The sequence below is a fragment of the Holtiella tumoricola genome, from assembly GCF_027857615.1.
GTDB classification, from domain to species: Bacteria; Bacillota; Clostridia; order Lachnospirales; family Cellulosilyticaceae; genus Holtiella; species Holtiella tumoricola.
Genome location: NZ_JAQIFT010000013.1, coordinates 1 through 57,671, shown reverse-complemented (window position 1 = coordinate 57,671; position 57,671 = coordinate 1). Strand labels below are relative to the sequence as shown.

The following is a 57,671-nucleotide window of genomic DNA, read 5'->3' as shown; positions in this document are numbered from 1 at the left end:
ATAGAACAAATGATATAGAAGATAAATGGGTGGTTGCACCAGAAGGTATAACTTTTACAATGGAGGAAATAAGGGAACAGGTTGATTTTCAAGAACAATACTTTGAAAGTGAAATCATTCTATAAGGGGGGCTATTATGGAATATAATCGTATTATTATTGTAGGGAGTCCAGGAAGTGGAAAGAGTTACTTCTCTAAAAGGATAGCAGCGGTAACGGGCTATCCATTATTTCATCTGGATAATGAATATTGGCAACCTAATTGGGTGGGGACACCAAGGAATGAATGGATAGAAAAACAACAAAGCATTATTGGAGGCACAAAGTGGATTATTGATGGAAATTATGATAGTACTTTAAAACTTCGTTATGAAGCAGCAGATCTGATTATTGATCTTAATATAAATCGTTATCTTTGCATGTGGAGTGCAATGAAAAGGCACGGTAAGAAACGCTCTGATTTCCCTACCCATTGTGTAGAAAAGATTGATAAAGAGTTTGTAGACTTTTTGAAGTTTATATGGAAGTTCCCAATTGCAAATAGAAAGAAAATAATAGCGTTAAGAGATCAATACCCTAACAAAGCTTATATAGAGATGAAGAGTAGACGTCAAGCTAGTCAATGGATTAAAATGCTAGAAGCCTAATAAATAAATGATAAGGATAGAGAAATTGGAGGGGAGCTGATAGAGTGAAAATCATATTAGGTGCTGGTCAAACAGTATTTGAAGGCTGGATAAGTACACAAGAGGAAGATTTAAATTTATTAGACAGAAAAGAATTTGAAAAACAATTTAAAGAAAATAGTATTGAAGCAATGCTAGCAGTTACCGGTATCTATATTGGATAATGATTACGGATATAACTTAATCAAAGAATTAGGGGGCCTATAAAGAGATGAAAAGTAACTTAATAAAAATAAGTACCTTATTAATGACCTTAATCATACTATGTTTTAACATCTTGGCAGGAGATATTCCAGAAGTGCTTATGGAAGGGAACCAAAAAGCTTTATTTATAGGAGAGATTAAAGAGATTCAAGAAGCATATTATACGCTTATTCCAATAACCGTTATGATGGGTACAATAGAAGAAGATGCGTTACAGGTTCATAAGTTTGAAACGTACTACGGAACAGATGAAGTCCCCCAAGAGGGTGATTATATTGTGGCCGTATTATTAGACGAACAACAAGTCGATGACCAATGGCTATTTAAAGCTACTTCTAGCGCATATGAAACTCTAAAGTTAGTTAGTGAAAAATACAATATGGTTGAAAGATATGAAACTTATATTAATCAAGGTGATTACTTTGATGCCCAGAGAAAGCTTGATGAGGAAAGAGAAGTACAGTTAGAAGTGGTGGAAGAAATTCAAGAAAGTCATACAATGCAGGCAGAAGTGGAAATCATACATAAATATGAAGATAATAAATGGATGTTTATAGGCTTAGGTAGTATGGGTATTATAGGTATTATAGTAGTCATCCTCGCATTCATTAAAAGAAAAGGTAAATAGGGAGATACGTATCATGGAAATTATTGAATATGAAGAATATGATAAAAAAGATCAGCTTATTGATTGTCTAAAGGTGTGTGAGTGGGGAGCAGGTAAATTTCTAGCCAAGTTAATCATAGAAAAGAGCTTTGAAAAAATATTAGGAAAGGATGGAAAGGTATTCTTTCTGATGGATGATGAGAAAGTGGTAGCTTTTTTGACATTAACTCAAAAAGATTGTATTGATGATACTAACTTATTCCCATGGATTGGATTTGTTTATACAGATGTAGTTTATAGAGGTAAGCGCTATAGCGAAAGGCTTATCCAACATGCCTTAAAGGTTGCAAAAGAAGAAGGCTATTCTAAAGTCTATCTAGCAACGGATCACGTGGGTTTATACGAAAAATATGGATTTGAGTATGTAGAAAACCGAATGGATGTATGGGATGAAGACAGTAGGATATATATTATAAATATTTAATACATAAATTATTAAAGGAGGATGGCCTACACCATCTTTTTTTCGTAATAAGGAAGCACTATCTTCTGGTTATTTAGGAGGTACAATTTTTCATAAATAATCAGAGGATTGAAGGGGAATAATGCTAATCTATATATTTAACTTACATAGACAAAATGATATATTGAATTAGTTATAAATAAACAAAATGCAAATATGTTTATTTATAACTAGACTAAAACGTAAACGTGATATATAATTAAAATCAGAAAACATTGTAAGTATCTTTAAAATAGATATGAGCTAGGGTAAGGAGATGAAAAAGTGGAAGAAAACAATCAATTGTGGGATGAAGAGATTGATACGATTGTAAAAGGTTATAAAGAAACAAATGAGCACTTTGTTTGTGTTTTATGTGAGCATGTCTTTGAAAAAGGTAGAATCTATAAAATAGATGGGGAACTTTATGATGCATATGGAGCAGTGAAAAAACATATGCAAGCAAAACATGGTGAGACGGTAGACTATCTATTAGGTCGTAAACCTGAACTTATAGGGATTTCTGATATTCAGCAAAGAATTTTAATACTTATGTCTGAAGGGAAAGATGATAAAGCTATTGCAAAGGAAGTAGGGATTGCCCATTCTACAGTACGTAACCATCGCTACAAGCTTAGAGAAAAGGAAAAGCAAGCTAAACTTTTTGTTGCATTGATGCAGTCACTAGAAGAAAAGACCAAGAGATGTATTCAGCAATCAAACAGCGGGATCATTGAGAATTTACATGATACAGCTACGATGATGGATGATCGTTATGCTATTACAGATAGTGAAAGAGAGAAGACGATTAAAGCTTATATGGATGTAAATGGTGCAATCAAGCAGTTCCCAGCCAAAGAAAAGAAAAAGATTATTGTATTAAGAGAAGTAATGAAAAATTTCATAAAAGATAGAGAATATCCAGAGAAAGAAGTGAATAGGATACTTCAACGTATGTATCATGACTATGCAACAATTAGAAGGGCACTTATAGAATATGGATTCCTAGACCGTTCAGATGATTGTCAAACTTATCGTGTAAAAGAATAAAAAATAGGATGCTTTTTGTGAAGGGCATCCTATTTTTGTATACTAGGTAGAACATAGCCATTTTCTAACCACTTATCTAAAGCTTTTTGATTAAAAATATAAGCTGTATCACTTATTTGTAAATAAGGCAATTGAGAAGTAGAATCTTGGATAATTTCTTTGAGTTGGGTTTCAGATACATCTAAATATTTAGCAGCCTCGCCTAAATACATATTCTTAGGATTATTCAATAAAGAAGTTATTCCATGACTGGACTCATTATTTGAAGTAGATGTTGCTTTTTGCAAAGTCTTATTTAATTGATTGAGCTCATTAGCAATCCTATAATCTGTATTGCTATTTGAAACAGGTGCATAAAAGCTCAGATTAGAAAGCCCATCTCTAACCCATAATCCACTCAATAAAATTGCACCAGCTAAAGTGAAAAGAGCAATGGTTAGCCATTTGTCTTTTAGCATATGAATCCTCCTTGAAAATTTAATTATATATTATTTTATATTATAGCATGAAAATAGAGGATGGAATAGTTTAGAGAGAGGTATTGTACTAGGATTAAATGTGAATTGAGTAATCGAATAGGTTATAATTAAATAAATGAAAATAGATAGCTGATAGAGCTATATTAATGTAGGTGGAGGAAATGTTTAGATGAAAGTAAAAATAAGGCTTTTTAAACCTAGTGATGCTGAAGATCTATATAAGATAAATACCGAAGAAATGGGATATGATTTTTAGGCACTTATCTTAGAAGTAGTGGCAATTTCTTGGATAAGTTACTATAGGAAGTCTACATAGCTCTTAAAGCCACATTCAATAGGTATCTCCTTTAATGATGTAGTCTGTGATGAAGCACCTTAATAAGTTATTGTTGTAATATTTAGATTACTAATATACACTTTTAAGTAATCAACTTTATAAGAAATATTTGCTGGAATAAGGATTATTTAGCTGATGATAGAGGCTACTATGCAAAAAAGAAAATGGACCTATGAGGAAAGAAAACAATGGCTTAAAGAGCATAATAAATTATTCTACTGCAATAAAGAAGATACTGCTATTTTCATTAGAAAACAATATGCTCTTGCTTGGACTTTAAATTGGGGAAATCCTTGGTCATATATAATAATGGGCACAATTATTGTTTTAATAGTTATAGTTTGTTTCTAAATTTACATTAGGAATATCAGATTTAAAATAATTAAAGGCAACGGCCTCATTCATATGATGAAGTCGTTGCCTTTTTACTTTTTCTCAAGGTTTATTATGGAAAGGACGTGCTTACCTCTTTATTCTTCACCTACAAATTTATGGGTTTCATTCACAATACGTTCCATAGCATTGAGGATATTATTGTAGCCTGTGCAACGGCAGAGATGACCTGAAATAAGTTTACGAAGCTCATCTCTAGAGTAACGTTTGCCACTTCCTACGATTTCAACAGCACTCATAATCAGTCCTGGTGTACAGAAGCCGCATTGTACAGCTGCTTCATCTACAAAAGCTTGTTGAATAGGGTGGAGGAGGGATTCTTCTTGCTGAAGGCCTTCTACTGTCAAAATAGATTTGCCATCTGCCCATAAAGAAAGATAAATACATGAATCAATAGCTTCGCCATCTACAAGTACTGTACAAGCACCACATTCTCCAACTTCACAACCTTTTTTCACGCTTGTAAGACCTAAACGATTTCTGAGTGTATCTGCAAGAGATTCTCTAACATCTACAGGAACCTCTTGTTCTTTACCATTTACTATGCAGTGAATAACTTTAATCATTGATTTTTCCTCCTCCTAAGTGAATAGCTTCCATAAGTCCTCGGTGACTGAGCTCTTTTACAAGCTGTAAACGGAAATCTTTTGAAGCACGCCATGAGGTACGTGGATTAACTTCTGTAAGTGCAGTTTCGCTAAATAACTCTAGTGTATGTTGATTAAGAGGTTGACCGCAAATAGCTGCTTCAGCATGTGGACAGCGCATTGGAGTAGGGCCTGCTACACCAAAGGCAAGCCTTGCTTCTTCAATGGTTTGTTTGTTTTCATCTAGTTTTACATTGACAGCACAACCTAGTGTTGCAATATCCATGGCATTACGCATAGCGTATTTAATATAGTGTCCATGGAAGCCATCATAATTCTCTTTTTTAATATAAATCCCTGTAAGGAGTTCATTAGAGCTTAAGTCAACTCTGCCTGGGCCTTTATAAAAATCATGAATAGATACGCGGCGACTTAAGTCAGGATAACTCATAATCTCAAGTTCAGCATTGTAGGTGAAAAGAGTAGAAGCGCTATCAGCACTTGTTACACCGTTACAAATATTGCCTCCAATGGTTCCCATATTTCTGATTTGTGGACCACCTACTTGATCCACAGCAAGACCGAGCATAGGGAGATGTTTCTGTATAATAGGATCATAAGTAATATGGCTGAAGGTAGTGGCTGGACGAATGCATATCATCCCTGCGTCATCTATGGTTACACCTTTTAATACTTTGATATCATGAAGACTAATTAAGGATTTACCAGCTAATTTGCCTTCTCTCATTTTAATTAGAACATCGGTCCCGCCAGCTATAAAAACTGCCTCTGGATTGGTATGCTTGCTTTTTACAGCCTCCATAAGTGTGGTGGGTACTTGCATGTTGTCTAAATCGTACATAACATTCCCTCCTAAATAAGCCCGTGAGCTCGGAATTTTTCAAAAAGAATATGTGGATTAAGTGGGATATCATTAACAGCTACACCTGTTGCGTGCAAAAGTGCATTGCGTAGGGCTGGTGCAACGGGGATAGCAGGTGGCTCACCTAAAGATTTATTGCCATAAGGTCCACTTGGATCAACGGTTTCTACAAAGTCAGTCATAAGGTCAGGTGTATCCATACTTGTTGGTAATTTGTAATCCAGTAAGTTTGGATTAAGCGGTTTACCCTTGGCATCAAAGAGAAGTTGTTCACTTAAGCCATAACCAAGTCCCATACTCATACCACCATGAACTTGTGCAGCTGCGAGCTGAGGATTGATAAGTACGCCACTGTCATGAACATTGATAATGTCTAAAACTTTAATTTTAGCAAGCGGCATATCCACTTCAATTTCTACAAAGCATGCCCCAAAGGAAAGGGTGTTATTTTTGCATTGAATTGTTTTTTCAGCAGTAATATGCTGGCAATAATCTAGGCTATAAAAAGCTTCTAATGCCAATGCATCCATACCTATGAGTACTTCATTTGTTGTACGATGAACTATGGCATTATGCTTAATATCTAAGTTACTTGAAGGCAACTTTAAGAAGTAACTGGCATAGGCAATAACTTTTTCTTTAAAGAGGGTAGCGGTCTCCTTAACAGCCATACCACTTACATAAGTTTGTCGTGAAGCATAGGCACCTGTATCAAATGGTGTAATGTCTGTATCTTGCTGAGAGACAATATTAATACGGTCAAGGGTTAAACCAATGGTATCGGCAGCCATTTGGCTAAAGACGGTATCGGCTCCTTGGCCTATTTCAGTAGCACCTAGTTGAATTTGAATTGAACCATCTTGATTTAAGATCATCCTACAACTAGCTGTTTCAAGAGAAATAGGATATACACCTGTCTTATAGCTAAAAATAGCCATACCTACACCACGTCTGATAGGTCCTGTTTGGTTTTGGTAAGCCTTTAGCTTATTATCCCAGTCTATATAATGGCGGCCCTTTTCAATACATTCTTCAAGACCAGAAGAGTGGCATGTGATTCCTAAGAAAGGATCTTTGTAACCCAGTTTCATCATATTTTGCTTTCTGATTTCTATAGGATCTAAATTCAGCTTATAGGCGATATCATCCATTTGTGCTTCAGAAGCAAAGGCTAATTGAGGAATACCGTAACCACGCATTGCACCTCCGGCAGGTAGGTTAGTAAATACGGTATAAGCATCTGCTTTAACGGCTTTTTCAGCTTGATAGATGTGTCTAAAGCCTGTTACAGCGTTGGCAACAATGGCATGCCCATGAGAAGCATAAGCACCTTGGTTAGAAATAGCTTCCATAGAACGACAGACGATACGACCATCTTTTCGAACACCAGATTTAACTTTAAAAGAGATGCTATGTCTTGTTCTTGTACAATGGAAGGTTTCTTCACGAGAAATTTCTAATTTAACACATTTACCCCCTACCTGTGTACACAAGAAAGCGTTGAGTGGTTCGTAAAGTACATCTTGTTTATTTCCAAAACCACCGCCAATATAAGGTTTGATTACACGTATTTTTCCAAAAGGAATACCTAAAGCCTGAGAAATGACACGTCGCATAATATGTGGAATCTGAGTAGAGGAAACAACTGTAATACGGTGATTTTCTTCATAGGCAAAGGATACAGGTGGTTCAATATGACAATGCTGTACAATTTGAGTTGCATATTCATCCTCAAACCAAATCAAATCAGTATCTTTTGCGGCTTCTTTATAGTTGCCCACTTCGTAATTGGTATGTGCCAATATGTTATTAGGATAGGCTGTATGAAGTGGTTGAGTATCAGAGGCTAAGACCTCTTTGGGGTCTAGAATAGGTGGAAGTTCCTCATAAGTTACTTCAATTAGGCTTAAAGCCTTTGTTGCTGCAACTTCATCTTCAGCGATAACAGCAGCAATGTCATCACCATAGTAGCGTACACGCTGATTGAGCAGTAGACGATCGGCTACATCTTGATGCTTAGGATCAGTAGACCATGGATGACCAGCTGTTGGGAAAGGATAGTTTGGGACATCAAAACAGGTAACAATTTTGACAACACCTTTTACTTTTAAAGCTTCATCTATTTCCAGTTTTTTGACCCATCCGTTTGCTATTGTACTATGAAGTACTTTGGCAATAAGAGCATTTCTAGGGCATAAATCATCTGTGTACTTTGCACGTCCTGTCACTTTCTCATAGGCATCCACACGTTTAACACTTTCACCAATACTCATTTTATCCCTCCCTTGTGATTTATAAAAATTATAAGATTTTAGTGCTGTCATATGTAGTTTCAGTGTTTTGTTTTACGTGATGCAGGTGTATAAGGTGTATCAAGTAGTGGGAGCTGTGTACGGAAATTACCGTCTAATACATAATAAGCAAGGGCAACAGCGGGAGCAGTTGGAATAGAGCAAATTTCACCGATACCCTTTGCACCATAAGCTAAAGAAGAGGTACTTTTTTCAATTAATTGAACTTCAATATCTGGTACATTAGGGGATTTAAAGAGACCAAGTGTACCGAATTTTGCAGTTGGAATAGCATGATCTAAAGGATAATCTTCCGTAAGTGCATAACCTAAGCTCATGGTCACACCACCTTCTACTTGACCTTCAGTAGCTTTAGGATTGATGGCACGGCCAACGTCGTGAGCAGCTACAACTTTTTGGAGCATGCCATGTTGATCTAGAACAACCACGTGTGTTGCATAACCATAGGCAATATGACTAATAGGGTTAGGCTTATCAGATCCCATTTTATCAGTAACACCTACATATTCTCCTTCAAAGACTTCACCATCTAATGCTTTAAGAGAATGTTTTTCTAAAGCAGTAGCAAGTTTTAGCGCTGCGAGTCTAGTAGCCTCACCTGTAAATAAAGTTTGACGAGAAGCAGTTGTATTACCTGAGTTAGGTGTACGCATTGTATCAGGTGGATCATGAATGATTTGTGCTGGGTTTAAATGAGTAGTCTCACAAACTATTTGAGTTAAGATCGTACCAAGACCTTGGCCAATACAAGCAGCACTGGTTAGAATATGGACCTGTTCATCTTTGACTTCAAGTTTGCAACGGCCTGTATCTGGGATACCAACACCTAAACCTGCATTTTTCATAGCACATGCAATCCCTACATAAGGATGGGCATCATAGGTAGGTTTAACAGCTTCTAGTGTTTCGACTAAGGCTGTAGAATCGTCTGCAATTTGTCCATTGGGGAGTACTTGACCAGGTCTTATGGCGTTACGATAGCGAATCTCATAAGGGCTAATGCCTACCATTTCAGCTAATTTATTTAAGTTACATTCGGTAGCAAAGCAGCTTTGGGTTACACCAAATCCTCTAAATGCACCGGCTGGTGGATTGTTGGTATAAACAGCATGACCAACAATATCAATATCTTGATAGTTATAAGGACCAGCAGCATGGGTACAGGCACGTTGTAATACAGGTCCCCCTAATGAAGCATACGCGCCAGTATCTGAAATAATAACTGCTTTCATCCCAGTTAAATAACCATTTTCATCACAAGCTGTTGTAAAGTCCATTTCCATTGCATGGCGTTTAGGGTGTACCTTAATACTTTCAGCACGGGTAAGGCTGACTTTGACAGGAGCCTTTGTATGGTAGGCAAGAAGCGCCGCATGATGTTGTACACTCATATCTTCTTTTCCACCAAAGCCACCACCAACGGTTTTACCAATGACACGTACCTTTTCAGGCGGGAGACCAAGCATACTTGCACATTCTGTACGGGTCTGATAAGCGCCCTGATCAGCAGAGTAAATGAGTATACCCTCTTTATCAGGAAGGGCTATGGCTGTTTCAGGTTCTAAGAAAGCATGTTCAGTAAATGGTGTGCTGTAATGGGTGGTTACAACATATTTAGAACTTTGAATGCGGCTTGTGGCATCCCCACGAACCAGCTTTTCAGTTTGTAGAATATTACCGCCTTCATGGATTAAAGGGGCGTTGGGTTGCATAGCTTCAGTAGGGCTTGTGATAGGATCAAGGGGTGTATAGTCTACGTGGATCAGCTTTTTAGCTTGTTCCAAACTTTCCTTTGTCTTTGCAGCAACAAGTGCAAGGGCATCGCCTACATAACGTGTGGTATCACCTTCTTTAATGAGTACATCCCAATCTTTTCTAAGGTGGCCGATAATAGGGTTACCAGGAATATCTTTGGCTGTTAAAATACACACAACACCATCTACTTTAAGCGCCTCTTGGAAATCAATATGATTTACAACCGCACGTGGATAAGCACTGCGAAGGGCGGAGCCATAGAGCATACCAGGGAATGTCATATCATTGACGTACTCTGCACGTCCTAGAATTTTATCTGAGGCATCAATACGGTCAAAGGCTTCACCAACTAGTCCAGAAGGAGAAGAAGAGGGAACCACCGTTTGGTTGCTAAAAAGCTCAGCCGCAAGAAGAATTGCTTTTTCAATCTTTTTATAACCTGTGCAACGACAGATATTATTTTTGATTGTAGCTTTGACTTCAAAAGGCGTAGGAGACAAATTTTTATCAAGAAGAGCTTTAGCTGAGATGACCATGCCAGGAATACAGAAGCCGCATTGAACGGCTCCTGCTTCTAAAAAGGCATAGCGATATACATCTTGTTCACGAGGTGTCAGACCTTCTACAGTTATAATTTCTTTGCCATCAAGTGTACTAAGTTTTGGGATACAGGCTTTTGTAGCTTTACCATCAATAAGAACCATACAGGTTCCACAAGCACCTTCTGAGCAACCATCTTTGACAGAAGTAAGTCCTAAGTCATCTCTTAAGAAGGGCAATAACTTCTTTGTTTGGGTTGTTGTAATGGTCTTGCCATTTACACTAAAAGTAGGCATTTTTTCCTCCTATTTTCCTAGACCTATTAAATAGGTGTAATCCTTCAAAAGCATTGTAAGAAGGGCACGAAGCTTTGGTTCTTTATTCCATGTTTGAAGGTCAATAATTGAATCTTCGCCGTTAAGACGTAAACGTAAACGCTGGGATGCTAGATCTACAACGAAGCAACCTGGATTAGTACTGGATTCGAAATCTTTCAAAGTATTAAAAAGTGTAAATTTTGTAAGATAGGGTGAGCTTTCATAAGGGCAGAAAGCACTACAGTTACCACAAGCATTACACAGTGCATCAAGATGTACAATTTGGGTTTGACCATCAACTTCTAGTGCAAGGTTTGCTCGATTAGGGCAGACATCTACACAACAGCTACATGTTGTATCACATCCTAGGCAACGATTGGCTTCTTGATGCCCCGTCTGAGCTTTTTTTAGAATGCCATAGCAAGAAGAAGTAGGATAAGCGATTGTTGCCATATCTATATTTAGTTCAAGAGAAGGATACGTAAGTTGCTCACGTTGTAAAATGGTATCTGCTACTAGACGTCCATCAGCAATAGCTTTGACGATTGTAGCTGGACCTTGTTTGACATCTCCTGCTATAAAGACGTTAGGTGTCACTTCTAAAGAACTTTCATCGTATTGAACCATTCCACCATCGGTAAGTGGTATTTGGTTTTTAGCAAAGAAGTCTTGATCAATTTGATCACCTATAGCAGAAATAATAGTATCAGCGGCTAATGAGATGACTTCTTCAAGAGGAATAGGGCGCATACGGCCACTGGCATCCGCTTCACCTAATTGCATACGTTGGCAAATCAGTTGATTCTCCTTGTAGTTTTTAGGACTTAGGAGTTCTTCAAAAAGAATACCTTCGCTTATAGCAGCGTCTAATTCTTCTACATCAGCAGGCATATAGGCTTTTGTTCTACGATAAACAATAGTTACTGTTTCTACGCCCGGAACACGTTTAGCTGCTCTTGCGGCATCCATAGCTGTATTACCACCACCAATAACGATGACATGGCGCCCGAGATTGAGTGCACCTTGACTTTCTTTATACTGTCTCAAGAACTCTAGAGAAGGAAGTGGTGTCATACCATTCAATTTTAAAGTGCCAGGGACAGTTGCACCTGTTGCAACAACAATATAGTGATAGCCAGCATCTTTTAGGGACTGGGTAGAATGAACAGTTTTACCTGTTTCAAAAGAAATACCCCATTGATTGATGAAGCATAGGTCACTGTTAATAGCTTTAAGGCTGATTCTAAACTCAGGAATAATATAGCGTACTACACCGCCAAGACTCTTTTCTTTTTCAAAAACAGTAACGTCCATACCTGAACGTGCTAAGAAGTAGGCTGCACTTAGTCCGGCAGGACCACCACCAATAATGGCTACACGATGGTCGCAAAGGTGAGTAGGAGGTGTACCCATAGAAGTCAGAAGAGACATTAATCCATTTTTTGCAGCTTCTAGCTTCATTTCTCGTATGGCAAGAGATTCTTCATAGAAGTTACGTCTACAAGAGCGGGTACAAAGGTGATTACAAAGTGTACCAGTCATAAATGGAAGTGGATTCTTATCTGTAATGACTTGTAAGGCTTCTTCGTATTTTTCAGAAGCAACAAGACGTGTATAAAGCGGAATATCTTGTTCAATAGGGCAGCCTTTTGTACAAGGTGCAATCGTACAGTCTAAAAGTGGGCTTGCATAAGGGAATTTCTTTGGAAGTGTTGGTTTGAGTGGCTTAGTATAGTGAGAGTCTGTGACCATAGTAGAGGTTAATTGACGGAGTGTTTCACAATGAGTAGGTAGAGCGGGTGTGCCAGTTAGGGTGTTTGTTTCTAAAGCTTGGATAAAGGTTTTTGCTATTTGACGGAACCTATTGTAGCCTCCTGGTTTAAGTAATGTAGTTGCACATGTAATAGGATAGAGACCTGCTTTGAAGAGTTCCATTAAGTTAAAGGCATCTGCACCACCAGAAAAAGACATAGGAAGCATGCCTGAAAAGGCCTCACTTAATTTAGTAGCTAAGCTTATACTAAGTGGAAAGAGTGCACGTCCTGATAAGTACATTTCTTCACCTGGTAATTCATTACGTGTAATTTTAACAGGAAAGGTATTGGTAAGTTTGACTCCAAAGGTTAGCCCTAGGTCTTGGGCTAGTTGCTGCATACGACGAATAAGTGGTACAGCTTCATTAAATTGAAGGTCATGGTCAAAATGATGACTGTCAAAATCCATGTATGCATAACCCATTTCGTTAAGCTTCTCACGTACATAGGTATAACCTAAAAGTGTAGGATTACATTTAATAAAGGTATGCACTTGTTTACTTGTAAGTAAATAGGTTGCAATACGCTCAATTTCATCAGGAGGGCAACCGTGAAGTGTAGAAAGTGTAATGGAACGAGAAACATGAGGTGAGATCTGTTCAATATAATCTAAATCAATAGAAGGAAGACAGGCTAGATTATTTTTAGCCCAGTCCATGCAAGTTTTCCAGATTGTAGTATGACTGGCATCTTTTAAACCTTCAATAAAGGCATCAATTTTAGGTGAACGAATGCCTGTTAAGTCATAGCCCACGCTCATATTAAAGATAAAGCCATTTGGGTCACCTAGGTGATAGACTTTTGAAAGGAGCTTGAGTGCAAACCAAGCTTTAATGTATTCGGCTTGTGCCTCTGGTACGGTTAATTCTGTAGACCATTCTACGTTATAAGCTTCATCGCTGGCTAAAATACAAGGTTTAGCGACAGGTAAATCTTCTCCATCTAATGTTTGAACCGTTTTAAGTTCAAAAAATCTAGCACCACCTACATAGGCTGCAATAATATTTTGAGCCAATTGTGTATGAGGTCCTGCAGCAGGTCCAAAAGGCATTTCAAGACTTTCTTCATAAAGTTTAAAAGGGGGTACTGAAACTTTCTCACTGATAGCAATAGGGGTTACGCCCATAATGTGTTTAGGGTCTTTTAATGCCCATTGCATAAGTGCATCAAAGCTTAGGGGTGTCATACGATCATTCATTTTATTCCCTCACATTCTTTTTTGTAATCAATAGATTAAGCACGTGCCCACAAGGCAGCAGCTTTTTCACGAGACTTAGCCATTAGAGCTTCTTCATCAGCAACTAGAATTTCACGATCCTTCATAAGAATTTGTCCTCTTGCAACCGTTGTTGTGACTTGGCGACCTGTAAGGCCAAATAAAATATGGCTCATATAGTTTGTAGCGGTAAGTGGTGTTTGTGGTACATAATCTACAACAATGACATCTGCACTTGCGCCTACTTTTAAGACACCAACTTGTTCATTAAAGAGACGATTTATGATCATCGGATTACCTTTAAAGAGCATATGAGGCATTTCAGTCCAAGCGACAGAAGGATTACAAGTATGATGTTTATGTAAGATATTTGCAACTTTTAAAGATTCAAATAGGTCATTGGTATAACCATCTGTTCCAAGTCCAAGTAAAATGTCCTTATGATAAAGTTCGAGTACAGGTGGACAACCTACAGCATTGCCCATATTACTTTCGGGATTGTGTACGACCATGGTATCAGTAGCTTTTAAGAGGTCCATTTCGCTAGGTGTAATATGAATACAGTGACCACAAATTGTATGTGATCCTAAAATGTTATGGTCATGTAATCTAAAGAGTACACGTTTGCTGTATTTCTTTAAGCTATCATAAACGTCATCCATACCTTCAGCTACATGAATATGATAACCAAATCCATCAGGTATCTGGCTCGCACAGTAATCAAGCGTAGCATCCGAAAGGGTAAAGGAAGCATGAAGCCCCATCATACCTTTTTGTGTTTTTTTATTTTTAGTTGCTTTCATAAAAGCTACATTTTCTTCTACTGCTTCACGCATTTTAGCTGTCCCATCACGATCAGAAACTTCATAACAAAGAGAGGTACGTAAGCCTAATTCTTCTGCTACTTCAGAAATAGCAAAGAGACTTCCTGGTATTTCTCCATAACTTGCGTGATGATCACATACAGTGGTTACCCCATTTTTTATCCCATCTAAATAAGTCCAGTAAGCACTATATCTGGTATCTTCAACCGTTAGTAATCGATCTAGTTTCCACCAGAGTGATTCAAGAATATCTAAAAAATTATGAGGTGTGGGACCACCTAGATTGGCACCACGAGCAAAAGCGCTATAAATATGGTTGTGTGTATTAATAAGACCTGGCATAATCATCCCTTTTTTGGCGTCAATAAAGGAGGCACCAAGGTATTTTGCTTTCAACACTGTGGTCGGACCAATGTCAATAATCGTGTCATTTTGTATGGCAATACATCCATTTTCTAGAAGAGGGCTTGAAGTATCATGAGTAATTAGTGTTCCATTTCCAATAAGTAACATAATATCCTCCTTGAATTTTTCTTGTTACTTTAAAATATGACTGTGGAACAAGACTCATTCCAAAAACTTTTTAAGAACTGCTAAAAATTTTTTAGAAAATTTTCGTATTTCGTTTCTACTCTTGGAAAGTATGCATATATATTTATTAACCAATGTGTGAGACATCATTATGACAACTAAACAGCCAGTCCACTAGGCACATTGAATCCATAAGGTAAGGAGAAAACTTATGCTCAGTGAGATACCTGTAGAATTTCTAGATCGCTTAACCCAAGCATTGGCCAAACAATTTGGAACAGATTGTGAGGTGCTCATCCATGATTTGACCGTAAAGGATAAAGATCATACCGTTAAGTGCATTGAAAATGGTCATGTCACCCATAGAAAAGTAGGAGACGGACCTTCAGAAGTTGTACTGAATGCGCTTCATAATCCGCAAGTAGAAGATGAAGCAGGTTATTGTACTGTAACAGAAGATGGTCGCCTACTTAGGTCAAGTACTATTTACATAAGAAATAAAAGTGGACAAATTGAAGGCATTTTATCCATTAATTATGACCTTTCTAAACTTCAAGTTGCTCAAAATATTTTAGAGGGTTGGATGGGTGGTACATCTCATAAACCTTTAGTACCTCAAAAGATTACAACACGTGTAGAAGATTTATTAGAAGAACTCATTGAACGTTCTATTCAAATCGTGGGTAAGCCGATTACAATGATGAACAAAGAAGATAAAATGCGTGCCATTCAATACTTAGAAGAATCTGGGGCATTTTTAATTACAAAATCAGGTGATAAAGTAGCAGAATGCTTTGGCATTTCTAAATATACGTTATATCACTATATGGATAAGACAAAAACATAATTGCATAGAGAAAGAGAGGATCATATGGAACAGATTAAATGGGTACACAATCAAATGGCAAAGACAGAAGATGAAACACTACCAGTTATGGCAGTAAAAGAGATTGAGAAGGTTCAAAATTTTCATCAAAGTTTTCCTATGTATGAGGTAACGCCTCTTCAAAGTTTACAGCACTTAGCAGGGTACTATGGATTAGGTGGCATTTATGTTAAAGATGAATCTTACCGTTTTGGTTTAAATGCTTTCAAAGTACTAGGTGGTTCAGCAGCGATGGGGAAACATATTGCTAAAGTTTTAGGTAAGGACTTAAGTGAACTCACCTATGATTCTTTTACTTCTGATGACACCAAAAAGCAAGTTGGAGAAATCACCTTCTTTACAGCAACAGATGGTAACCATGGAAGAGGTGTAGCTTGGTCAGCGAACAAACTAGGGCAAAAATCAGTAGTCTTTATGCCAAAAGGCTCACAAGCCATTCGCTTACACAATATTCAAAAAGAAGGTGCAATAGCAACTATAGAAGAAGTAAACTATGATGAATGCGTACGTCTTGCTACAGCAGCAGCCAACAAAACACCTGGTGGTGTCGTCGTACAAGATACAGCTTGGGATGGCTATACTGAAATTCCGGCTTGGATTATGCAAGGATATGGAACTATGGTTAAAGAAGCACTTGATCAACTTGGGAAAAAACCAACCCATGTTTTTGTGCAAGCGGGTGTAGGTTCACTAGCGGGTGCGGTAATAGGCTATGTTGCTAACCGTTATCCTGAAGGTGGTATTACTAATGTTGTGGTCGAAGCTTCAGAAGCAGCCTGCCTTTATAAGTCAGCCAAGGCAGGAGATGGGCAGATACGTATTGTAACAGGAGATATGCCAACCATTATGGCAGGTCTTGCATGTGGTGAACCAAATACCATTTCCTGGGAAATTCTGAAAAATCACACAGATTATTTCGTTTCTTGCCCAGACTGGGTAGCTGCAAAAGGGATGTGTGTACTTGGCGCACCATTAAAAGGAGATCCACAAGTGATTTCTGGTGAATCGGGTGCAGTCCCATTAGGATTTTTAGCAAGTTTAATGGAGGATGAAAATCTTAAGTCACTTAAAGATGAACTCGGTTTAAATGAAGAATCTGTTGTCTTACTCTTCTCAACAGAAGGGGATACAGATCCTGATCATTATAGACATATTGTATGGAATCATCATTTTGAGGAGGAGTAAAAACATGGAAACAAACCGTATTAAAGTATTAGCAGAGCAGTACAAAGAGGCTATGACAGCATTTTTAAGAGACTTAATTGCTATTCCTGGTGAAAGTTGTACAGAAGAATTGGTTATTCATCGTATTGCAAAAGAAATGAAGCAAGTAGGCTTTGATAAAGTGGTCGTTGATCCAATGGGAAATGTATTAGGCTATATGGGTACAGGAGAAAAAATTATTGGTTTTGATGCACATATTGATACGGTAGGCATTGGTGAACGTAGTAACTGGACATTTGATCCTTACTTAGGTTATGAAACAGAAGAAGAGATTGGCGGACGTGGTGCATCTGATCAACTTGGAGGTATTGTTTCATCTGTCTATGGGGCAAAGATTATGAAAGATTTAGACCTTATTCCAGAAGGCTATCAAGTCTTAGTAACTGGGACTGTTCAAGAAGAAGACTGTGATGGTTTATGCTGGCAATACATTATACAAGAAGACAAAGTACGTCCAGAATTTGTAGTTATTACAGAACCTACTGATGGCAATATCTATCGTGGTCAAAGAGGGCGTATGGAAATTCGTGTAGAAGTTAAAGGAATCTCTTGCCACGGTTCTGCACCAGAACGCGGTGATAATGCGATTTATAAAATGGCCGAAATTATCAGTGAAGTGAAAGCACTTAATAATCGTCTTCATACAGATGCTTTCTTAGGGAAAGGGACTCTGACCGTATCACAATCTTTCTATAACTCACCTTCTCGTTGTGCAGTTGCAGATATGAGTGCAATTTCCATTGATAGACGTCTTACAGCTGGTGAAACGTATGAAATGGCTTTAGAAGAAATTCGTAATTTGCCATCTGTTCAAAAATACAATGCACAAGTAACGATGTATACTTATGACTCACCAAGCTGGACTAAGTTAGTGTATCCAACAGATTGCTATTTCCCTGCTTGGGTTGTACCTGAAGAACACCCTGCTACACAAGCTGTTGTAGCTTCATATACAGATTTATACGGCACACCATTTGTAGATAAATGGACCTTCTCAACAAACGGTGTATCTATTATGGGACGTTTTGGTATTCCTTGTGTTGGTTTTGGCCCGGGAAAAGAATGTGAAGCCCATGCGCCAAACGAAAAAACTTGGAAAGCAGATCTTGTTAAATGTGCAGCAGTTTATGCTGAAATTCCATCACTATATGCTAAGGGGGACAAATAATTATGTTTCAATTTGAAGAGGCCATTAAAAAGTTAGAACATCTCCACATTAAAGATATGTATCAAAATGACTTTTTCCTTACTTGGGAAAAAAGCTTTGAAGAACTAGAAGCTGTTTTTACAGTAGCAGACACTTTGCGTTATTTAAGAAGTCAAAATATCTCTACTAAAATCTTTGATAGTGGACTTGGTATTTCACTCTTTAGAGATAATTCTACACGTACACGTTTTAGTTTTGCTTCAGCTTGTAACTTACTTGGATTAGAAGTTCAAGATTTAGATGAAGGCAAGTCACAAATTGCTCATGGTGAAACAGTACGTGAAACGGCTAATATGATTTCCTTTATGGCAGATGTTATTGGTATCCGCGATGATATGTACATTGGAAAAGGTAATACTTACATGCATGAAGTAACGGAGTCTGTAGAAGAGGGCTATAGAAAAGGGATCTTAGAACAACGTCCAACACTTGTGAATCTTCAATGTGACATTGACCATCCGACACAAGCTATGGCAGATATGTTACACATTATTCATGAGTTTGGCGGCATCGAAAACTTAAAAGGTAAGAAAGTTGCCATGACATGGGCTTATTCACCTTCTTATGGTAAACCACTTTCTGTGCCACAAGGTATTGTAGGACTTATGACACGTATGGGTATGGATGTTGTACTTGCCCATCCAGAAGGTTATGAAATTATGAATGATGTAGAAGAATTAGCTGCTAAACAAGCAGAAGCTTCAGGTGGTAGCTTTACAAAAACATACTCTATGGCAGAAGCCTTTAAAGATGCTGATATCGTTTATCCAAAGAGCTGGGCACCTTATCACGCCATGGAAAAACGTACAGATCTTTATGCTAAAGGTGATGCCGAGGGAATTAAAGCACTTGAAAAAGAACTCCTTGCTGAGAATGCAAAACATATGGATTGGGAGTGTACGGAAGAACTAATGGCAACCACTAAAGAGGGTAAAGCACTTTACCTTCACTGTTTACCAGCAGATATTAGTGATGTAAGTTGTGAACATGGGGAAGTAGCTGCTTCTGTGTTTGATCGTTATCGTGACCCACTTTATAAAGAAGCTTCTTATAAACCTTATATTATTGCTGCTATGATCTTCCTCGCTAAAGCACAAGATCCAGCTGCTTTACTTAAAAAGTTATATCAAGAAGGGAAAGAACGTCGCAGGCATTAAAAAGACGTGGAGGTGTTTAAAATGGCAAAACGTGTTGTCATTGCTTTAGGGGGAAATGCTTTAGGAAATAATTTAGCAGAACAAATGCTTGCAGTTAAACATACAGCCCGGGCAATCGGGGATTTAATTGAAGCCGGATATGAGGTGGTCATTTCACATGGAAATGGCCCTCAAGTCGGCATGATTAATGTAGCTATGGGTGAAATGCATAAAGCCAATCCAGAAACCAGTGTGATTCCAATGTCTGTTTGTGTAGCCATGAGTCAAGGATATATTGGATATGACCTTCAAAATGCTTTAAGAGAAGAGCTTTTAAATCGAAGTATTACAAAGTCTGTTGTTACATTAATTACGCAAGTAGAAGTTGATCCTAATGATAAAGCTTTTGACAATCCTACTAAACCCATTGGGCGCTTTATGACCAAAGAGGAAGCTGATGAACTTGTTTTAAAAGGGTACTCTGTGATGGAGGATGCCGGACGTGGCTATCGACGTGTCATTGCTTCTCCTAGACCTAAGCGTATTATCGAAATGGAAACAATAAAGACTTTACTTGATGCAGGTCAAGTCGTCATTGCTGCTGGCGGAGGAGGTATTCCAGTCATTGCAAAAGGTAACCATCTTTCAGGTTCAGGCGCTGTTATTGATAAAGATTTTGCAAGTTGTGAACTCGCTAAAGCCCTCCATGCAGATTGTCTTATTATTTTAACTGCGGTAGAGAAAGTAGCGATCAATTTTAATAAACCTAATGAAAAATGGTTAGATACCCTTACTGTTGCTGAAGCTCAGAAATATATCGAAGAAGGACATTTTGCTAAAGGTTCTATGCTTCCCAAAGTAGAAGCAGCTCTAGATTTTGCAGCTTCTAGTGTAGGTAGAACAGCTATTATTACTTTACTTGAAAAGGCTAAGGAAGGTATAGAAGGTTCAACAGGAACCCGTATAGTGGGGGTAGACCATGAAAGCAAGTAAGGAAGAAGATAGGAACCTTATTTATCAGCTGGAGGGGCGTCCTAGTCTTTCAGTTGCTGTTCCACTAGGATTACAACACGTTCTAGCTATGTTTGCAGGAAATTTAGCACCTATTTTTATTGTAGCAGGTATCGCTGGTGTGAGTATGCAAGAACGGGTATTAATGATTCAATGCGCTATGCTTGTATCAGGGCTTGCTACGTTTATTCAACTTTATCCTATAAAGCTTGGAAAGAATCTACAAATAGGTGCCAACCTTCCGATTGTCATGGGAACAGCTTTTGCTTTTGTTCCGACCTTATCAACTATAGCAGCTAGCTATGGGATTCAAGCAGTTTTTGGCGGCATCTTAGTTGGTGCATTTGTTGAAATTATTATGGGGCTTCTTATAAAGCCAGCGAAAAATATTTTTTCTCCTGTGATCATTGGTGCTGTACTTGTAACAATCGGTATTAAGCTCCTTGGGATAGGTGCCAATTACTTTGCCGGAGGTGTAGGTGCAAGTGACTTTGGTTCGTTAGAAAACTTATTCCTTGGAAGCTTGGTTTTTCTCATTGTTATTGTTTTACAGCGCTACGGAAAGGGATTTTTCAAAGTGACAGCGTTACTCATTGGTTTAGTAGTAGGGTTTATAGTAGCCCTTATGATGGGCAAGGTAGACTTAACACCGGTAATGGAAGCAAGTTGGTTTACCATTCCAATGCCTTTATATTTTAAACCAGAATTTAGATTAGATGCCATTATGGCTTTTGCTGCTGTTTATATTGTTTCTGGTTTAGAAACATTAGGCAATACAAGCGGTATTACCATGGCAGCTTTTAATAGAGAAGCAACGCCAAGTGAAAATCAAGGTGCTATTTTGGCAGATGCTATTGGTTCTCAGGTAGCAGGACTATTTAACTGCCTTCCAAACACAGCATTTGGTCAGAATGCAGGGATTGTAGCTATGACTAAAGTAGTCAATAAATTCTGTATTGCTATGGGGGCAGCTGTACTTATACTCGCAAGTATTGTACCTAAAGTAGGTGCAGTCTTTGCAGCGATGCCTTCTAGTGTTTTAGGTGGAGCAGTGATTACAGTTTTTGCGATGATTTTAATTAATGGTTTTAAAATGCTTGCCAAAGCAGGATTTACTGAAAAAAATGTATTAATTTTATCTGTTACTTTTGCAATAGGATATGGACTTACAGCACTTCCAGAAGTAACAGCGCATTTTCATCCATTTTTACAATTTATTTTTAGTGATGCTGTAGCAAGTGTATGTATTGTAGGCATTATTGCCAACATCTTTTTAAATCTTTTAAGCCACAAGAAGGGGTGAAAATGTGTCTTTACTGATTAAAGGTGCAATTTTAGCAACGAACCCTGAAGTAGGACCTACTGATTTATTAATAGATGAGGGGGTGATCAGCGGTATAGGACAAATACGTACGGCTGATCAGATTGTTGAAGCTTATGGAAACATTATCTTTCCAGGCTTTATAGATGCTCATACTCACTTAGATATGGATACAGGCAAGGCACATACTTCGGATGATTTTTATACAGGAACAAAAGCAGCATTAGTAGGTGGCACAACAACCATTATAGATTTTGCTACCCAAGAAAAGGGTGAAAGTCTTATGGATGCTATCAAAGTATGGCATCAAAAGGCAAATGGAAAGAGCTGTACAGATTATGGCTTCCATTTAGCGATTACGGATTGGAACGAACAAACAGGTAAAGAAATGCTTTTTATAAAAGATATAGGCGTCACTTCGTTTAAAGTATATATGGCTTATGATGCCTTAAGAGTAAGTGATGATATACTATTTGAGATTTTACAAGCTGTTGATCATATAGGTGGCATTGTAGGCTGTCATTGTGAAAATGGAGATTTAGTCAAGGTACTTACTCAGGCTCAAAAAGACAGTGGGCATTTTGGGCCCCGTGCCCATGCCGCTTCACGCCCTGATATTGTAGAAAGTGAAGCAATAGGAAGGTTCTTAGATATTGCTTATTTAGCAGGTACACCTGTTCATATTGTCCATTTGAGTACTCAAAAGGGGCTAGAAGCAATCGAGCGTGCTAAAGAAAGAGGACAAATCGTTTATGTGGAAACTTGTCCGCAATATCTCATTTTAGATGAACATGCTTATCAGTTAAAGGAGTTTGAAAGTGCTAAGTATGTGTTATCACCGCCTCTTAGAACAAAACAAGATCAACAAGCACTTTGGCAAGGCATACACACAGGGCTTATTCAAACCATTAGTACGGATCATTGTGCCTTTAACTTTGCCACACAAAAAAGGCAAGGATTAGCAGATTTTAGTGAAATTCCCAATGGTATCCCAGGTATTGAGCATCGTCCACAACTGATCTATACATATGGTGTAGATAAAGGACATATAAGCTTGAAGCAAATGGCAGAGCTACTCAGCACAAAAACGGCAAAGCTATTTGGACTTTATCCAGCTAAAGGGACTATTGAAGTCGGAAGTGATGCAGATTTAGTCATTTGGAATCCTAACTATGAAACGAAACTTTCAAGTACGACTCAGGTACAATCGGTAGATTATACACCCTATGAAGGTCTTTGTGTTAAAGGGCGTGCGGAATACGTTTTCTTAAGAGGAGAACAAGTGGTGAAAGAAGGAAAAGTGATTAATGAAAGAAAAGGGCAGTACTTATTTAGAGGCCCATCAGGAAATATTGAATAATTTATTTAGCTACCCCTATGCAAAGCCCTCACTCTTTTCTAAACTTTAAAGAGAAGACAATAATCATGAGGGAGCAGCTTATGTATAATGAAAGATTAGTTGAGGCTCAAATAGAGAAAGTAGAAAAGAGTTTGAAGGAAACTTTCTATCAAAAAGGTGATAAACTTAAGGTAGGTGTGGACTTAGGAACTGCATATATAGGGATAGTCGTTTTAAATGAACAAGATGAACCAGTGGCCTCAGAGCTTCAAGAAGCACATGTATTAAAAGATGGTATTATTGTAGATTATGTAGGTGCACTTAAAATAGTCAAAAATCTCAAAGAGAAGTTAGAAACAAGACTAGGTGTAAGATTACTTAGAGCTTCTATTGCAATGCCACCTGGAACGGAGTCAAGTATTAAAACACATTGTTATGTTGTAGAAGGTGCAGAAATGGAAGTAAGCCAAGTTCTAGATGAACCTACGGCTGCAAATAATGTATTGCATATTACAGATGGTGCGGTTGTAGATATAGGAGGTGGCACCACGGGACTTTCGATCTTCAAAGATGATAAAGTCGTTTATGTTGCAGATGAACCTACAGGTGGTACGCATCTTACTCTTGTACTAGCAGGGAGTCATCATTTGCCAGTAGAAGAAGCAGAAGTTTTCAAAAAGGATCCAGCCCATCAAAGAGAAGTATTAGGGCATGTTAAGGCCGTTATTGAGAAGATGGCTACCATTGTTAAAAATCATATTGAAGGTTATCAAATCGATGCTATTTATCTTTGCGGCGGTACGTGCTGTTTACAGGGAATGGAACAAATCTTTGAAAAGACAGTTGGTGTTAAGACCATTAAACCAGCGAATCCACTGCTTATTACACCAACAGGTATAGCCATGAGCTGTGAGGCTTTTATACCAGAAAAAGAATATTAATTGAAAATAAAAAGGGTCCCTCAAAGTAAAAACTAAGAGTGGCCCTTTTGCTCATATTATATGAATAATATAACTTTGTGTGACAAGCTAATAAAATATAAGACTAAAAATTGTATAAAACATTAAAAATGGGATATACTCTTAAAAAATTTTAGGAGGTTATCTATGAATCAAGTTCATTTACTTGGCAATCTTACAAAGGATTTAGAGTTAAAAGAAGGCAAAGAAACACAAACACCTTATGTTCAATTTACTTTAGCAGTTGATGACAAAAAGGCTAAAAAGGATCAAAAGACCTACTTTATTGATGTAGTTGCTTTTAGACAAAAAGCAAAACTTTTAGTGAAATATGGGGTAAAAGGAACCTCTTTAATTGTACATGGAAAACTAATGAGTTATAGCTATACAAACAAAGAAGACGACAGAGTTTATGCAACAAAAGTCCTTCTAGAAGACTTTGAATTTATAGGGAATACTAAGCGTGATGAATCTCTAATAGCTGAGATAGCAGCAACAACTGAAAATGTAAATTCAACGAATGAAGTATATTAAATAATCTCTTAGCCATACTAATTATGATTGTTAATAAGTTAGGAGGCACACAAATGAAAAAATATGTTTGTACAATTTGTGGCTATATCCATGAAGGAGACCAGCCACCAGAAAAATGTCCAATTTGTAATGCACCAGCTAGTAAGTTCGAAGCCATGGGTGAACAGCTTGCTTGGTCTGATGAACACCGTATCGGTGTAGCTGAAGGAATCGATCCAGAGATTATAGAAGGATTACGTGCAAACTTCATGGGTGAATGTACTGAAGTGGGAATGTATCTTGCTATGAGCCGTCAAGCTGATCGTGAAGGTTATCCAGAAGTTGCAGAAGCTTATAAACGTATTGCCTATGAAGAAGCAGAGCATGCATCTAAATTTGCAGAACTTTTAGGTGAAGTCGTTAAAGCAGATACAAAAGCAAATTTACAAGTACGTGTTGAAGCAGAATATGGTGCATGTGATGGTAAGAAAAAACTTGCTACACTTGCTAAACAACAAAATCTTGATGCAATTCATGACACTGTTCATGAAATGGCTAAAGATGAAGCACGTCATGGGTGTGCTTTCAAAGGATTATTAGACCGTTATTTCAGCTAGGAGGATTACAATGACAAAAGTAAAATGTAGTGTATCAAACTGTTCCTACAATAAAGATCATGTATGCTATGCAGAACGTGTAGCAATTGGCGGACAAGCAGCGGTTGTAGATGAAGCAACTTGTTGTGGTACTTTTTTAAATGAAGATGCTTATAGTAATTTAGCAGAACATACTGCTTACAAATCAGCTTGTAAAGCTGTAAGTTGTACTGTTGCAACTTGTGTACATCATAAAAATGATCAATGCATGTTAGATTGTATTGCTGTAGAAGGTTCAGGAAATGCAGCCGCATACGTGGAAACATGTTGTTCAAGTTTTAAAGCTCAATAAAGTCAGTAAAAAGGTATTCTTTAAGCTAAGCTTGCTAACTTAAGGAATACCTTTTATACTATAATAATAGGCTTATTTAAAATAAAGTATAAAATACCGTTTTAAGGAATATACTAAAAGGGGAGTTTATAAGATGAAAAAAGAAAAATTTTTACAAGAAGCCTTAAGTATTCCTAACCTTTTAAGTTACTTGCGGCTTATAATGATTCCACTTTTTATTTGGACTTATTTTACTGCGACAACGACCACAGATTGCTTAATAGCTGCTGGCATCTTAGTTTTATCTGGAATAACAGATTTTTTAGATGGCTTTATTGCTAGAAGGTACAACCAAGTCACAGAACTCGGTAAATTTATTGATCCATTAGCAGATAAACTTACACAAGCGTCCATTGTGCTGTGTCTTGTTTTTCGTTACAATATGGCGTTCTTGTTAACAATCATTTTTGTTGTAAAAGAAGTGACACAAGGTTTAAGTTGTTTATTCTTATATCGTAAAGGTAAAAAGTTAAATGGCGCACTATGGTATGGAAAAGTTTCTACTGCAGTATTTTATTTTGCAATGATTTTTTTAATCGCAGTACCAATGCTTAGTACAACTGTTGTTAACCTATTGATCTTAATAACAATGGGTGTTTTGATTTTTGCTTTTATTATGTACATGATTATCTTTATACGCATGAATAAACAGTAATACATACTTGACAAGTTGGTAAATATATGTAATGATAAGCCGACAATATCAATAATAATCCACTTATAAGGTGCTTGAAAAAGCTTAATAGGGAAAGTTAAAAGCTGCAGCCCCCGCTACTGTTACTAGGGACGAAGGTGAAAATGCCACTGTAAGGTTACTTATGGTAAGGCCACCGGAGGATGAACTACGAGCCAGGAGACCTGCCTTATAAGTTAAACGTATTCTTTCGGAGGGAAAGACGTATGCTTTACAAGTTAATTCTGTACGCCTATTCAAGTTAGTAGAAGGAATATTCTGCTAACTTTTTTTATTGTAAAAAATTAAAGGAGAATTATATGCATAAACCGAGAGTGATGTTTCAAGGAACAGCTTCATCTGTTGGAAAAAGTGTACTAGTCGCAGGACTATGTCGTGTACTTCATGAAGATGGATATAAGGTAACACCTTACAAATCACAAAATATGAGTTTGAACTCTTATATTACTGAAGAAGGTAAAGAAATGGGGAGAGCACAAGTGATGCAGGCAGAAGCCGCTGGTATTAAGCCCCATGCACTTATGAATCCTATACTGATTAAACCAACTGGTGATATGAAAGCGCAATATATTATCGAAGGTGAAGTTTTTAAAGATATGACAGCTATGGAATATCAACAGTTTAAGCCAGAACTTAAAAAGCGTCTTAAAACATTATATGAAAAATTAGAAGATGATTTTGATGTGGTTGTTTTAGAGGGGGCAGGTAGTCCGGCAGAAATCAATTTAAGAGAAGGAGATATCGTTAATATGGGGATGGCAGAACTTATTGACTCCCCAGTAATTTTAATTGGCGATATTGATAAGGGAGGCGTATTTGCGTCTTTAGTTGGAACCCTTATGCTTTTATCTGAAGAAGAACGTAAACGTGTTAAAGGTGTTGTCATTAATAAGTTTAGAGGTGATCTTGAAATCTTAAAGCCAGGACTTAAGATGTTAGAAGATATCATTCATATTCCAGTTTTAGGTGTGATCCCTTACTTTAAATTAGCTTTAGAAGACGAAGATAGTGTAAGTACTGTTTTTGAGCAACATCCAAGTACACTAGAAGAAAAACTTATTATTAAGATTATAAGGCTTCCACATCTTTCTAATTTTACAGATTTTAATCGACTATTTGCTTTAGAAGGAGTAGCTGTAAGTTATGCATCCAAGCCTCATGAGCTAGAAGATGCAGACTTAATCATTTTGCCAGGATCAAAAAACACAATCGATGACTTGAACTTCTTGAAAGAGGAAGGTTTTGTGCCTATTTTACATAGGCATAAAGCAGCAGGTAAAACATTGTTTGGTATTTGTGGCGGTTATCAGATGCTAGGTCGTAAGTTGTATAATCCAAGCTTAATGGAAACAACCATAAGAGAAGTAGAAGGTCTAAATCTTCTATCTATTGATACACAATTTGAAACTGAAAAGACCATGACACAAGTAAAGGGATATATAGTAAGTGACAAGGGCCATTTAAAAGGGTGTTTAAACCAACCGATAGAAGGGTATGAAATTCACATGGGTCAAACCATTTGGTATGATGAAAGTCTTGTACCTTTTGTGGCATTAAACGAAACATTAGGAAGTGCAGACCATCGTATAGAGGGTTATCATGATCCAGATGCATTGGTTTATGGTACTTATATACATGGTATTTTTGACAAACTCAGCTTTACACTCCCATTTTTAAATGCACTAGCCTGTGCCAAAGGGCTTGGAGCAGACAGCATTAAGCTTGCTGGAAGTACACATACCGATTATGCTGCTTTTAAAGAAAGTCAATATAGTCAATTAGCTAATTTATTAAGAGATCATTTAGACCTCGAAACAATTTATTCCATTTTATTTAAATAATTTATTACATCTTAGGAGGACATATCCCATGAAAAAAAGAAAATTTTTACAAGCATTCCTTATTGCAAGTTGCATTAGTTTAAGTTTAGTAGGTTGTACAAGTAATGAACAACCAACACCTGTACAAAATGAAACAGCACAAGACAGTGCAGAAGATACATCAGTAGAAGAAAGTACCCCAGAAGTAGCCACTTACCCAGTAAGTATTGTAGATTCTACAGGTACAACAATTACATTAAATGAAGAACCACAAAAAATCGTTTCATTAGCACCAAGCACAACAGAAATCTTAGGTGCTCTTGATGTAACAGATAAAGTAGTAGGTCGTACGAAATACTGTAACTATCCAGAAGCTATTACAGAGGCACAAGATGTAGGAGGCACATCAAATCCAAACGTTGAAACAATTGTTGCCCTACAACCTGATCTTGTTGTAGCATCTACTCATGTTTCAGATGAAGTCATTAGCAAATTAAGAGAAGTAAATATTCCAGTAGCATTCTTAAATGAACAAGAAAACTTTGAAGGCACTTATTCAGCAATCGAAAATATTGGTTTACTTGTAGGTCGTACAAAAGAAGCTGAACAAGTTGTTGCAGGAATGAAAGCACAAATTGAAGAAACGATGAATAAAGTTAATGCTTTAAATAAAGAAGTTAAACCTCGCGTTTACTATGCAGTATGGTATGGAGATAGCGACTCAACAGCAGGTGGTGATACATTTATTGGTGAAATGATTACATTAGCAGGTGGTGATAACGTTGCTAAAGATGTAGAAGGATGGAGTATCTCAAAAGAAAAAATCGTAGAAGGTGATCCAGATATGATTATTGTACCAGCTGGAAATGGTCTTAAAGAAGCTTTTGAAACAACAGAGTTCTACAAAGATTTACGTGCAGTACAAGAAGGACATATTTATGAAATTAATCAAGATATGATATCAAGACAAGGTCCTCGTCTTGCAGAAGCTTTCAGCAAACTTGCTCAAATCATTAATCCAGAATTACAATAGTGTGTGACGGTTATGAAAAAACCACAAAGTGCCAAGACCTTTTATAAAATTTATGGCATCCTTGCGGTAGTAACCCTTGTGCTTGCCATTCTTTCTATTGCAATTGGAGCTTCTAGAATCCATCCTTTTGATGTATGTAAAGTATTATTTTATAGTTTACTCGGAGGAGACTATAAAGAGTTAGTGGATGCTGGGCAGTTAATGGTGATTATCCAATTGCGTATTCCACGTATTTTAATGGCCCTTTTAACAGGAATCAATTTAGCTGTAACTGGCGCGATTTATCAAGCCTTATTTAAAAATGATATGGCGGACCCTTTTATGCTAGGAATTTCATCAGGGGCTTCATTAGGCGCTGGAATTGGCTTTATGTTAGGCGGGTTTTCACCTCTCTATGCATTTTTAGGTGCATTAGTTGCCAATATACTTGTCAATACCCTAGCAGGGACAAAAGGGAAGACGTCTACCATTAGGCTTCTATTATCAGGTCTTGCCATTAATTATTTCTTTTCAGCTATCTTATCTTTAATAAGAACCTATTCGGATAATAAAAACTTAACCTTATTTGCTTGGGGAATGGGCTCACTTAGTGGAGCCTCTTACCCACGTGTTTTATTACTAAGTCTTCTTACCTTTCCTATTTTGTGTTGTTTCTTCTTTTATCGTAAAGAACTTAACTTGTTATTGATGGGAGAAGATGCAGCCAAAGCTATGGGGGTAGATGTGTTAAAACTTAGAAAAGTTTTCTTGATTCTAAGTAGCTTACTTATTGCGACAACCGTAAGTTTTACAGGAACCATTGGTTTTGTAGGGCTTATTATTCCACATATGGTAAGACTTTTATTTGGAGCAAATTATCGTAAGACATTACCCATTACGGGGCTATTAGGCATGATTTTTGTTCTATGTTGTGATAATCTATCTAGGGCACTACTTGGGTCTTCGGAAATTCCAATAGGGATTATTACCTCCTTATTTGGTGCCCCATACTTTATGTATTTAATTTATAAAGAACGTAAAAGGAGCATGCTATGATTAAGGTTCAAAATTTGTCTTATCAGATTGGAGATAAACCTATTTTAAAGGACATATCTTTAACTTTTAAACCGCATACGATCTACGGCATTATTGGACCTAATGGTGCAGGGAAAAGTACATTACTTAAGCATATGATGCGTATTATTGAACCTTCTTCCTCTACAGTGTTTTTAAAAGATCAAGATGTCACGAAAGTAAAAGTCAAAGAATATGCCAAACAGTGTAGCTTTGTTTTTCAAGAAAATCCAAGAGATCTAGACTTTACAGTTGAAGAAATGATCGCTATGGGACGTTATCCTTATTTAGATTATATGGGACATACAACAAAAGCTGATGAAATAGTGATTGAACGTATTATTCATGAATTATCATTAGAAAAGCTACGTGAGCGTTCTATGCTTAACTTAAGTGGAGGAGAAGCTCAGAAAGTTTTTATTGGCCGTGCTTTAGCCCAAGAGACACCTATACTTTTATTGGATGAGCCTATTTCTATGCTAGATGTGCATAATAGTGTAGAGTTGTTAAATCGACTAAAGACTATTAAAGATCAACATCAATTGACCATTATTATGGTGATTCATGATTTGAATTTAGCTTTTCAATATTGTGATGAAATTGTTTTACTCAAAGAGGGAGAGGTGCTCCTTGCTGCATCTAGACAAGAGGTATTAGAAAGTGAGATACTACAACAAGTGTATCATCATCGTCTAAAGATTATTCACGATCATGGGAATACTTATGTTGTTCCTAGAGCAAATGAGAAGGAGGCTTAAGATGATTCTTATATTAGGAGGCGCCAGAAGTGGCAAAAGCTCATATGCTGAAGAAAAGGCAAGAGTACTTAATGAAACATTAGGTGGAGATGTACTTTATGTGGCAACATCTATTGCTTTTGATGAGGACATGAAGGACCGTATCAAGAAACATCAAGCTTCACGTCCCAGTCACTGGCATACATTAGAGCAATACAAAGATTTTGAGACATTAAGTGAACAGCCTGATTTTATTGGGGCAAATGTAGTAATGATGGATTGTGTAACTTTAATGGTTAGTAACTTATTATTAGAATATCAGGTAGACTTTGATCATGTCGATCGCGGCACAATTGATCAAATGGAACAAGATATTACAAAACAGGTATTAGCATTTGTTTCTGCCTGTAAAAAGGCCAACAAGGCATTTATTCTCGTATCTAATGAAGTAGGGTTAGGCATCGTACCAGCCTACCGTTTAGGTAGTATTTTTAGAGATATTGCTGGACGCATTAATCAACTTTTAGCAAGAGAAGCTGAGGAAGTTTATTTCTTAGTTTCTGGTATCCCTATGAAAATAAAATAATTTTAACTTTCCCCAAAAGATTGGTCTAAAAATATAACGCTTATTATAAATATATTATTAGAGTTTAAATGGTCAGGGGGAAGAGCATGAAACAATGCATTGAAAAAAAACAATGTATAGGTTGTAAGCATTATATGGAAAATCGTTATCATTATTACACACATGATAATCGTATGGTTGAGTATCATGTGCATGAATGCCAGAGGCAACAAGGCATAGGTCACACCACAGATGAAATAAAGTGTAAGAGTTTTGAAAAGAAAAAGAGATTTTAGGCTAGAACCTAAAGTCTCTTTTTCTTTACTTTTGAAAACGATTTAATTATAATGTTAATTGAAAAAATTTGACTAGATGGTGAGAGACATGATAAAAATTGCAATTTGCGAAGATGATTCGCAGGAGCGAGCAAAATTACGGCGATATATTACAGCATTTGCCGCAGAAAGAGGCGCAGAGCTTAGCGTCGATGACTATGCAAGTGGTGAAGCATTTTTAGAACAATGGGATGGTGCCCATTACCATGTATTGTTCTTAGATGTTTATATGGGTGGAATGACAGGTATTGAATTAGCTAAACATGTTCGTACAATTGATGAAAAGGTCATGATAATTTTTGTTACATCTGATACAAGTCATGCATTAGAAGGATATAAGATCCACGCCTATGACTATATTATAAAGCCTATACAGCATATAGACTTTATACATACGTTGCAAGATATTATGAATCATATTCAAGTAGATGATGAACCCGCCTTTATTTTTCCTACAACTGGCGGAGATTTAAGACTCAAGCTTAAAGATATCTATTATATAGAAAGTAATATACGTAAGACGAATATCTATTTAGATGGTGAACAGTATACATGCCAATATAATATTAATACACTGGAAGAAAAACTTTTAAAGTCTGGTTTTATACGTACCCATCGTAGTTTTCTTGTAAATATGGCAAGGTTAAAGCTGATTAAAGGAAATGAAGTTTTTTTAGAAAATGGACAAACTGTCTTTCTAAGTAAGTATAAACAAAAAGAAGTAAAAGTAAGATTTATGCACTATTTAGGAGGAACACCATGAATATAATCATCCTTTTAAAGCTTGGGACAGTAGTAGTAGGCTTAGTTGAATTGGTTGTTTCTTGTAGAATTGCAAACCTTTTACTAGAAGAGAAAAATAAAGAAGACGTTAATAAATGGCAATTAATAATAGCTATAGGCTTAATTATTTTAGTGATGGGTATGTGTAATATTGTAATAGGGCCATCTCCTATAACGGCTTTGAGTGTCTTAACTTGTTTTTTTCTTTTTCATTTATTACTTTATAATGGAAGTATTGGAAAGAGACTTTTGGTTGTAGCATTATGTGGTATTATAATTTCTCTGAGTGATGTAGCTGCTATTATGTTGTTTGGTAAATATAGATTACTGTATCCCCCAGCATCTCTTGTTTACGAAACTTATTGGACATTAATGGGTATAGGGAGCAAGGTCATTTGCTTTATGGTGATTAATACCATTTACCGTATTGTAAAACGTAAGGAAAAGGGCTTTACACCTGTAGAACTTGTTTTACATGTAGCACCTATTATTACCCTTTATACGATTGATTTAGTCATTCAATGTAATATACAAAGTATAAGTTTTAATGTGGCTAATGCAGTGAGTTCAGTACTTATAAGTATTGGGCTATTATTAGTGAATATTTTAACGTGGTCTGTATTTGATACTTTAATAAAGAATGAACGTGAGAAACAATTTTATTTAATGTGTCAAGAAAATGTTAAACAACAGTATGAGTTTTATCGTAACCAAGAAGCTAAGGAAGAGGCCACTAGACGTATTTGGCACGATATTCATAACCATCTCCAATGTGTTCACGATTTAATTCGTGAAGGGTATAGCACTGAAGCTAATCAGTATTTACATTCTTTAGAGAAAGATATTGCTACGTTGCGTGGACAGATTAGAACTGGGCATCTTATTATAGATGCGATTTTAACAGATAAGTATGGTATGGCGTTAGCTTATGATATAAGCATGGTCATGAAAGTGGATGGACAGCTTCTAAATGCCATACAAGATATAGATTTATGTGTCATCTATAGTAATTTAATTGATAATGCCATTGAAGCCTGCCGAAAAAATGATATTAAAAGTCGTGAAATTCTCATTATTACTAAACAGATCAAACAGTATATAGCTATTGAAGTGATGAATAGCTGCAATGGTAATATTATTGAGAAAAATGGAAGATTTATAACAACAAAGACGTCTTCAACAGGACATGGAATAGGTTTATCCAATGTACGTCATGTTATAGAGAAGTATGAGGGAGAAATGAAAGTGGACTATAATGCAACAACTTTTAATGTTCAAATCTTTCTTCCTCTTACTAAAACAGTCTAATTATGTATGATTTTGGTCCAATCATGTCAGAAGTATTGAATGGTGATAATCCCTATGGTATATTTTAGCTACAGATATCTGAGCACACTTGTAACAAATAAATGTAACAAAAGTAAAAACGTAATGGGTTTATGCTATTTAGTCAAAATATGATCGGATACGAATAGAAGGCGTAGGGACCCTTCTATTCAAAAGTAAAAAAGTGGCGGGGGCCACTTTTTTTTTATCTTTTTATTTTTTTCCTTAAGTAAATATGTTATACTTTTTAAGAAAAATAGGTATTTAAGGAGTGGAATAATGGAAAGCTTTAAAACAAAAGGTGTATGTGCGAGCGAAATTCAATTTGAAGTAGAAAATAATATGATTAAATCAGTACAATTTATTAATGGGTGCCCAGGTAATACACATGGTGTAGCTGCTCTAATTAAAGGGATGGAAGTTAGTGAAGCAATTGAACGCCTTAAAGGTATTGACTGCCGTGGACGTGGAACATCTTGTCCAGATCAACTTGCAAAAGCATTAGAACAATTTGTACAAGAAAAGTAGAGTGATTCTACTTTTTTTATTGTCATAATATATATGATAATGAGCTAATTTTTCTTGAAAGGATTACAGACTATGAATATCATCGTTCAAAAATTCGGGGGAACCTCAGTTGCTACACCAGAGGCAAGGGGCCAGGTTATACAAAAGATACTTAAAGCAAAAAAAGAAGGAAAATCACCTGTTGTTGTGGTTTCGGCAATGGGAAGAGTGCCATCACCATATGCTACAGATACCCTTTTACAATTTGTAAAAGATGAGGCGGGTGAAATCAAAGATAGAGAATATGATTTACTTCTTTCTTGTGGAGAAATCATCTCAGCCGTTACGATTGCAACGATGCTTCAAGCAGCAGGTTATGATGCAGTTGCACTAACAGGTGGCCAAAGTGGTATTATTACAGATGGTGTACACAAAAGTGCAGATCTTTTATATGGAAAATCTGATGCACTTGTAGGATATGTAGAAAAAGATATCATTCCAGTTGTTGCAGGTTTCCAAGGTATGACTGTAGAAGGTGAGATCACGACACTAGGACGTGGTGGAAGTGATACAACAGCAGCAATGCTTGGTGGATTAGTAGGTGCTGAGTCTATAGAGATTTACACGGATGTAGATGGTATTATGACAGCAGATCCAAGAGTTAGTGAATGTGCAAGTATTATTCCTGCTATTACGTATAACGAAATTTTCCAAATGGCAGATAGTGGTGCTAAGGTAATTCATCCACGTGCGGTGGAATATGCAATGCGTGCCAATATTCCACTTATTATTAAGAATACTTTTAGCGATGAGCCAGGTACAGCGATTGTACAAAGTGTGAAGAAAAGTTATCCATCTCAAACTGTTAAATTAATCACAGGTGTTGCACATCGTTTGAATCGTATTCAATTTAAAATCACAGAAAAGCTTGATGCAGACTGTGATTTATTAGAATGTATGGCTAAAGAGCATATTAGTATTGACCTTATTAATATTTTCCCAGAGTATAATGTCTTTACAATTGACGGCGAAGATAAAAATAAATTAGAAGCAATCCTTAAAAAAGATGGCTATGAATATACAATGGTAGAAGATTGCTGTAAAGTTACAGTGATTGGAGAACGTATGACAGGTGTTCCTGGTGTTATGTCTCGTATTATGAAAGCACTTAACAAAGAAGGCATCCAAGTACTTCAAACAGCGGATTCATTAACAACAATAGGTTGCTTAATTCGATCAGAACAAGTAAGCCGTGCCGTTACAGCACTTCTTTTAGAATTTAATATCTAGATGTATAAGCCTCTCTTTTTTTTGCATACTAAGTTTAAAAAGCAAAATAAAGAGAGGCTTATTTTAATGAAAAAATCACAATTTCTTAACGAAGATGCACCAAAACAACCTCAAGAAAACAAACCAAAAAATGAATCTACACAACAAAATGAAAATACTTCAGCCAATGATACCAACAATGAAATAAAGGAATTTGGACAACTCCCTACAAGTAAAGAAGAAGGTAGCGGTATACACTGTATTACAATCATTGGACAAGTAGAAGGTCATGTAAGTATGCCACCACAAAATAAGACAACAAAATATGAGCATCTTATTCCGCAATTAGTAGGTTTATCCGATGATCCAAAAATAAAAGGTGTTCTAGTTGTACTTAATACTGTAGGTGGTGATGTAGAAGCAGGGCTTGCGATTGCAGAACTGATTACTTCTTTTGAAAAGCCAGTCGTTTCACTTGTGCTAGGAGGGGCACATTCTATAGGGGTCCCTATTGCAGTATCTAGTGACTATGCCTTTATTACTCCAAGTGCAACCATGACCATTCATCCTGTACGTATGAATGGAACAGTATTAGGTGTGGCACAGACATTTGAGTATTTTGATCAAATGCAAGAGCGTATTGTAGAATTTGTATCAAATAATTCTGGTATTTCTTCAGAACGTTTTAGAGAATTGATGCTAGATACAGGTAAGCTTGCAAAAGATATGGGAACTATTCTTGTTGGCAAACAAGCAGTAGAAGAAAAAATTATTAATGAAGTAGGAGGGCTCAAAGAAGCACTTCACAAATTGCACCAATTGATAGAAGAAAAAGAAGGTGATAAGTAGTGATTCATTACGCTGTTCAACCTATTTATATACCACCAGAAGCATCGCCAGATTTTCATATTTTAGATTATATGGGCTATGAAGTGGTTGCATGTAAAACAGAAGAAGGGTTTATACTAGATAGAATATTTTCTACAAATCCTGGAGATTTTTTAGTAGATTCGCTCCAACCTGGAACTTTATTGCAAAATAGCCTTATCAATAAAATTATTCAATGATATAATGATAGATGTATATGGGATTTTTCCTTTATACATCTATTATTTTTTATAAGCTTTATGCTTGTAGACTGTTCAAAGGGGTTTATACATATGAAAAAGAAAACGACTAAGAAGTCGTCAGCATCTAAGAAAAAGACACAAAAGTCTAAGGCTCTTGGTACTGACTTAACAAGTGAGGTTATAGGGGTCACTTTAATTGGCTTTAGTATTTTGATTATTGCAAGTGTATTTACCAATCAAGTTGGTCTTATAGGGACAGGTATTAAAAGACTGTTTATAGGATTACTTGGAATAGGAGGTTATATTTTACCTTTTGGTATGATTATTATGGGATATTACTATATTAAACATCGTTTAGACAAAATGTTTGATTTCCTATTTTATACTATTCCATTATTGATCATGCTTGTTTGCTTTTTCCACCTTATAAGTTATGGAGATCATTCTACTTTAGCATTATGGAGTTTGGATTACTTTAAAACAGCTTCTTATTTAAATGGTGGTTACATAGGTGCACTGATTGGACAAGTTTTCTTAACCTTATTAGGTTTACTAGGGAGTTATATTGTTCTTTTTGTATGTTTTGGTGTTTGGATTTTGATTGCAACCAGATTTCCTATTCTAAGCTGGCTAGGTGAAACTTTCGAAGAGGTTAGATCAAAAATTCAAGAAACCTTAGCAAATCGTGAATGTAGACCTAGAAAAGAGAAGAAGGCTAAGCAACCTACACGAGAAGTTCTTGTATCAGAAGGAGATCTTACCTATGAAGAAGCAAGATTTGAAGAACCTAAATTTGAACATCCACCTATTTACTTAGGTGTAGAGCCTGTAAAAGAACCTCCATTAAATGAGGCATATGAAGAAGCAACAACTTATGAGGAACCTATGATTTACAACGAACCTGAAGTAGAAAAATCTATGTCTAAGCCTAATCATCATGAGCAAGAGATGAAACATCTGATGACAGATCCTGAAGCGCCTGTAAGTAGTGTGTTTGATGCAGATGAGGAAATGGATGGTTCTTTACACCATGAAATACCTTATACATTTCCTTCTATTCAATTACTTAAGAAAAGTGAGGCAACAGCACAAAAAAGCAGTTCTCGTGCTTCCTTAGGGAATGCGAAGAAGCTAGAAGAAACTCTTTTAAGCTTTGGCGTAGAAGCAAAAGTAACACAAATTCATAAAGGTCCAACAGTTACACGTTATGAACTTCAACCTAAACAAGGGGTTAAAGTTAGTAAGATAGTTAATCTAGCAGATGATATCGCCTTAAACTTAGCAGCATCAGGTATACGTATTGAAGCACCTATTCCAGGGAAAGCTGCTGTAGGGATTGAAGTACCTAATGAATCTAGTGAAATTGTTTATTTACGTGATGTCATCGATACAGACCAATTTACAGCTTTTCCATCTAAACTTGCTTTTGCCTTAGGGAAAGACATAGGTGGTAAACCAATCGTTGCGGATATTGGTAAAATGCCACATATTCTCATAGCTGGTGCCACTGGTTCAGGAAAAAGTGTTTGTATCAATACACTGATTACAAGCATTCTCTATAAGGCTTCTCCAGATGAAGTTAAACTAATTATGATTGATCCTAAAGTAGTAGAACTTAATGTTTATAATGGGATTCCGCATCTTTTGATTCCTGTTGTAACTGATCCAAAGAAAGCTGCCGGTGCACTTTGCTGGGCAGTAAATGAGATGACCAAACGTTATCAACTCTTTGCCGATAATAATGTACGTGATATGAAAGGGTATAATAACAAGGTAACAGACCCATCACAAAAAATGCCAAGCATTATCATTATCATCGATGAGCTTGCAGACCTTATGATGACAGCCGCAAAAGAAGTAGAAGATGCGATTTGTCGTTTAGCGCAAATGGCACGTGCTGCTGGTATTCACTTAGTTATTGCAACCCAACGTCCTTCAGTAGACGTTATCACAGGGGTTATTAAAGCCAATATTCCTTCAAGACTTGCCTTTGCTGTATCATCTGGTATTGACTCAAGAACCATACTAGATACTAATGGTGCAGAGAAACTCTTAGGTAAGGGAGATATGCTGTTCTGCCCAATTGGTGAATCAAAGCCTTTACGTATTCAAGGGGCTTTTGTTTCTGATCAAGAAGTTGAAAGTATTGTAGAGGCTGTTAAAAATACAAGAACAGCTCAATATGAAGAATCTGTTATTGAAAGCATTGTAGCACCACCCGTTGCCATTGAAAGCTCAGATGAGGATGAACTCGTTGTTGAAGCAATTAACTTAGCAAACGGTAAAGACAAACTCTCTATATCTATGTTACAAAGATATTTTAGAATAGGCTTTAATAGAGCATCTAGATTAATGGAAACATTAGAAGCAAGGGGCGTTGTTGGCCCGGATGAAGGGAGTAAACCTAGAAAGGTACTAAATACTACACCAATTACAAAAGGAGATGAATAGAATGTTTAAATCTGATATTCAAATTGCACAAGAAGCTGTTATGGACCCGATTAAAGAAGTTGCTAAAAGAGCTGGTATACCAGAAGAAAGTCTTGAACTTTACGGAAACTATAAAGCAAAACTCTCACACGAATTGTTCGAAAATGTTAAAGACAATAAAGATGGCAAGCTCATCCTTGTTACAGCAACCAATCCAACACCAGCAGGTGAAGGCAAAACAACCATTACAGTTGGGCTTGGACAAGCACTTTGCAAACTTGAACAAAATGCAATTATTGCACTTCGTGAACCATCTCTTGGACCTTGTATGGGTATTAAAGGCGGAGCAGCAGGCGGAGGGTACGCACAAGTTGTACCTATGGAAGACATCAACTTACACTTTACAGGGGATATTCATGCAATTGGTGCTGTAAATAACCTTTTAGCATCTATGATTGATAATCATATTCACCAAGGTAATGTACTTGAAATTGACCCAAGAACAATCACTTGGAAACGTTGCGTAGACCTTAATGACCGTGCGTTAAGAGATATTGTAGTAGGTCTTGGTGGTATGCTTAATGGTATTCCTCGTCAAGATGGCTTCATGATTACTGTAGCATCAGAGATCATGGCTATTTTATGTCTTGCAACAGATTTAATGGATCTTAAACAAAAACTTGGTGATATTATCATTGGTTATAGCTACTCAGGTAAGCCTGTAACAGCACGTGATTTAAATGCACAAGGTGCTATGGCTGCACTCTTAAAAGATGCGATTAAACCAAATCTTGTTCAAACATTAGAACATACGCCAGTTCTTATGCATGGTGGACCATTTGCAAATATTGCCCATGGATGTAATAGTGTGCGTGCAACAAAACTTGCGCTTAAACTTGGTGATATTGTTGTAACTGAAGCTGGATTTGGTGCAGATCTTGGTGCAGAGAAATTCTTTGATATCAAATGTCGTAAAGCAGATTTAAAACCAGATGCAGTTGTCCTTGTAACAACAATCCGTGCCCTTAAATACAATGGCGGTGTAGCAAAAGAAGACTTAAAAGAAGAAAATTTAGAAGCACTTCAACAAGGTATTGTAAACCTTGAAAAACATATTGAAAACGTACACAAATTTGGTGTACCGGTGGTTGTAACACTTAACCAATTCATTACAGATACAGAAGCTGAAATAGCTTTTGTTAAAGAAAAATGCGAAGCACTTGGTTGTGACTTTGCACCAGCTAAGGTTTGGGAACATGGTGGAGAAGGAGGTATTGAACTTGCTAAGAAAGTACTTGAAGTACTTGAAACAAAACCAAGTGAATTTAAATACCTTTATGATGATGCTTTAAGCATTAAAGAGAAAATTCACACCATTGCAACTCAGATTTATGGTGCGAAAGATATAGCTATTGAAGCAAATGCAGCAAAATCTATTACACGTATTGAAAGTCTTGGCCTTGGTCATCTTCCAGTATGCATGGCGAAAAACCAATACTCCTTATCTGATGATCCAAAAGCATTAGGAAGGCCAGAGGGCTTTACAACAACAATCAAAGAAGTTAGGATATCAGCAGGAGCTGGATTCATTGTAGCCCTTACAGGTAACGTAATGACTATGCCAGGTCTACCAAAGAAACCAGCAGCGGAAGCAATTGATATTGATGAAAAAGGTGTTATTACAGGTTTATTCTAAAGATCAGAAAAGAGGGATAGTATATGGAGACAAAAATCATAGATGGTGCTCTTATCTCTACCCAAATCAAAGATGAACTCAAAGAACAAGTTCTAGTATTGCAAGACCAAGGTATTTATCCTGGTCTTGCAGTTGTTTTAGTAGGGGAGAATAGTGCGTCAAAAGTATATGTTGGAAACAAGAAAAAAGCATGTGAGCATGTAGGTATTAAATCTTTTTCTTATGAGTTACCAGAAGAAACAAGTGAAGAAAGTTTATTAGAGCTTATTGAAACACTCAACGCAGATGAGAATGTTCATGGTATTTTAGTACAATTACCATTGCCACGTCATATGGATGAGCAAAAAGTAATTGCAACCATTGCACCATATAAAGATGTAGATGGTTTCCATGTAGCTAACACAGGTGCACTTTTAGTAGGAGCGCCTGGATTTGTAAGCTGTACACCAGCGGGGATTATGGAGCTACTCAAACGTTATGATGTAGCATTAACAGGTAAAAAATGTGTTGTAGTAGGAAGAAGTAATATTGTTGGTAAACCAATTAGTTTGCTTTTATTACGAGAAAATGCTACAGTAACTATGTGTCATTCAAAAACAAAAAATTTACAAGAAGAAATAAAACAAGCAGATGTGCTTGTAGTGGCTGTTGGTGTAGCTAAAATGGTTACAGGAGATATGCTTAAGGAAGGTTGCGTTGTCATCGATGTAGGTATGAACCGAGATGAAAATGGCAAACTTTGTGGTGATGTAGATTTTGCATCTTGTGAAGGGATTGCAAGTCTCATGACACCTGTACCAAGAGGCGTAGGTCCTATGACTATTGCTATGCTGATGCACAATTGCGTACAAGCAGCCATGAGGAAGGAGAAATGAATTTGAAACATACAATTGCCTTTGTATCTTTAGGATGTGACAAAAACTTAGTAGACAGCGAGCATATGTTAGGCCTCTTAAATGCAGCAGGCTTTACACTTATTGCAGATGAATCTGAGGCAGAGGTCCTAGTAGTTAATACATGTTGCTTTATTGAAGATGCTAAAAGAGAAAGTATCGAACAAATATTAGAAGTTGCTAAATATAAAGAAGAAGGTGCATGTAAAGCCCTTATCGTAACAGGATGTATGGCGCAACGTTATAAACAAGAAATTTTAGATGAAATGCCAGAAGTTGATGCGGTAGTAGGAACAACTTCTTATGACAAAATTGTTGAAACAGTTTCTGAGGTGCTTAAAGAAAACGGTGTTAAAGTTCAAAACTTTGATACAATTGACCGTGAACATATTGAAAATATGCCACGTATCTTAACAACAGCAGGTTACTTTGCTTATATGAAAATTGCAGAAGGCTGTGATAACAAGTGTACTTACTGTATTATCCCATCTCTTCGTGGTAAATACCGTTCACGTCCAATGGATCAACTTGTAAACGAAGCAGAACGTCTTGCAAAAGATGGTGTAAGCGAACTCATCTTAGTTGCTCAAGATACAACTTTATACGGAACAGACTTACCGGGTGATGAAACGTTAGCAAAACTTTTACGTCGCCTTGGACAAGTAGAAGGTATTGAATGGATTCGTATTCTTTACTGTTATCCAGAAAATATTACAGATGAACTTATTGAAGAAATCAAAACAAATGATAAAGTGTGTAACTATTTAGATATTCCAATTCAACACGCGGCAGACCCAGTTCTTAAACGTATGGCAAGAAAGAGCACAAATGCAGAGCTTATTGCTAAAATGACAAAATTACGCAAAGAGATTCCAGGTATGGCGATTCGTACAACTTTAATTGTAGGATTCCCTGGAGAAACAGAAGAAGACTTTGAAGTACTTTGCAACTTTGTAAAAGAAATGCGTTTTGACCGTTTAGGTGTATTTACTTATTCACAAGAAGAAGGCACACCTGCTGCACGTCTTACAGAGCAAATTGATGAAGAAGTTAAAGCAAAACGTAAAGATATTATTATGACGATTCAACATGAAATCTCAGAAGCTTTAACACATGAAAAAGTGGGACAAAAAATGCGTGTGCTCATTGAAGGTAAACTTACAGGCGAAGATGTTTATATCGCACGTTCTTACCAAGATGCACCTGAAATAGATGGACAAGTATTCATTCCATTTGAAGGTGAGTTAATTTCTGGTGATTACGTAGACGTAGAAATTACTGAAGCAAGTGATTACGATTTAATTGGGGCTTTAATCTAACAAGTTCACAAAGAATGGGGATGAAGTTATGAATATTGCTAATCAACTTACGTTAGCAAGAATACTATTAGTGTTTGTTTTTATGGCTGTGATATGGAATCCATGGCTAAGCTTGCCAGTTACTTTATGGATCGCACTTGCTATATTTGTGATAGCAAGTTTCACTGATTTTTTGGATGGTTATTTAGCTCGTAAATATAACCTTGTAACCAATCTTGGAAAGTTTATGGATCCTTTAGCAGATAAAATGCTTGTAACAGCTGCTATGATTGCGATTGTTGACAAAGGTACAGTCCTTCCAGCAGGAATTTTACCAGCTTGGATTGTTGTAATCATTTTACTTCGTGAATTTGCAGTATCAGGCTTGCGTCTTGTAGCTGCTAATGAAAATATTGTCATTGCAGCGGGTTCACTTGGAAAAATTAAAACAGTTGTACAAATGATCATGATTATTGTATACTTAGCTCCAATTCAGTTAAGTATTTGGCCACTGATTGCTACTTTATTAGCTTATGCAGCATTAATTTTAACTGTTGTCTCAGGTGGGCAATACATTTGGGATAATCGAAAAGTATTCAAAAGTGAAGCAAAGTCTAAATAAAAACTAAATTTACATTCTAAAATAAGAGGTTGATTGGAAGATTCCGATCAACCTCTTATCTATTTAGGAGTACTTATGCTGTATTAAGAATGGGTAGACAGTATAAATTTAGGACACTTGTGGAAGAATTTAACTATAAATGAAGTTGTACAAAAGTGAATAGCTCTTAGAGAGATTAGAGAAAAGAAAAAAGTTGATAAAAAACATTGCATTTCGACAGCATTCTTGTTATTCTATAAAGGTTGCTAAAAAACAACTAAGATATAAATTTATGCGATTCAAATAGATTAAATCAAACGAAGGAGGACGCTATGCATTATCATACCATTGTTATAGGTGCTGGACCAGCAGGGCTTTTTGCTGCGGGTCAAATAGGAAAATCGGGTAGAAAAGTGCTTGTTTTAGAGAAAAATGCACAGGCAGGTAAGAAGTTATTAATATCAGGAAGTGGGCAATGTAATTTTACGCATAGTGGTCCTATTGAACATTTCTTTACACGTTATGGTGATCATGAGAAGTTTATCAAAGGTGCACTTACTCGTTTTACCAATGAAGATACTATTCGATTTTTTGAACAGGCAGGAATAAGTAGCGAAACAAGGGAAAATGGTAAGGTCTTTCCTAAAAGTTCAAAAAGTATAGATGTATTGAATGCTTTATTGATGGTGTGTAAGAAATGCAATGTAGAAGTAAAATACAATCAAGGCGTATCACATATTGAACGCTATGATGGTATTTTTACATTGGAGACACAAGATGGCGAACGTTATTTAGCAGATCATGTGGTTGTCGCAACAGGCGGAAAATCTTTCCCTCATCTAGGAAGTACGGGAGATGGTTATCGGTTAGCAAGTGCTTTAGGACATACAGTTGTTGAACCTAGGCCAGCACTAACTTATGTAACAACTCATGAGCGTACCTATTGTGCACTTTCAGGTATATCTTTTAAAGATGCAGGCGTTACTTTGTGGCACGAGAACAAGAAACAAGTAGAACGCCATGGGAGTTTACTTTTTACACATAAAGGGCTCTCTGGTCCAGTTATTTTAGATGCTACAAGATGGATGATGCCAGGGGATCAACTCACAGTGAACTATCTTTATCCTATGACTTATGAAATGGTACGTGATCAATTTGCAAAAGAGATTCCTGAGCGTGGAAAAGAAGGGGTATTAACTTATTTAAAGCAATTTGATACACTTACACGTAGTTTTTGTGAGACGGTTTTAGAACATTTAGGTATTCCAAATGACCAGACCTGTGCAAGACTTTCTAAAAAGGAAAGGGAGATGCTTGTAACAGAACTGACAAGATGTACCTTTAATCTTTCAGGTATTGGTGGAATGAATTCTGCTATGGTAACAGCCGGTGGTATTTCTCTTAAAGAAATTAATCCAACTACAATGGAAAGTCGTAAACAAAAAGGTCTTTATTGTATTGGAGAAGTGTTAGATATTGACGGTGATACAGGTGGGTACAATATACAAGCAGCTTTTTCAACAGCTTATGTATGTGCAACCCATTTAGCTAAATAATAGAAGATATACAACTATAAAATGGGCAATTATTTCCAGGATGGAGTAATTGCTCATTTTATTTTGGCTATTTTTTATTTTCTTAATTCGGATAAGGGTATGTACATGTGTTTTTGTAATTTTATATGTAAGATAGCTAGAACATCTTTAAAATATTTAGATGATATTCCAAAATTTGAAAATAGCACTTGCTTTTATCCTATCACTCACGTATAATTGTATACAATCATACAGAATACAAACGGAGGGAAATATATGAAGAAATCACTAGGTTTATCGAGCAAAATTTTTATTGGACTTCTGGCAGGGGTAGTGCTAGGAATTATTATCCAAATGGGACAATTTAATGGGCTACTAGAATATGTGATTCAGCCTATAGGAACGATCTTCCTTAATTTAATGAAGATGGTTATTGTACCACTAATTTTATGTACATTAGTTTCAAGTATGACCCATGTAGGGGATATGAATCGTTTAGGTCTTATGGGTAAGAAAACACTTACATATTATATGACAACAACAGTTTTAGCAGCATGTATTGGAATGACTCTTGCACTTATTATGAAACCGGGTGTAGGTGTGCTTCTAGGAAATGCAGAAGCACCTGTTATTCAAACAACAAATTTAATGAGCTTAATCGTTGATATTGTACCAAGTAATCCATTTAAAGCCTTAACAGATGGTAATACACTTCAAGTTATTATTTTCGGAGCCTTTGTAGGTGTAGCAATTAATAGTTTAGGTGAAAAAGCGAGTGCAGCAAAAGTACTCTTTACAAATTTCTCTGATATTATGTACAAAATCGTTGAAATGATTATGCGTATTACACCAATTGCTGTATGTGCACTTATTGCAGATGTTGTAGCAACAAATGGTTGGAGTGTACTTGTTTCATTAATTAAATTAATTCTTGTAATTTTTATTGCATGCCTTGTACAATGTTTCTTTGTATATGGAATGAGTGCAAAAATCTTTGCAAAAATGAATCCAATGCAATTTATTAAAAGTATTTTACCAGCACAAATGCTTTCATTCTCAACAGCAAGTAGTGCTGCAACTTTACCGGTATCACTCAAATGTGCAAAAGAAAACTTAGGTGTTAAACAAGAAGTTGCACAATTTGTTCTTAATATAGGTTCAACAATCAATATGGATGGTGGTGCAATTTACCAAGCTGCTTGTGCGGTATTTATTGCTCAAATCTATGGTATTCAACTTTCAGGAAGTCAATTAATCATTCTAATTGTTACAGCATCTTTAGCATCAATTGGTGCGGCAGCAATTCCTGGAACAGTAATTGTTATGATGACAATGGTACTTTCGTCAATTGGTCTACCACTTGAAGCCATTGCACTTATTGCTGGTGTAGATCGTATACTAGATATGATGACCACATCAGTTAATGTAACAGGTGACTTATCAGCTTGTCTCTTTGTATCAAGTACAGATGAAACAATTATCATGACAGATGATGAAGCTGTTATAGAAGCCTAATCTTTTTAGTCCTTTATCTTTTATCTATTTAAAGGAATTATATATACACACCGAGGAGCTGAGACCTCGGTGTGTTTTTTTTTTTTTTTTTTTATATTTTAAACCTGAATTGACTTTAAATGGTAATAATTTTACAATTTATTCTTGGATTTTAAATAGAGAATTTACACAAACTAGACATATAAGATTATTTCATAGAAATCTAACTTTCTACAATTAGGAAGTTGATAAAATGAATATAGAACTGGCATATTAAAATTAAGAATGGAGATGATTTTAAAGTGAATCCTTTTTTAGAGAAACCTATCAAAACAGATAATTTATTTAAAGATTGGAAGAAAATTTATCCAAAGCCTTATAATAAAAATGAAGTAGATCCCTATACAAAAACCCGTATCATTTTAATGAATGGTACGGAATATGAAGCAGTATGGTTCTCGCATAATTTTTCAAGACACTGTACGAATAATGAATTACGGAGAGAAATTGCTGTAACTAGGAGAAGTGAACAGCAACAACAAAAAATGATCAGTGTTCTTAAACCAGCAGATGAATCTATTCTGGAGACTACTATAAGTTATGAACAACTTGCAGTAGATCTTACAGCAAGACTAGCACAAAGAGAACCTGATAAACATGTGAAGATGGCTTTAGATTTTGCTTTGCTAGAAGATTTTGATCACCTTTATCGCTATTCAGATTTATTAGAAATGGAAAAAGGAATTAAAGCTGAACAATTGGTAGGGCATTATACAGAAATTATGCCAGGAAGACCTACTATATCAGAACATCGATATCCAGCTGATAATATTAGGGCATGTGTAGATTTTTGTAAAGCCGATCCTATTACTAAACTTAATATTGGTATTATTACGGCTGCAGAACAGCAGACAATGAACTATTATATGAATATAGCAGGTTTTTATGACTCAGATAGGGGTAGAAGCTTATATCAGGAGATTGCACTTATTGAAGAGCAACATGTTAGTCATTATGGTAGCTTACTTGATGCAAAAATGACTTGGCTTGAAGGTCTTTTACAGCATGAATATACAGAGTGTTATTTATACTATTCTTGTTATGAAGATGAAACCGATCCATATATTAAGAAAATATGGGAACAACATTTTATTGAAGAAGTAAATCATTTACATCAAGCTGCGAATCTACTCAAGAAATATGAAAATAAAGAATGGCAACAAATTATTCCTGATGGATGTTTTCCACAACTATTAACATTAGGTGAAAATAAAGAATATGTAAGAAATGTTTTAGGAACTACAGTACAATTAACTTCCATAAAAGATAATTATCCTAATGTATCAGAATTATCCTCTGAATCAGAGTTCTATAAATTCCAAAATACTTTAAATCATGATGTTGATCAAGTTCCGAGTCACAGAGTTATTCATGATTATATTTGTCAAAAAGGTCGAGACTATCGTTATGAGGATAAGGAAAATCCTATATATGAATTAAGGGATAGAGCTGCTGATAATACAAGTGTAGGAAGATAAACAAAAAGCAATATTTTCTAAACTACCTTTATCTATAGTACATGGATAAAGGTAGTTTAATTTTGTTTAAATATCTTCATTTGTTTAAATCTTTATTGTACGATCTTATCTAGAAAGTGATGATTCTCTTTAAATTTATACTTGAGTTTGCTTTATTAAAGAATTTGATTTATATCACATTGGCTATATCACTGATGATAGAAATAGTTAGAAAATTCATACCTCTACCTTTTTATTATTTCTTTTTATCCCCATTTTACTTTTTAATCCTTTCTTCTATCCTTTTATCAACTTCTTATTTTTAAATCAAAAACCCACCACAGATAATACATAATTATCTGTGGTGGGTTGTGCTAATTATATCCACTATGCTAATATATAAATAATGGTTAACTTTGGTTAACTATGTTAAAAATAAAAGAGTTAACTATAAAATATATAGGTTAACCTAGATAGAATAAGGTTAACCTTAAAAGGAGAAATATAAATGGCAGATGTAACATTTGGTGTAAAGGTACCAGAAGAGATGAAAAATGAGTTAGCAGAGATGATGAAAAACACTCAACTAACAGGGAAAGAGTTTATGAGTGTGTTATTGAGTGCCTATAAATTAGAACGTCAAAAACAGTCTGAAAGTGTATTGGTTCAAGATATAGATGAATTGCAAAGACTATTAAATCGTATTCAAAATATGTATTTAAATATGGGTGAAAGGGTTAACCTTTTAGTAGAAGATCGGGTAAATGAAGTAGAGGAGCTGTTAAGTGAAAAAGAAAAAGAAAAGATTGCTTTATTAGAGAAACAAGAAATGTTTAAAGAGACATTAAAAAAGTTAGAAGAAGAAAAGGAAACTGAGATAAAAGCTTTAAAGGAAGAAAAGAAAAACCTAGAAGCACAGATTTGTGGATTAAAAAAAGAAAAAGAAGAGTTAGAAGAAGTTGTTAAAGAACAAAAACAACAAATGAAGCAACATCATGTACTATGCGACAAGTATGAAGAAGAAATCGAACGCTTAAAAGGAGAAAATAGTAAATGGGAGCGCTTAGAAATAGAAATAGAAGAACGTACTAGTGAAAATGAACGTTTACAAGTACGTAACGATGAAATTGCATCAGAACTTTGGTTTAGTCAAAGAGAAATAGAAAAAAGTAAAGAAGTACTTCGATTAGAGATAGAAAAATATACACAAGAATTAGCTACCGTTAAAGAGAAGTATGAATTAGAACTTAAAAATTCCTTACTAGAACAAAATATTATATTTAATGAAGAAAAGACAAAAATACAAGAAAAATATTATAGCGATATGCAACAACTTCAGACAAAAATACAACAAATTTTGTTGAATAAGGAAAATGAGAAAGAATAATGTTGAAATGAATAGGCATAGGTGGTATACTCTTTGATTGGAAAAGGAGTGTATAAAATGGCAAAAAATTATTTAGCACCAAATGAGATTTTAGATTACACAACAGATGCAGGTGTTGCAAAAGTTAATCGTACGGTACTTGCAATTTTTTTAATGGCAGTTATGGCGGGTGTTTATATAGCACTTGGGGCGTTAGCTTCATCAACTGCAGCACATGCTATTCATGATAAAGGTGTAGCAAAACTTGTAACAGGTGCAGTATTCCCAATAGGGTTAATGTTTGTTGTACTTAATGGAGCAGACCTTTTTACAGGTAACTGTCTGATTGTCTTATCTACTTTAGAAAAACGTACAAGAGTAATTGACTTCTTTAAAAACTTAGTGATTGTACTTGCTGGTAATTTTGTAGGTGCAGTATCTATTGCTTTCTTGCAAGCAAATACAGGTTTGTTTAGAATGAGTGATGGTGGCTTTGCAGCTTATGCTTTAAAAACAGCCATTACAAAGTCGAATTTACCTTTTACTGAAGCACTTTGTTTAGCAATCATTTGTAATATCTTTGTATGTGCTGGTATTTGGATGATTTACTCAGCAAAAGATGTAACAGGTAAGATATTAGCAGGTTTCTTCTCTATTTTTGCATTTGCAATTAGTGGAGCAGAACATATTGTAGCTAATATGTACTATGTTCCAGTTGGTTTATTTATTAAAATGAATCCAGAACTTGTAGAAATGTCAGGAGTAGCTGCAGATAAGTTAGATACTTTAACTTGGGGAAACTTCTTTGTCAATAATGCAATTCCAGTTACGATCGGAAATCTTATCGGTGGGGTATTTATTGGGGTTATGTACTATGTAATCTACAAAAAATGCACAAAACCTGCTCAATAATAAGAAAGTAAGGGCTGTTTTAACAGCCCTTTTATAATATAATTTTTTAGGAGAGGAGGTATTGAATGACGATTCAAAAGAGTATTCATTATTTTAAAGTCTCATTAGAAGGCATGCAGCTTTCACCTCATACACTTAAAGCTTATATGCAAGATCTTAATCAATGGCAAGAGTGTATAGAAGCTGTGAATCTTGAAGAAATTAACTTTGAAATGATTCAGGATTATTTAATTGAACTTCAAAGTCAAGATCTAAAACCTGCAAGTCTTAAACGTAAACGTGTCGTATTACATCGGTTTCTTAAATTTTGTTATGAAAAACGATTATGTGATGAACGTTTGTACGAATATATTGATCCTATTAAAATGCGTAAGACTAAAGCACCCAAAGAAATTTTAACTACAGAAGAAATAGAAGAACTCATTGATTACATAGATGGTCAAATTGGTGAAAATGAAGTACTATTAGGGAGTAGCAATCATTTTGATTATTTATATTATTGTTGGATCAGAAATAGGCTTCTTATAGGTATCTTACTTTATACAGGATGTCGTGCAACGGAAGCTGTAAGTATAAAAAAACAAGATATTAATATCCAAACCAATAGTATTTTGCTTTTAGCAAAGGGATTTAAATATAACAATATTCCTATTCATCCTCAGTTATTGGAGTTTTTAGGTGTTTATCAAATGCAGCTTAAAAAACTTGAAAATAAAGAGATTCTTTCAAACTTAGAAGCTTCTCCTTATATGTTTCCAAGTCGTCAAGATAGCAATAAGCATTTAGCATCACGCTCTCTTCATGATTTAATGCTTAAACTTTCTACAGTACTTGGAAGACATATTCATGCCCATATTTTTAGACATACCTTTGCTTCTTATTGTATTGCAGCTAAAATGGATATTACAACATTATCTTCATTAATTTCCCACAGTAATCCATCTATTACACTATCTATTTATACCCATGAAATAGAAGCGAGTCAGAAACAAAATGAAATTAAAAAGTTAAATTTTGATAGACGTTAAGATGTATAAAACCCCTTGATTTAGGTTATTTTAACTAAATAAAAGGGGGTTTTTTTATGCCAACAAATGTAGATGCTCTCAAAGAAAAATATAAAGAAGGCTATCGTTGTATTCATAAAGACGATAGTAATGGATGCACGTATGTTTTAAGAGATTTTAATAAAGGTAAAATCTATGATGTGCATACTAATGATCGTATGGAAATTGGTGAGATAGATGATTTCTTAGATCAACTTAATAAAATTAAAAAACAAACGGGTCATGATTGTATTTGCACAGGTCATGAGTGTGATGATTAGAAATGAAACTAGATCTTTAAAAGTAAAAAAAGAGGCTGTTAGAAAACAGTCTCTTTTTTTATCTAAAAACGTTTTGTAATGTATTGCTTTAAAAGTGGAAGTGTACGATCGTAAGGAGGATAACGAAGAGGAAGCTCAAACTTAGAACTATAACAAATGGTTTGTGGACGTGAGAAGGTTTCAAAGCTATATTTACCATGATAAGCACCTATTCCGCTATAACCTACACCACCAAAGGGGGCTTTTGAATGGGTTAAATGCATAATGGTATCGTTAATACAACCACCACCAAAAGAAAGATTTTTTAAAAGATGATTGGTACGCAACCTATCTTCACTAAAGATATAACATGCGAGTGGTTTAGGAAAACGTTGTACAGTTTCGATAGCGGTTGAAAGTTTGTTAAAAGTAAGGACGGGGAGCACTGGTCCAAAGATTTCTTCTTGCATACATTCATCACTTAACTTTGTTGGATATAAAATAGTAGGTTCCACATAAAGATCTTCAGGATCAAAATGACCACCATAGTAGATGTTATCTTCGTTAATGCATTTTAAAATGTGTACATAATGGCCTTCATGAATGAGACGAGAAAGATTTGCTTTATCTTTAAACATACGTTCTGTCTCAGTTTTTAAGGCCTCTAAAAATTCATCTACCACACTATCATGAACTAAAACATAATCAGGTGCGACACAAGTTTGGCCTGCATTCATAAATTTGCCCCATGCAATACGTTTAGCAGCTATTTTTAGATCCGCACTATAATCTACAATAACAGGATTTTTGCCCCCTAGTTCTAATGTAAGAGGAATGAGATGCTTTGAGGCTTGTGCCATTACTTTCTTGCCGGTAGCTGTACTGCCTGTAAAGAAAATGTAGTCTAAAGGCTGGTTTAATAGCGTTTCGCAGATAGTCGCATCACCTTCTAATGTCCATACTAAATGAGGTGGGAAAACTTCGGATAAAAGACGTTTAAGCACTCTAGAAGTATGTGGTGTGTACTCAGAAACTTTTAAGATCACACAATTCCCTGCTGCAAGTGCACCAATTAAAGGAGAAAGAGAAAGTTGAATAGGATAGTTATAAGGTGAAAAAATAGCACATAAACCAAAAGGTTTAGGGGTCACTTGTGTTGTGCCACTTAAAAGAGGGAAAGGAGCTGTATAGTTTTTTGTCTTTGCCCATTTAGGAAGTGCTTTAATGGTTTGATCAAGTTCTTGGAGGACCATATAAATTTCAGTCATATAAGTTTCATAGTATGGTTTTTTAAAATCTGCATAGAGAGCTTTAGCTAAATCTTCCTGATGAGCCATAAGATATCTTTTTAATTTTTTTAAAAAATAAAGTCTAAAATCTATAGGTAATGTTTTGCCTGTTTTAAAAAAACGATGCATATATTGAATCTGTTCAGTCATATCTTTCATTTCCTACACCTCAAATTATTTAATCATTCTATCTTTTATAGTATACTACTCATCCAATATTTATCCAATAAAATTACAAATAAAACCTTATTTTTACCTATACATTGAAATAGAAAACAGTTCTGCAAATGTTTGCTTATTATAAAGCGGCGTAAATTACACATACTAAATTTGTAACTTCATCAATGAACAGGGGGATTTAAAAATGGCTAGGAAAATGGCTTTGATTTTATTTTTAAGTGTTTTTCTAAATATAATACCTTGTTATGCTGAAGAAACAAGCAAAGAACGCACAAATGATACACCTGGGACAGCTATATTTGTTATGGCTGTTCCAATGGAAGTACAAGTAGAAGAGCAAAGTAATATGCAAAATGAAGAAAAATGGCATGTACAAATTCAGTATCCTGCTATTAGTGGCTTAAAGGATAAAAAAGCTGAAAAAAAGATTAATGCCATCCTAAAGAAACATGGGACAGATTTACAAAAGAAGCTTGTTAAAGAAGCGAAACATGATTCATCTAAAAACAAATATGAACTGATTAGTCAATACACTATAAAAGAAACTAAAAGTCCATATTTTGTTATCAGTTTCTTTGACTACCAATATAAAGGCGGTGCTCATGGGCTTTCTACCTATAAGTACGTAACGTTAGATTTACAGACAAATCGTATTCTCACACTGGATCAATTGTTTAAAGATGAAGCAAATTATAAAGATAAACTTCAAGGCCTTATCCTTAAACAAATTGAAAAACGAGCGGACGCAAAAACTTTATTAAATGACGAGATTTATGGAAATCTTAAGATTCAAGATGACCAAAATTTCTACATCACACCTCATGGAGACTTAGTTCTTGTATTTAATTTAAATGAAGTTGCACCCTATACATCAGGAACTATGGAATTTAGCATCAGTGAAAAAGATTTACATTAGAGCCTAATTGTAATTATTAGGCTCTTTTATCTTATGGATACATTGAAAAATGGCAATTTTTATTGTATAATGAGTAATCATTAAAAGGGGGCAAGACCATGTCGACTTATAAGTCTACTAAAAATAAAAAGAAAAATTCTATAGGCCGTATTATTATAGGGACAATGTGTCTGTTAGGTATAGGTGGGGGATGCTTATATACGATTGAGCAATATAATGAACCTAAACTGGTTGGAACCTGGATTTCTAAGGAAACAGGAGAGGAAGTAACTTTTAACTCAGATGGAACAATGACTTTGAATGAAGTCATTGAATCGCCAACATATCAAATTCTTTCTCCAAGTAAAATGTTATATAATATAGATGAAAAGCAGTTTGAAATGTATTATAACTTAGATGGACGTATACTAAGCTGGGGACTTAATGAAAATAATATAGAAAACTTTGACCGTAAATGATTTTACATAATTAAATAATCCTAATAAAGGGGTGAAGATATGAATCAATTAGAGCTTGAAAATGTTTACGAACAAGCAAATAAAAGTGCTAAGCAATCTTGGAATGCTATGGTAAACAAAGGAGAAATTGGTTATTTACCATCATTAGATGGCGTTATGCAATCTAGTGAAATTTTGTCCGAAGTTTCTTTAGGACTTGTAGAAATTCCAATTAATAAAATTACAGGAACCTATACCCATTCAAGAAGCATTTCATTTGCTCATAATTTTATGCCACTTATGGGGATTAATACTGAGTTTGCAAATAAATGGATGAGTTTATATCGTGCGCATGTTAATGAAGGTATTCGTGACCCTATTAAAGTATATGAGTATTTAAATAGATTTTTTGTTGTAGAAGGTAATAAACGAGTAAGTGTACTCAAATATGTGGGTGCCACGTCTTTTAATGCTTATGTTACACGTTTAGTACCTAAAAGGGATCCAGGTAATAAAGTCAATACCATTTATTATGAGTTCTTAGATTTTTATAAAAATACTCATATTAATATCATCTGGTTTACACAACCAGGACGTTTTAAAGAATTAAATGAATTTATTAATCAGTATAAATGGAGTAAAAATGTATTTGACTCTAAAGAAAAGCAATTTATAGCAGAGATTTATCGACCATTTAGAAATATCTATCTTAAAGAAGGTGGCGCAAGACTTAAAATTACCACAGGTGATGCACTTCTAAACTTCCTTAAGATCTATGGCTTACCAGAAGAAATTACTGCAAATGAGCATAAAGAATATATTCAGAAGTTAATCGCTGAATTAGAAGCGATTGAACAAGATGAGGCTAATGTTAAAACAGACTCTTTAGAAGTGCCTAAGAAAAAAGGTATGTTGAGTTCTATAACAGATCGCTTAAGCTTTAGACGTACTTTGAAAATTGCTTTTGTTTATGCAAAAGCACCAGAAACTTCTGGTTGGGCCTATAGCCATGAACTAGGACGTTTACACATTAATAATATCTTCAAGGATCAAATTCAAACAACAAAGATTATTAATGTTCCTGAAAGTGCAGAAGCTTATGAAGTATTTGAGCAACTGGCCAAAGAAAAATATGATATTATTTTTACGACCAGCCCAACTTTTGTTGCACCTGCTTTAAAGGCAGCCATGCAGTATCCAGAGGTTAAATTCTTCAACTGTGCCGGAACACATTCTTATAAATCCTTAACGCTCTACTTTGGACGTATTCACGAGCCACGATATATTTTGGGGATGATAGCAGGTGCAATGACAAAGACTAATATTATCGGATATGTAGCACCTTATCCTATTTCAGAAGTGGTTTCTAGTATTAATGCTTTCACTCTTGGTGTACGCGCAGTAAATCCTTATGCCAAAGTTAAAGCGATGTGGACATATAGATGGGATAATCCAGAGCAAGGTAAAGATGTTGCAAAACATTTAATAGAAGCAGGGGTAGATATTATTTCAAATGAAGATCTACCGGTACCAGGTGATATGTCAAAAGAATATGGTGTTTATGCAATAGGCAAAGATGAACAGGATAAAAAACATTATGCAATGGCTATTTGGAACTGGGGTGTATTTTATGAAAGTGTTATCCGTAATATTTTAACAGGTACTTGGAAAACACTTGCCGATATCTCAGCTGGAGACCAACCAATGAATTTCTGGTTAGGGATGAATACAGGTATTGTAGATGTGCTTTATTCAAATCGTAATATTAATCAGCCAATGAAATCATTAGTAGAAGGCGTTAAAACTGCTATTATAAGAAATGAATTTAATCCATTTATAGGACCTATTTATGATCAAAATAAAGTGCTTCGTGTGAAAACAGGTCAAGTATGTGACTATGAAGATATTATTAACATGGATTGGCTTGTGGATGGGGTAGAAGGAGAACTTCCTAATACTGAAGATCTAAAACCAACAGATCCATTTAGTTATATGAAAAATATTGTACACAATGAAGGATAGATATTTAAAATAAAAAAGCAAGTACATTTAAACATGTACTTGCTTTTTTATTTATTCAGGATTCGGATAATCAAGAATGTAATAAGAAAAACCATTAATAACTTGTGTTTCATTTACGATAAGCTGACGTTTATTTTTAGCTCCGTAATTCAGATGTTGGTGACCATGTAAATGATACTTTGGTGAAAGTTTCTCATAAACATCATGAAAGCAGGCAAAACCTTTGTGAGCCCAATCATCGCCATCCCCTATGCCTAATGAAGGTGAGTGAGTTACAAGTATATCTAAACCACCTTTTTTTTGACAAGCCTTCATAAGTTTTTTTGTGCGTTTTTGCATAACCTTTTCAGTATATTGGAAAGGGCCACCAGAGTATTCGATACAACCGCCGAGACCGGCTATTTTTATATTTTTATAGATAAAGACTTGGTCATCAATGCTAATACAACCTTCAGGTTCTTGATCTAAATACCTTACATCATGATTACCTGGAACATATAAAAGTGGTGCCGGTATCATTGTTACAAGGAAAGAAAGATAAGATGCCTTTAAATCGCCACAAGAAATAATCAGTTCAATGTCTTTAAACTTTTCTTTATCAAAAAAATCCCAAATATATGTACTTTCTACATCTGAAACAATTAGTATTTTCATAGTCTTCATCCTTTGCCGTAAGTGTGCTTCTTCATTATACACTAAACATAATGAATTTTGAACAAGATTTTTACAATTTATAGGTTGACAGCGAAAGTATTAATTGGTAATATAAACAAGTGCTTACGAAATAAGCATGGACAACTTAATCAAATAACCATTAAACCAGTCGATTCAAAATGAATCTTAAAGATTCGAGTCAGTACTACTTAACAGTACAAAATGTCAGATGACAAACTTTTTAATTGAGAGTTTGATCCTGGCTCAGGATGAACGCTGGCGGCGTGCTTAACACATGCAAGTCGAACGGACTT

At 35.7% G+C, this 57,671-nt stretch carries 55 protein-coding genes, 1 rRNA gene and 1 riboswitch (1 of these 57 running past the window's edge); of the genes, 47 read left to right on the top strand and 9 right to left on the bottom strand.

Features of this window, described 5'->3' with window-relative positions; translation table 11 throughout:
- The 6 genes from PBV87_RS02900 to PBV87_RS02875 form a co-directional block, all read left to right on the top strand.
- Positions 1 to 125 carry the final stretch of an inorganic pyrophosphatase gene (locus PBV87_RS02900; RefSeq protein WP_271011083.1) on the top strand. 199 nt of this gene lie to the left of the window's left edge, so 125 of the gene's 324 nt are visible here — the last part of the coding sequence; its start codon lies off the left edge, out of view; the stop codon is at positions 123 to 125.
- Positions 126 to 136: 11 nt separating this feature from the next.
- Entirely contained in the window at positions 137 to 646 is a 510-nt protein-coding gene (locus PBV87_RS02895) for a P-loop NTPase family protein (RefSeq protein WP_271011082.1), read from the top strand.
- A gap of 44 nt (positions 647 to 690) precedes the next feature.
- Positions 691 to 849 (top strand): class I SAM-dependent methyltransferase, encoded by a 159-nt coding sequence (locus PBV87_RS02890; protein ID WP_271011081.1) that lies wholly within the window; start codon positions 691 to 693, stop codon positions 847 to 849.
- A gap of 47 nt (positions 850 to 896) precedes the next feature.
- Entirely contained in the window at positions 897 to 1,517 is a 621-nt protein-coding gene (locus PBV87_RS02885; protein ID WP_271011080.1) for a hypothetical protein, read from the top strand.
- Between the two features lie 13 nt (positions 1,518 to 1,530).
- A complete protein-coding gene (locus tag PBV87_RS02880; RefSeq protein WP_271011079.1) occupies positions 1,531 to 1,980 on the top strand; it encodes a GNAT family N-acetyltransferase in 450 nt (149 codons plus the stop codon).
- 303 nt (positions 1,981 to 2,283) lie between these two features.
- Positions 2,284 to 3,048 carry a DUF2087 domain-containing protein gene (locus PBV87_RS02875; RefSeq protein ID WP_271011078.1) on the top strand — a complete coding sequence of 255 codons (765 nt, stop codon included), beginning with the start codon at positions 2,284 to 2,286 and terminating at the stop codon, positions 3,046 to 3,048.
- Positions 3,049 to 3,077: 29 nt separating this feature from the next.
- Here PBV87_RS02875 and PBV87_RS02870 read toward each other — a convergent pair whose 3' ends face one another.
- Complete coding sequence (locus PBV87_RS02870) at positions 3,078 to 3,506, bottom strand: hypothetical protein (protein WP_271011077.1); 429 nt, start codon at positions 3,504 to 3,506, stop codon at positions 3,078 to 3,080.
- A gap of 508 nt (positions 3,507 to 4,014) precedes the next feature.
- Between PBV87_RS02870 and PBV87_RS02865 the strand changes: the two genes are divergently transcribed.
- Entirely contained in the window at positions 4,015 to 4,215 is a 201-nt protein-coding gene (locus tag PBV87_RS02865) for a hypothetical protein (RefSeq protein WP_271011076.1), read from the top strand.
- A gap of 119 nt (positions 4,216 to 4,334) precedes the next feature.
- On the opposite strand, the gene xdhC is transcribed toward PBV87_RS02865, so the two are convergent.
- From xdhC to ssnA, 6 genes are read right to left on the bottom strand one after another with little or no spacing between them, the layout of a single operon-like run.
- Positions 4,335 to 4,823, bottom strand: a complete 489-nt coding sequence (gene xdhC, locus PBV87_RS02860) for a xanthine dehydrogenase subunit XdhC (protein ID WP_271011075.1) — start codon at positions 4,821 to 4,823, stop codon at positions 4,335 to 4,337.
- Complete coding sequence (gene xdhB, locus PBV87_RS02855) at positions 4,816 to 5,706, bottom strand: xanthine dehydrogenase subunit XdhB (protein WP_271011074.1); 891 nt, start codon at positions 5,704 to 5,706, stop codon at positions 4,816 to 4,818. Before xdhB ends, xdhC begins: the two co-directional genes overlap by 8 nt.
- Before the next feature lie 11 nt (positions 5,707 to 5,717).
- On the bottom strand, positions 5,718 to 8,000 hold the full coding sequence (gene xdhA / locus PBV87_RS02850; RefSeq protein ID WP_271011073.1) for a xanthine dehydrogenase subunit XdhA: 2,283 nt from the start codon (positions 7,998 to 8,000) through the stop codon (positions 5,718 to 5,720).
- A gap of 59 nt (positions 8,001 to 8,059) precedes the next feature.
- Positions 8,060 to 10,630: a selenium-dependent xanthine dehydrogenase gene (gene xdh, locus PBV87_RS02845; RefSeq protein WP_271011072.1), complete on the bottom strand. Its 2,571-nt coding sequence runs from the start codon at positions 10,628 to 10,630 to the stop codon at positions 8,060 to 8,062.
- Between the two features lie 9 nt (positions 10,631 to 10,639).
- A complete protein-coding gene (gene ygfK, locus PBV87_RS02840; RefSeq protein ID WP_271011071.1) occupies positions 10,640 to 13,663 on the bottom strand; it encodes a putative selenate reductase subunit YgfK in 3,024 nt (1,007 codons plus the stop codon).
- Positions 13,664 to 13,698: 35 nt separating this feature from the next.
- The gene (gene ssnA / locus PBV87_RS02835; protein WP_053985051.1) at positions 13,699 to 15,018 is read right to left on the bottom strand and encodes a putative aminohydrolase SsnA; all 1,320 of its coding nucleotides are present in this window, start codon (positions 15,016 to 15,018) and stop codon (positions 13,699 to 13,701) included.
- 229 nt (positions 15,019 to 15,247) lie between these two features.
- On the opposite strand from ssnA, the gene PBV87_RS02830 reads away from it, so the two are divergent.
- The 36 genes from PBV87_RS02830 to PBV87_RS02655 all read left to right on the top strand — a co-directional run bounded on the left by PBV87_RS02830 (position 15,248) and on the right by PBV87_RS02655 (position 51,880).
- Positions 15,248 to 15,883: a helix-turn-helix transcriptional regulator gene (locus PBV87_RS02830; RefSeq protein WP_271011070.1), complete on the top strand. Its 636-nt coding sequence runs from the start codon at positions 15,248 to 15,250 to the stop codon at positions 15,881 to 15,883.
- A gap of 24 nt (positions 15,884 to 15,907) precedes the next feature.
- Positions 15,908 to 17,107 carry a diaminopropionate ammonia-lyase gene (dpaL, locus tag PBV87_RS02825; RefSeq protein WP_053985049.1) on the top strand — a complete coding sequence of 400 codons (1,200 nt, stop codon included), beginning with the start codon at positions 15,908 to 15,910 and terminating at the stop codon, positions 17,105 to 17,107.
- 4 nt (positions 17,108 to 17,111) lie between these two features.
- Positions 17,112 to 18,314 carry a YgeY family selenium metabolism-linked hydrolase gene (locus tag PBV87_RS02820; protein WP_271011069.1) on the top strand — a complete coding sequence of 401 codons (1,203 nt, stop codon included), beginning with the start codon at positions 17,112 to 17,114 and terminating at the stop codon, positions 18,312 to 18,314.
- Positions 18,315 to 18,316: 2 nt separating this feature from the next.
- Complete coding sequence (gene ygeW, locus PBV87_RS02815; protein WP_053985047.1) at positions 18,317 to 19,510, top strand: knotted carbamoyltransferase YgeW; 1,194 nt, start codon at positions 18,317 to 18,319, stop codon at positions 19,508 to 19,510.
- Between the two features lie 21 nt (positions 19,511 to 19,531).
- Positions 19,532 to 20,482, top strand: coding sequence for a carbamate kinase (arcC, locus tag PBV87_RS02810; protein ID WP_271011068.1), 951 nt, complete (start codon positions 19,532 to 19,534; stop codon positions 20,480 to 20,482).
- Positions 20,469 to 21,803, top strand: coding sequence for a uracil-xanthine permease family protein (locus tag PBV87_RS02805; protein WP_053985045.1), 1,335 nt, complete (start codon positions 20,469 to 20,471; stop codon positions 21,801 to 21,803). Before arcC ends, PBV87_RS02805 begins: the two co-directional genes overlap by 14 nt.
- Positions 21,804 to 21,807: 4 nt before the next feature.
- Positions 21,808 to 23,181, top strand: a complete 1,374-nt coding sequence (hydA, locus tag PBV87_RS02800) for a dihydropyrimidinase (RefSeq protein WP_271011067.1) — start codon at positions 21,808 to 21,810, stop codon at positions 23,179 to 23,181.
- Positions 23,182 to 23,261: 80 nt separating this feature from the next.
- Complete coding sequence (gene eutJ, locus PBV87_RS02795; protein WP_053985043.1) at positions 23,262 to 24,101, top strand: ethanolamine utilization protein EutJ; 840 nt, start codon at positions 23,262 to 23,264, stop codon at positions 24,099 to 24,101.
- Positions 24,102 to 24,266: 165 nt separating this feature from the next.
- Positions 24,267 to 24,653, top strand: a complete 387-nt coding sequence (locus tag PBV87_RS02790) for a single-stranded DNA-binding protein (protein WP_053985042.1) — start codon at positions 24,267 to 24,269, stop codon at positions 24,651 to 24,653.
- A 53-nt stretch (positions 24,654 to 24,706) separates the two neighbouring features.
- Positions 24,707 to 25,249: an NADH peroxidase gene (locus tag PBV87_RS02785; protein WP_271011066.1), complete on the top strand. Its 543-nt coding sequence runs from the start codon at positions 24,707 to 24,709 to the stop codon at positions 25,247 to 25,249.
- A 10-nt stretch (positions 25,250 to 25,259) separates the two neighbouring features.
- Entirely contained in the window at positions 25,260 to 25,580 is a 321-nt protein-coding gene (locus tag PBV87_RS02780) for a DUF1540 domain-containing protein (protein WP_053984978.1), read from the top strand.
- A 133-nt stretch (positions 25,581 to 25,713) separates the two neighbouring features.
- Positions 25,714 to 26,274, top strand: coding sequence for a CDP-alcohol phosphatidyltransferase family protein (locus PBV87_RS02775; RefSeq protein ID WP_271011065.1), 561 nt, complete (start codon positions 25,714 to 25,716; stop codon positions 26,272 to 26,274).
- Between the two features lie 51 nt (positions 26,275 to 26,325).
- Positions 26,326 to 26,499, top strand: a riboswitch (cobalamin riboswitch).
- A gap of 113 nt (positions 26,500 to 26,612) precedes the next feature.
- Positions 26,613 to 28,154 carry a cobyric acid synthase gene (locus tag PBV87_RS02770; RefSeq protein WP_053984976.1) on the top strand — a complete coding sequence of 514 codons (1,542 nt, stop codon included), beginning with the start codon at positions 26,613 to 26,615 and terminating at the stop codon, positions 28,152 to 28,154.
- Positions 28,155 to 28,182: 28 nt separating this feature from the next.
- Positions 28,183 to 29,166 carry an ABC transporter substrate-binding protein gene (locus PBV87_RS02765; protein WP_271011064.1) on the top strand — a complete coding sequence of 328 codons (984 nt, stop codon included), beginning with the start codon at positions 28,183 to 28,185 and terminating at the stop codon, positions 29,164 to 29,166.
- Between the two features lie 12 nt (positions 29,167 to 29,178).
- Positions 29,179 to 30,201 carry a FecCD family ABC transporter permease gene (locus tag PBV87_RS02760; RefSeq protein WP_053984974.1) on the top strand — a complete coding sequence of 341 codons (1,023 nt, stop codon included), beginning with the start codon at positions 29,179 to 29,181 and terminating at the stop codon, positions 30,199 to 30,201.
- Positions 30,198 to 30,977 carry an ABC transporter ATP-binding protein gene (locus tag PBV87_RS02755; protein ID WP_271011063.1) on the top strand — a complete coding sequence of 260 codons (780 nt, stop codon included), beginning with the start codon at positions 30,198 to 30,200 and terminating at the stop codon, positions 30,975 to 30,977. Before PBV87_RS02760 ends, PBV87_RS02755 begins: the two co-directional genes overlap by 4 nt.
- A 1-nt stretch (position 30,978) precedes the next feature.
- On the top strand, positions 30,979 to 31,542 hold the full coding sequence (cobU, locus tag PBV87_RS02750) for a bifunctional adenosylcobinamide kinase/adenosylcobinamide-phosphate guanylyltransferase (protein WP_242847678.1): 564 nt from the start codon (positions 30,979 to 30,981) through the stop codon (positions 31,540 to 31,542).
- An 86-nt stretch (positions 31,543 to 31,628) separates the two neighbouring features.
- The gene (locus PBV87_RS02745) at positions 31,629 to 31,817 is read left to right on the top strand and encodes a hypothetical protein (RefSeq protein WP_271011062.1); all 189 of its coding nucleotides are present in this window, start codon (positions 31,629 to 31,631) and stop codon (positions 31,815 to 31,817) included.
- 88 nt (positions 31,818 to 31,905) lie between these two features.
- Positions 31,906 to 32,619 (top strand): LytR/AlgR family response regulator transcription factor, encoded by a 714-nt coding sequence (locus PBV87_RS02740; RefSeq protein WP_053984971.1) that lies wholly within the window; start codon positions 31,906 to 31,908, stop codon positions 32,617 to 32,619.
- Positions 32,616 to 33,947 (top strand): sensor histidine kinase, encoded by a 1,332-nt coding sequence (locus PBV87_RS02735; RefSeq protein WP_271011061.1) that lies wholly within the window; start codon positions 32,616 to 32,618, stop codon positions 33,945 to 33,947. The genes PBV87_RS02740 and PBV87_RS02735 overlap by 4 nt, the downstream gene beginning before the upstream one ends.
- Before the next feature lie 297 nt (positions 33,948 to 34,244).
- On the top strand, positions 34,245 to 34,493 hold the full coding sequence (locus tag PBV87_RS02730; protein WP_053984969.1) for a TIGR03905 family TSCPD domain-containing protein: 249 nt from the start codon (positions 34,245 to 34,247) through the stop codon (positions 34,491 to 34,493).
- Between the two features lie 72 nt (positions 34,494 to 34,565).
- Positions 34,566 to 35,762, top strand: coding sequence for an aspartate kinase (gene dapG / locus PBV87_RS02725; protein ID WP_271011060.1), 1,197 nt, complete (start codon positions 34,566 to 34,568; stop codon positions 35,760 to 35,762).
- Positions 35,763 to 35,828: 66 nt separating this feature from the next.
- On the top strand, positions 35,829 to 36,590 hold the full coding sequence (locus PBV87_RS02720) for a ClpP family protease (RefSeq protein WP_271011059.1): 762 nt from the start codon (positions 35,829 to 35,831) through the stop codon (positions 36,588 to 36,590).
- Positions 36,590 to 36,808 (top strand): YlzJ-like family protein, encoded by a 219-nt coding sequence (locus PBV87_RS02715; RefSeq protein ID WP_053984967.1) that lies wholly within the window; start codon positions 36,590 to 36,592, stop codon positions 36,806 to 36,808. The genes PBV87_RS02720 and PBV87_RS02715 overlap by 1 nt, the downstream gene beginning before the upstream one ends.
- Before the next feature lie 93 nt (positions 36,809 to 36,901).
- A complete protein-coding gene (locus tag PBV87_RS02710; RefSeq protein WP_271011058.1) occupies positions 36,902 to 39,262 on the top strand; it encodes an FtsK/SpoIIIE family DNA translocase in 2,361 nt (786 codons plus the stop codon).
- A gap of 1 nt (position 39,263) precedes the next feature.
- Positions 39,264 to 40,937, top strand: coding sequence for a formate--tetrahydrofolate ligase (locus PBV87_RS02705; protein WP_271011057.1), 1,674 nt, complete (start codon positions 39,264 to 39,266; stop codon positions 40,935 to 40,937).
- Between the two features lie 23 nt (positions 40,938 to 40,960).
- Positions 40,961 to 41,812 carry a bifunctional methylenetetrahydrofolate dehydrogenase/methenyltetrahydrofolate cyclohydrolase FolD gene (folD, locus tag PBV87_RS02700; RefSeq protein WP_271011056.1) on the top strand — a complete coding sequence of 284 codons (852 nt, stop codon included), beginning with the start codon at positions 40,961 to 40,963 and terminating at the stop codon, positions 41,810 to 41,812.
- Entirely contained in the window at positions 41,809 to 43,149 is a 1,341-nt protein-coding gene (rimO, locus tag PBV87_RS02695; RefSeq protein WP_271011055.1) for a 30S ribosomal protein S12 methylthiotransferase RimO, read from the top strand. The genes folD and rimO overlap by 4 nt, the downstream gene beginning before the upstream one ends.
- Before the next feature lie 28 nt (positions 43,150 to 43,177).
- Positions 43,178 to 43,750 carry a CDP-diacylglycerol--glycerol-3-phosphate 3-phosphatidyltransferase gene (gene pgsA / locus PBV87_RS02690; RefSeq protein ID WP_053984962.1) on the top strand — a complete coding sequence of 191 codons (573 nt, stop codon included), beginning with the start codon at positions 43,178 to 43,180 and terminating at the stop codon, positions 43,748 to 43,750.
- Positions 43,751 to 44,061: 311 nt separating this feature from the next.
- The gene (locus PBV87_RS02685; RefSeq protein ID WP_053984961.1) at positions 44,062 to 45,285 is read left to right on the top strand and encodes a BaiN/RdsA family NAD(P)/FAD-dependent oxidoreductase; all 1,224 of its coding nucleotides are present in this window, start codon (positions 44,062 to 44,064) and stop codon (positions 45,283 to 45,285) included.
- 255 nt (positions 45,286 to 45,540) lie between these two features.
- A complete protein-coding gene (locus PBV87_RS02680) occupies positions 45,541 to 46,779 on the top strand; it encodes a dicarboxylate/amino acid:cation symporter (protein WP_053984960.1) in 1,239 nt (412 codons plus the stop codon).
- 281 nt (positions 46,780 to 47,060) lie between these two features.
- On the top strand, positions 47,061 to 48,296 hold the full coding sequence (locus PBV87_RS02675) for a hypothetical protein (protein WP_053984959.1): 1,236 nt from the start codon (positions 47,061 to 47,063) through the stop codon (positions 48,294 to 48,296).
- Between the two features lie 487 nt (positions 48,297 to 48,783).
- Complete coding sequence (locus tag PBV87_RS02670; RefSeq protein WP_271011054.1) at positions 48,784 to 49,662, top strand: hypothetical protein; 879 nt, start codon at positions 48,784 to 48,786, stop codon at positions 49,660 to 49,662.
- Positions 49,663 to 49,719: 57 nt separating this feature from the next.
- Positions 49,720 to 50,553, top strand: coding sequence for a formate/nitrite transporter family protein (locus tag PBV87_RS02665; RefSeq protein ID WP_053984957.1), 834 nt, complete (start codon positions 49,720 to 49,722; stop codon positions 50,551 to 50,553).
- A 65-nt stretch (positions 50,554 to 50,618) separates the two neighbouring features.
- The gene (locus tag PBV87_RS02660; protein WP_271011053.1) at positions 50,619 to 51,581 is read left to right on the top strand and encodes a tyrosine-type recombinase/integrase; all 963 of its coding nucleotides are present in this window, start codon (positions 50,619 to 50,621) and stop codon (positions 51,579 to 51,581) included.
- Between the two features lie 56 nt (positions 51,582 to 51,637).
- Positions 51,638 to 51,880 (top strand): hypothetical protein, encoded by a 243-nt coding sequence (locus PBV87_RS02655; RefSeq protein ID WP_053984955.1) that lies wholly within the window; start codon positions 51,638 to 51,640, stop codon positions 51,878 to 51,880.
- 62 nt (positions 51,881 to 51,942) lie between these two features.
- Here PBV87_RS02655 and PBV87_RS02650 read toward each other — a convergent pair whose 3' ends face one another.
- Entirely contained in the window at positions 51,943 to 53,298 is a 1,356-nt protein-coding gene (locus PBV87_RS02650; protein ID WP_271011052.1) for an aldehyde dehydrogenase family protein, read from the bottom strand.
- A 214-nt stretch (positions 53,299 to 53,512) separates the two neighbouring features.
- On the opposite strand from PBV87_RS02650, the gene PBV87_RS02645 reads away from it, so the two are divergent.
- The 3 genes from PBV87_RS02645 to PBV87_RS02635 all read left to right on the top strand — a co-directional run bounded on the left by PBV87_RS02645 (position 53,513) and on the right by PBV87_RS02635 (position 56,703).
- Positions 53,513 to 54,244, top strand: coding sequence for a DUF3298 and DUF4163 domain-containing protein (locus PBV87_RS02645; protein ID WP_053984953.1), 732 nt, complete (start codon positions 53,513 to 53,515; stop codon positions 54,242 to 54,244).
- 98 nt (positions 54,245 to 54,342) lie between these two features.
- On the top strand, positions 54,343 to 54,702 hold the full coding sequence (locus tag PBV87_RS02640; RefSeq protein ID WP_271011051.1) for a hypothetical protein: 360 nt from the start codon (positions 54,343 to 54,345) through the stop codon (positions 54,700 to 54,702).
- Positions 54,703 to 54,741: 39 nt separating this feature from the next.
- The gene (locus PBV87_RS02635; protein WP_053984951.1) at positions 54,742 to 56,703 is read left to right on the top strand and encodes a BMP family ABC transporter substrate-binding protein; all 1,962 of its coding nucleotides are present in this window, start codon (positions 54,742 to 54,744) and stop codon (positions 56,701 to 56,703) included.
- 51 nt (positions 56,704 to 56,754) lie between these two features.
- On the opposite strand, the gene PBV87_RS02630 is transcribed toward PBV87_RS02635, so the two are convergent.
- Entirely contained in the window at positions 56,755 to 57,357 is a 603-nt protein-coding gene (locus tag PBV87_RS02630; RefSeq protein ID WP_053984950.1) for a metallophosphoesterase family protein, read from the bottom strand.
- 241 nt (positions 57,358 to 57,598) lie between these two features.
- Here PBV87_RS02630 and PBV87_RS02625 point away from each other — a divergent pair.
- A 16S ribosomal RNA gene (locus tag PBV87_RS02625) occupies positions 57,599 to 57,671 on the top strand; the annotation flags it as partial.

What these genes read in the sequence shown, in the direction of transcription:
- PBV87_RS02730 (WP_053984969.1), top strand. Translation starts at nt 34,245, where the DNA reads ATGGAAAGCTTTAAAACAAAAGGTGTATGTGCGAGCGAAATTCAATTT.
- xdhB (WP_271011074.1), bottom strand. Translation starts at nt 5,706, where the DNA reads ATGTACGATTTAGACAACATGCAAGTACCCACCACACTTATGGAGGCT.
- PBV87_RS02805 (WP_053985045.1), top strand. Translation starts at nt 20,469, where the DNA reads ATGAAAGCAAGTAAGGAAGAAGATAGGAACCTTATTTATCAGCTGGAG.
- xdhA (WP_271011073.1), bottom strand. Translation starts at nt 8,000, where the DNA reads ATGAGTATTGGTGAAAGTGTTAAACGTGTGGATGCCTATGAGAAAGTG.
- PBV87_RS02720 (WP_271011059.1), top strand. Translation starts at nt 35,829, where the DNA reads ATGAAAAAATCACAATTTCTTAACGAAGATGCACCAAAACAACCTCAA.
- PBV87_RS02785 (WP_271011066.1), top strand. Translation starts at nt 24,707, where the DNA reads ATGAAAAAATATGTTTGTACAATTTGTGGCTATATCCATGAAGGAGAC.
- PBV87_RS02885 (WP_271011080.1), top strand. Translation starts at nt 897, where the DNA reads ATGAAAAGTAACTTAATAAAAATAAGTACCTTATTAATGACCTTAATC.
- arcC (WP_271011068.1), top strand. Translation starts at nt 19,532, where the DNA reads ATGGCAAAACGTGTTGTCATTGCTTTAGGGGGAAATGCTTTAGGAAAT.
- PBV87_RS02685 (WP_053984961.1), top strand. Translation starts at nt 44,062, where the DNA reads ATGCATTATCATACCATTGTTATAGGTGCTGGACCAGCAGGGCTTTTT.
- ygeW (WP_053985047.1), top strand. Translation starts at nt 18,317, where the DNA reads ATGTTTCAATTTGAAGAGGCCATTAAAAAGTTAGAACATCTCCACATT.
- PBV87_RS02880 (WP_271011079.1), top strand. Translation starts at nt 1,531, where the DNA reads ATGGAAATTATTGAATATGAAGAATATGATAAAAAAGATCAGCTTATT.
- pgsA (WP_053984962.1), top strand. Translation starts at nt 43,178, where the DNA reads ATGAATATTGCTAATCAACTTACGTTAGCAAGAATACTATTAGTGTTT.
- PBV87_RS02670 (WP_271011054.1), top strand. Translation starts at nt 48,784, where the DNA reads ATGGCAGATGTAACATTTGGTGTAAAGGTACCAGAAGAGATGAAAAAT.
- PBV87_RS02660 (WP_271011053.1), top strand. Translation starts at nt 50,619, where the DNA reads ATGACGATTCAAAAGAGTATTCATTATTTTAAAGTCTCATTAGAAGGC.
- PBV87_RS02765 (WP_271011064.1), top strand. Translation starts at nt 28,183, where the DNA reads ATGAAAAAAAGAAAATTTTTACAAGCATTCCTTATTGCAAGTTGCATT.
- PBV87_RS02780 (WP_053984978.1), top strand. Translation starts at nt 25,260, where the DNA reads ATGACAAAAGTAAAATGTAGTGTATCAAACTGTTCCTACAATAAAGAT.
- PBV87_RS02655 (WP_053984955.1), top strand. Translation starts at nt 51,638, where the DNA reads ATGCCAACAAATGTAGATGCTCTCAAAGAAAAATATAAAGAAGGCTAT.
- PBV87_RS02635 (WP_053984951.1), top strand. Translation starts at nt 54,742, where the DNA reads ATGAATCAATTAGAGCTTGAAAATGTTTACGAACAAGCAAATAAAAGT.
- xdh (WP_271011072.1), bottom strand. Translation starts at nt 10,630, where the DNA reads ATGCCTACTTTTAGTGTAAATGGCAAGACCATTACAACAACCCAAACA.
- PBV87_RS02645 (WP_053984953.1), top strand. Translation starts at nt 53,513, where the DNA reads ATGGCTAGGAAAATGGCTTTGATTTTATTTTTAAGTGTTTTTCTAAAT.
- ssnA (WP_053985051.1), bottom strand. Translation starts at nt 15,018, where the DNA reads ATGTTACTTATTGGAAATGGAACACTAATTACTCATGATACTTCAAGC.
- PBV87_RS02630 (WP_053984950.1), bottom strand. Translation starts at nt 57,357, where the DNA reads ATGAAAATACTAATTGTTTCAGATGTAGAAAGTACATATATTTGGGAT.
- PBV87_RS02710 (WP_271011058.1), top strand. Translation starts at nt 36,902, where the DNA reads ATGAAAAAGAAAACGACTAAGAAGTCGTCAGCATCTAAGAAAAAGACA.
- PBV87_RS02640 (WP_271011051.1), top strand. Translation starts at nt 54,343, where the DNA reads ATGTCGACTTATAAGTCTACTAAAAATAAAAAGAAAAATTCTATAGGC.
- PBV87_RS02745 (WP_271011062.1), top strand. Translation starts at nt 31,629, where the DNA reads ATGAAACAATGCATTGAAAAAAAACAATGTATAGGTTGTAAGCATTAT.
- PBV87_RS02895 (WP_271011082.1), top strand. Translation starts at nt 137, where the DNA reads ATGGAATATAATCGTATTATTATTGTAGGGAGTCCAGGAAGTGGAAAG.
- PBV87_RS02830 (WP_271011070.1), top strand. Translation starts at nt 15,248, where the DNA reads ATGCTCAGTGAGATACCTGTAGAATTTCTAGATCGCTTAACCCAAGCA.
- PBV87_RS02870 (WP_271011077.1), bottom strand. Translation starts at nt 3,506, where the DNA reads ATGCTAAAAGACAAATGGCTAACCATTGCTCTTTTCACTTTAGCTGGT.
- PBV87_RS02650 (WP_271011052.1), bottom strand. Translation starts at nt 53,298, where the DNA reads ATGACTGAACAGATTCAATATATGCATCGTTTTTTTAAAACAGGCAAA.
- PBV87_RS02770 (WP_053984976.1), top strand. Translation starts at nt 26,613, where the DNA reads ATGCATAAACCGAGAGTGATGTTTCAAGGAACAGCTTCATCTGTTGGA.
- xdhC (WP_271011075.1), bottom strand. Translation starts at nt 4,823, where the DNA reads ATGATTAAAGTTATTCACTGCATAGTAAATGGTAAAGAACAAGAGGTT.
- PBV87_RS02790 (WP_053985042.1), top strand. Translation starts at nt 24,267, where the DNA reads ATGAATCAAGTTCATTTACTTGGCAATCTTACAAAGGATTTAGAGTTA.
- rimO (WP_271011055.1), top strand. Translation starts at nt 41,809, where the DNA reads ATGAATTTGAAACATACAATTGCCTTTGTATCTTTAGGATGTGACAAA.
- PBV87_RS02705 (WP_271011057.1), top strand. Translation starts at nt 39,264, where the DNA reads ATGTTTAAATCTGATATTCAAATTGCACAAGAAGCTGTTATGGACCCG.
- PBV87_RS02740 (WP_053984971.1), top strand. Translation starts at nt 31,906, where the DNA reads ATGATAAAAATTGCAATTTGCGAAGATGATTCGCAGGAGCGAGCAAAA.
- dpaL (WP_053985049.1), top strand. Translation starts at nt 15,908, where the DNA reads ATGGAACAGATTAAATGGGTACACAATCAAATGGCAAAGACAGAAGAT.
- dapG (WP_271011060.1), top strand. Translation starts at nt 34,566, where the DNA reads ATGAATATCATCGTTCAAAAATTCGGGGGAACCTCAGTTGCTACACCA.
- ygfK (WP_271011071.1), bottom strand. Translation starts at nt 13,663, where the DNA reads ATGAATGATCGTATGACACCCCTAAGCTTTGATGCACTTATGCAATGG.
- PBV87_RS02775 (WP_271011065.1), top strand. Translation starts at nt 25,714, where the DNA reads ATGAAAAAAGAAAAATTTTTACAAGAAGCCTTAAGTATTCCTAACCTT.
- PBV87_RS02665 (WP_053984957.1), top strand. Translation starts at nt 49,720, where the DNA reads ATGGCAAAAAATTATTTAGCACCAAATGAGATTTTAGATTACACAACA.
- PBV87_RS02760 (WP_053984974.1), top strand. Translation starts at nt 29,179, where the DNA reads ATGAAAAAACCACAAAGTGCCAAGACCTTTTATAAAATTTATGGCATC.
- PBV87_RS02755 (WP_271011063.1), top strand. Translation starts at nt 30,198, where the DNA reads ATGATTAAGGTTCAAAATTTGTCTTATCAGATTGGAGATAAACCTATT.
- PBV87_RS02865 (WP_271011076.1), top strand. Translation starts at nt 4,015, where the DNA reads ATGCAAAAAAGAAAATGGACCTATGAGGAAAGAAAACAATGGCTTAAA.
- eutJ (WP_053985043.1), top strand. Translation starts at nt 23,262, where the DNA reads ATGTATAATGAAAGATTAGTTGAGGCTCAAATAGAGAAAGTAGAAAAG.
- cobU (WP_242847678.1), top strand. Translation starts at nt 30,979, where the DNA reads ATGATTCTTATATTAGGAGGCGCCAGAAGTGGCAAAAGCTCATATGCT.
- PBV87_RS02680 (WP_053984960.1), top strand. Translation starts at nt 45,541, where the DNA reads ATGAAGAAATCACTAGGTTTATCGAGCAAAATTTTTATTGGACTTCTG.
- PBV87_RS02735 (WP_271011061.1), top strand. Translation starts at nt 32,616, where the DNA reads ATGAATATAATCATCCTTTTAAAGCTTGGGACAGTAGTAGTAGGCTTA.
- folD (WP_271011056.1), top strand. Translation starts at nt 40,961, where the DNA reads ATGGAGACAAAAATCATAGATGGTGCTCTTATCTCTACCCAAATCAAA.
- PBV87_RS02820 (WP_271011069.1), top strand. Translation starts at nt 17,112, where the DNA reads ATGGAAACAAACCGTATTAAAGTATTAGCAGAGCAGTACAAAGAGGCT.